The sequence below is a fragment of the Micromonospora sp. CPCC 205558 genome (assembly GCF_036902955.1).
In the GTDB taxonomy this organism is placed as follows: domain Bacteria; phylum Actinomycetota; class Actinomycetes; order Mycobacteriales; family Micromonosporaceae; genus Micromonospora.
This window is the reverse complement of sequence record NZ_JBAKHR010000001.1, coordinates 516,412-559,870: the sequence shown is the minus strand read 5'-3', so window position 1 is coordinate 559,870 and position 43,459 is coordinate 516,412. Positions and strand designations below refer to the sequence as shown.

Annotated in this window: 39 protein-coding genes (1 of these 39 cut by a window edge); 15 read left to right on the top strand and 24 right to left on the bottom strand. The window is 70.9% G+C overall.

The window, feature by feature from the left end:
* From V6U86_RS02380 to V6U86_RS02370, 3 genes are all read left to right on the top strand, one after another.
* On the top strand, positions 1-370 hold a 370-nt coding region (locus V6U86_RS02380; RefSeq protein WP_334497839.1), incomplete at its 5' end, for a C39 family peptidase.
* A gap of 744 nt (positions 371-1,114) precedes the next feature.
* Complete coding sequence (locus V6U86_RS02375) at positions 1,115-2,029, top strand: DUF1996 domain-containing protein (protein WP_334497837.1); 915 nt, start codon at positions 1,115-1,117, stop codon at positions 2,027-2,029.
* A 70-nt stretch (positions 2,030-2,099) separates the two neighbouring features.
* On the top strand, positions 2,100-2,756 hold the full coding sequence (locus V6U86_RS02370; protein ID WP_334497835.1) for a DUF305 domain-containing protein: 657 nt from the start codon (positions 2,100-2,102) through the stop codon (positions 2,754-2,756).
* Here the strand turns inward: V6U86_RS02370 and V6U86_RS02365 are convergent.
* The 12 genes from V6U86_RS02365 to V6U86_RS02310 form a co-directional block, all read right to left on the bottom strand.
* A complete protein-coding gene (locus tag V6U86_RS02365) occupies positions 2,744-3,565 on the bottom strand; it encodes an HpcH/HpaI aldolase/citrate lyase family protein (RefSeq protein WP_334497833.1) in 822 nt (273 codons plus the stop codon). The genes V6U86_RS02370 and V6U86_RS02365 overlap by 13 nt on opposite strands.
* On the bottom strand, positions 3,565-4,752 hold the full coding sequence (locus V6U86_RS02360; protein ID WP_334497831.1) for a CaiB/BaiF CoA transferase family protein: 1,188 nt from the start codon (positions 4,750-4,752) through the stop codon (positions 3,565-3,567). The genes V6U86_RS02365 and V6U86_RS02360 overlap by 1 nt, the downstream gene beginning before the upstream one ends.
* On the bottom strand, positions 4,749-6,698 hold the full coding sequence (locus V6U86_RS02355; RefSeq protein ID WP_334497829.1) for an SUMF1/EgtB/PvdO family nonheme iron enzyme: 1,950 nt from the start codon (positions 6,696-6,698) through the stop codon (positions 4,749-4,751). Before V6U86_RS02355 ends, V6U86_RS02360 begins: the two co-directional genes overlap by 4 nt.
* The gene (locus tag V6U86_RS02350) at positions 6,695-7,633 is read right to left on the bottom strand and encodes a ribokinase (RefSeq protein WP_334497827.1); all 939 of its coding nucleotides are present in this window, start codon (positions 7,631-7,633) and stop codon (positions 6,695-6,697) included. The genes V6U86_RS02355 and V6U86_RS02350 overlap by 4 nt, the downstream gene beginning before the upstream one ends.
* Positions 7,630-8,997, bottom strand: coding sequence for an ADP-ribosylglycohydrolase family protein (locus V6U86_RS02345; protein WP_334497825.1), 1,368 nt, complete (start codon positions 8,995-8,997; stop codon positions 7,630-7,632). The genes V6U86_RS02350 and V6U86_RS02345 overlap by 4 nt, the downstream gene beginning before the upstream one ends.
* Entirely contained in the window at positions 8,994-10,163 is a 1,170-nt protein-coding gene (locus V6U86_RS02340) for an ADP-ribosylglycohydrolase family protein (RefSeq protein ID WP_334497823.1), read from the bottom strand. Before V6U86_RS02340 ends, V6U86_RS02345 begins: the two co-directional genes overlap by 4 nt.
* Before the next feature lie 4 nt (positions 10,164-10,167).
* Positions 10,168-11,460, bottom strand: a complete 1,293-nt coding sequence (locus tag V6U86_RS02335) for an ABC transporter substrate-binding protein (protein WP_334497821.1) — start codon at positions 11,458-11,460, stop codon at positions 10,168-10,170.
* A gap of 39 nt (positions 11,461-11,499) precedes the next feature.
* Entirely contained in the window at positions 11,500-12,339 is an 840-nt protein-coding gene (locus V6U86_RS02330; RefSeq protein ID WP_238667634.1) for a carbohydrate ABC transporter permease, read from the bottom strand.
* 1 nt (position 12,340) lies between these two features.
* Positions 12,341-13,276: a carbohydrate ABC transporter permease gene (locus V6U86_RS02325; RefSeq protein ID WP_334497817.1), complete on the bottom strand. Its 936-nt coding sequence runs from the start codon at positions 13,274-13,276 to the stop codon at positions 12,341-12,343.
* Positions 13,273-14,376, bottom strand: a complete 1,104-nt coding sequence (locus tag V6U86_RS02320) for a LacI family DNA-binding transcriptional regulator (protein WP_334497815.1) — start codon at positions 14,374-14,376, stop codon at positions 13,273-13,275. Before V6U86_RS02320 ends, V6U86_RS02325 begins: the two co-directional genes overlap by 4 nt.
* Before the next feature lie 187 nt (positions 14,377-14,563).
* Positions 14,564-16,228 carry an ABC-F family ATP-binding cassette domain-containing protein gene (locus V6U86_RS02315; protein WP_334497813.1) on the bottom strand — a complete coding sequence of 555 codons (1,665 nt, stop codon included), beginning with the start codon at positions 16,226-16,228 and terminating at the stop codon, positions 14,564-14,566.
* Between the two features lie 262 nt (positions 16,229-16,490).
* Entirely contained in the window at positions 16,491-17,096 is a 606-nt protein-coding gene (locus V6U86_RS02310; RefSeq protein WP_334497811.1) for a TetR/AcrR family transcriptional regulator, read from the bottom strand.
* A 132-nt stretch (positions 17,097-17,228) separates the two neighbouring features.
* Between V6U86_RS02310 and V6U86_RS02305 the strand changes: the two genes are divergently transcribed.
* Positions 17,229-18,329 (top strand): aldo/keto reductase, encoded by a 1,101-nt coding sequence (locus V6U86_RS02305; protein ID WP_334497809.1) that lies wholly within the window; start codon positions 17,229-17,231, stop codon positions 18,327-18,329.
* On the opposite strand, the gene V6U86_RS02300 is transcribed toward V6U86_RS02305, so the two are convergent.
* The 4 genes from V6U86_RS02300 to V6U86_RS02285 form a co-directional block, all read right to left on the bottom strand.
* Entirely contained in the window at positions 18,287-19,255 is a 969-nt protein-coding gene (locus V6U86_RS02300) for an alpha/beta hydrolase (protein WP_334497807.1), read from the bottom strand. The two genes, V6U86_RS02305 and V6U86_RS02300, sit on opposite strands and share 43 nt — an antisense overlap.
* Before the next feature lie 75 nt (positions 19,256-19,330).
* Positions 19,331-20,227, bottom strand: a complete 897-nt coding sequence (locus V6U86_RS02295) for an acetyltransferase (RefSeq protein WP_334497805.1) — start codon at positions 20,225-20,227, stop codon at positions 19,331-19,333.
* A gap of 158 nt (positions 20,228-20,385) precedes the next feature.
* A complete protein-coding gene (locus V6U86_RS02290; RefSeq protein ID WP_334497804.1) occupies positions 20,386-21,597 on the bottom strand; it encodes a low temperature requirement protein A in 1,212 nt (403 codons plus the stop codon).
* A gap of 105 nt (positions 21,598-21,702) precedes the next feature.
* A complete protein-coding gene (locus tag V6U86_RS02285; protein ID WP_334497802.1) occupies positions 21,703-23,244 on the bottom strand; it encodes a flavin-containing monooxygenase in 1,542 nt (513 codons plus the stop codon).
* Positions 23,245-23,469: 225 nt separating this feature from the next.
* On the opposite strand from V6U86_RS02285, the gene V6U86_RS02280 reads away from it, so the two are divergent.
* From V6U86_RS02280 to V6U86_RS02265, 4 genes are all read left to right on the top strand, one after another.
* Positions 23,470-24,432 carry an AraC family transcriptional regulator gene (locus V6U86_RS02280; RefSeq protein ID WP_334497800.1) on the top strand — a complete coding sequence of 321 codons (963 nt, stop codon included), beginning with the start codon at positions 23,470-23,472 and terminating at the stop codon, positions 24,430-24,432.
* A 134-nt stretch (positions 24,433-24,566) separates the two neighbouring features.
* Positions 24,567-24,950 (top strand): MerR family transcriptional regulator, encoded by a 384-nt coding sequence (locus tag V6U86_RS02275; RefSeq protein WP_334497798.1) that lies wholly within the window; start codon positions 24,567-24,569, stop codon positions 24,948-24,950.
* Positions 24,929-25,276: a thioredoxin gene (trxA, locus tag V6U86_RS02270; protein WP_030337918.1), complete on the top strand. Its 348-nt coding sequence runs from the start codon at positions 24,929-24,931 to the stop codon at positions 25,274-25,276. Before V6U86_RS02275 ends, trxA begins: the two co-directional genes overlap by 22 nt.
* Before the next feature lie 161 nt (positions 25,277-25,437).
* The gene (locus tag V6U86_RS02265; RefSeq protein ID WP_334497793.1) at positions 25,438-26,541 is read left to right on the top strand and encodes a glycoside hydrolase family protein; all 1,104 of its coding nucleotides are present in this window, start codon (positions 25,438-25,440) and stop codon (positions 26,539-26,541) included.
* A gap of 1 nt (position 26,542) precedes the next feature.
* Here the strand turns inward: V6U86_RS02265 and V6U86_RS02260 are convergent, their stop codons facing one another.
* Positions 26,543-27,436, bottom strand: coding sequence for an NAD-dependent epimerase/dehydratase family protein (locus V6U86_RS02260; RefSeq protein WP_334497791.1), 894 nt, complete (start codon positions 27,434-27,436; stop codon positions 26,543-26,545).
* Between the two features lie 69 nt (positions 27,437-27,505).
* On the opposite strand from V6U86_RS02260, the gene V6U86_RS02255 reads away from it, so the two are divergent.
* From V6U86_RS02255 to V6U86_RS02245, 3 genes are all read left to right on the top strand, one after another.
* Positions 27,506-27,916, top strand: coding sequence for a VOC family protein (locus V6U86_RS02255; RefSeq protein WP_334497789.1), 411 nt, complete (start codon positions 27,506-27,508; stop codon positions 27,914-27,916).
* Between the two features lie 85 nt (positions 27,917-28,001).
* A complete protein-coding gene (locus V6U86_RS02250; protein WP_334497787.1) occupies positions 28,002-28,457 on the top strand; it encodes a pyridoxamine 5'-phosphate oxidase family protein in 456 nt (151 codons plus the stop codon).
* 88 nt (positions 28,458-28,545) lie between these two features.
* On the top strand, positions 28,546-28,965 hold the full coding sequence (locus tag V6U86_RS02245; RefSeq protein ID WP_334497785.1) for a PPOX class F420-dependent oxidoreductase: 420 nt from the start codon (positions 28,546-28,548) through the stop codon (positions 28,963-28,965).
* A gap of 61 nt (positions 28,966-29,026) precedes the next feature.
* Here the strand turns inward: V6U86_RS02245 and V6U86_RS02240 are convergent, their stop codons facing one another.
* Positions 29,027-29,911, bottom strand: coding sequence for a bile acid:sodium symporter family protein (locus V6U86_RS02240; protein WP_334497783.1), 885 nt, complete (start codon positions 29,909-29,911; stop codon positions 29,027-29,029).
* Positions 29,912-30,057: 146 nt separating this feature from the next.
* On the opposite strand from V6U86_RS02240, the gene V6U86_RS02235 reads away from it, so the two are divergent.
* Entirely contained in the window at positions 30,058-31,383 is a 1,326-nt protein-coding gene (locus tag V6U86_RS02235) for a glycoside hydrolase family 18 protein (RefSeq protein ID WP_334497781.1), read from the top strand.
* Between the two features lie 45 nt (positions 31,384-31,428).
* On the opposite strand, the gene V6U86_RS02230 is transcribed toward V6U86_RS02235, so the two are convergent.
* The gene (locus V6U86_RS02230; protein WP_334497863.1) at positions 31,429-31,785 is read right to left on the bottom strand and encodes an effector-associated constant component EACC1; all 357 of its coding nucleotides are present in this window, start codon (positions 31,783-31,785) and stop codon (positions 31,429-31,431) included.
* Between the two features lie 187 nt (positions 31,786-31,972).
* Here V6U86_RS02230 and V6U86_RS02225 point away from each other — a divergent pair, with 187 nt between their 5' ends.
* Positions 31,973-34,762: a M14 family zinc carboxypeptidase gene (locus tag V6U86_RS02225; RefSeq protein WP_334497779.1), complete on the top strand. Its 2,790-nt coding sequence runs from the start codon at positions 31,973-31,975 to the stop codon at positions 34,760-34,762.
* A gap of 100 nt (positions 34,763-34,862) precedes the next feature.
* Here V6U86_RS02225 and V6U86_RS02220 read toward each other — a convergent pair whose 3' ends face one another.
* Positions 34,863-36,923, bottom strand: a complete 2,061-nt coding sequence (locus V6U86_RS02220) for a cellulose binding domain-containing protein (RefSeq protein ID WP_334497777.1) — start codon at positions 36,921-36,923, stop codon at positions 34,863-34,865.
* A gap of 1,092 nt (positions 36,924-38,015) precedes the next feature.
* Between V6U86_RS02220 and V6U86_RS02215 the strand changes: the two genes are divergently transcribed.
* A complete protein-coding gene (locus tag V6U86_RS02215) occupies positions 38,016-38,723 on the top strand; it encodes a SanA/YdcF family protein (protein WP_334497776.1) in 708 nt (235 codons plus the stop codon).
* Positions 38,724-38,729: 6 nt separating this feature from the next.
* Here V6U86_RS02215 and V6U86_RS02210 read toward each other — a convergent pair whose 3' ends face one another.
* The 4 genes from V6U86_RS02210 to V6U86_RS02195 all read right to left on the bottom strand — a co-directional run bounded on the left by V6U86_RS02210 (position 38,730) and on the right by V6U86_RS02195 (position 43,002).
* Positions 38,730-39,737, bottom strand: a complete 1,008-nt coding sequence (locus V6U86_RS02210; RefSeq protein ID WP_442934865.1) for a LacI family DNA-binding transcriptional regulator — start codon at positions 39,735-39,737, stop codon at positions 38,730-38,732.
* Positions 39,738-39,825: 88 nt separating this feature from the next.
* A complete protein-coding gene (locus V6U86_RS02205; protein ID WP_334497774.1) occupies positions 39,826-40,665 on the bottom strand; it encodes a carbohydrate ABC transporter permease in 840 nt (279 codons plus the stop codon).
* A complete protein-coding gene (locus V6U86_RS02200; RefSeq protein ID WP_334497773.1) occupies positions 40,662-41,660 on the bottom strand; it encodes a carbohydrate ABC transporter permease in 999 nt (332 codons plus the stop codon). The genes V6U86_RS02205 and V6U86_RS02200 overlap by 4 nt, the downstream gene beginning before the upstream one ends.
* Positions 41,661-41,709: 49 nt before the next feature.
* A complete protein-coding gene (locus tag V6U86_RS02195) occupies positions 41,710-43,002 on the bottom strand; it encodes an extracellular solute-binding protein (RefSeq protein ID WP_334497770.1) in 1,293 nt (430 codons plus the stop codon).
* Between the two features lie 254 nt (positions 43,003-43,256).
* Here V6U86_RS02195 and V6U86_RS02190 point away from each other — a divergent pair, with 254 nt between their 5' ends.
* On the top strand, positions 43,257-43,459 hold the 5' portion of the coding sequence (locus tag V6U86_RS02190) for a glycoside hydrolase family 43 protein (protein ID WP_334497768.1). The gene runs 1,426 nt beyond the window's last position; the window shows 203 of its 1,629 coding nt (coding positions 1-203); it begins with the start codon at positions 43,257-43,259; its stop codon lies off the right edge, out of view.

The window sequence follows — 43,459 nt, the reverse complement described above, 5'->3', positions numbered from 1 at the left end:
CGGCACCAACTCCATCAACGACATCACCCCGGTGCTGAACAAGGAAACCGGCAAGGCCGACGCCTACCACTCCGTGGAGATCAGCAGCCCGGACGCTGACGCCAAGCAGACCGACCAACTGCGCGCCGACATCGTCCGCACCGTGGACGACGGCCGGGCCGTGGTCGCGAACATCGCCGGCACCAGCACCGACACCGACGGCGTCAGCCACTCCTACGAGGGCGGGCACTACATCAGCGTCGTCGGCTACCGCGACGGCGGGAACGTAGTCAAGATCGCCGACTCCGCCAACCCGAACACCGCCTCCTACGAGGTCACCGTCGAGCACCTCGCCGACTGGATCGCCACCCGCGGCTACGCCACCAGCTGACAACCAACACCCCGCACGACACGAAGGGCCGGACCCCACCACGGGGCCCGGCCCTTCGGCATGACCGGGTCACTGTCCACGCGCCCACAATCTCGAACGAAGTCGAGCTGACCAGGCCACCGGCCAGCCACCCATCACACCAAGCCGCCCCCGACAGGCCACCCCGCCGCCCCAGTCGCGGGACCGCCTCGCTGACCGAGCCACAGACCCACCCCACCGACCCAGCCACGCACCCACCTCGCCGACCGAGCCACAGACCCACCCCACCGACCCAGTCACGAGACCACCTCGCCGACCGAGCCACAGGCTCACCCCACCGACCGAGTCACAGGTCCTTTGGAGCTGATGTCGTAGACGAATCAGGCATGGCCGACGAGCCGCGGGTGATTCGTTCACGACATCAGCTCCAAAGGGGCCGAACAAGGATGCCGGGGGTCGAGCCCGCGTTCCGCGGGATGGTCCCGAGGGTGGTCGCGAGGGCGGTCGCGAGGGCGGTCGCGAGGCGTCCCGGTCGGCCAGGCAAGGGCTCAACCCACCATGGGGCCCGGCCCTTTCGTCGTCGTCATGTCCACCAATTGCGCCACGTATTGACAAGTTTCGACATCAGGGTGACGCTTGAACCTCTGAGAGCGCTCTCTCGCAATGGCCCAACCGGCCACCACCAGTCTGGCCAGGACACACTCCGCTGTCTTCGGCGGCGGCGCCGGAGTTGCCCCCTGACCCGTCCCCCCGACAGGAGTCACGATGGACAGGGCCGCACCCCTCTCCGGCATCCCCCGCCGACTGCGCCTCGCCACGGCGATCGGCGCCCTGCTGGTGCTACTCGGCACGTACCTGGTCTCCGCCACCGAGCGGGCCGACGCCGCACCCGGAGGAGCTGGCGCCGACTTCGGCGTCAACGTCATCCGGGTCGCCGAGTTCCCCGCCGACTGCACCTACAGCCACCGACTGCCGGACGACCCGATCATCTTCCCCGGGCTGCCCGGGGCCTCGCACATGCACAGCTTCTTCGGCAGCACGGTGACGAACGCCAACACCACCCTCCCCGACCTGGTCAACTCCCCCACCACCTGCAACCCCCTGGTGGACGTCTCGTCGTACTGGGTGCCGACCCTGTACCGGGACAACGTCGCGGTGGAGCCGGCGATCGCCACGTTCTACTACCTGGGCGAGGGCGTACGCGCCGACGTGGTCGCGAACACCCAGCCGTTCCCGCAGGGGCTGCGGCTCGTCGCCGGCAACGCGAAGGCCACCGGGCCGAACGACAGCATCGCCCGCTGGTCGTGCCTGCACGCCGGGCACGTGCCGCCGTCGAAGGACTTCGTCAACTGCCCGTCCGGCACCATGCTGGAGTCGTACCTGGACTTCCCGCAGTGCTGGAACGGTCGCGACCTCGACTCACCGGACCACAAGAGCCACCTGGCGTACCCGGTGAACCAGGCCTGCCCGAGCACCCACCCGGTGCACGTGCCCAAGTTGCGGCAGGTGCTGCGGTACCCGGTCACCGGTGACCCGTCGCGGTTCCGGCTCGCCTCCGGACCGGGCTACACAATGCACGGCGACTTCTTCAACGCCTGGCCGGTGGCCGAGCTGGCCCGCCGGGTCCAGGACTGCATCCGTCCCGTCATCAAGTGCGGTCACGACGGCCGACCGATCTGAGCGACAGGTTCACACCGGTGGCGGGTCCGGTCAGCCCGGGCCCGCCACCCCGGGGTGGGAAGGGAGTCGGATGCGACAGCCCACGGCGTCCACGCTGCTGATCGCCGTGCTGCTCGTCACCGGCTGCGCCGCCGGGCCACGGGACGCGGCCAGCACCAGCACACCGTCCGTGACCGCGCCACCGGCGACGACAGAGCCGGCACCCACGGGTACGGCGAAACTGTTCAACCCTACCGACACCGCCTGGCTGCAACTGGCCGTGGCGATGACCGAACGCCTGCTGCCCGTACTCGATCTGGTGCCGGCATGCACCACCGACCCGGCCTGGCGGCGCACTGCCGCCCAGCTGGCGGCCGCCCAGCGCGCTCAACTGGACGCCGCCCACCGACTACTGGTCGAGTCCGCCGCGCCAACGACTAATCCGCACGAGGGGCACGACATGCCGGGCATGGTGACCCCTGCGGAGTTGACCGCGCTGCGGTCGGCCACCGGGGTGCCGTTTCACCGTCTGCTCGTCGCGCACCTGCGGGCGCACCTGGCGCAGTCGGTCCGGGTCGCCGTCGCAGAGCAGCAGAACGGAAGCCAGCCGGCGACCGTCGCGCTGGCTGCCGCCGTGGTCCGGCGCGGCACCGCCGACCTCGCCCGGCTCGACAAGCTCGACCCGCCCGGAACGCAGCCGGCAACCGGTCACCGAGATCAGACAGCCGGCGAGACTCAGCCGGCGTAGCGGGCGGCGAGGTCGACGACGCGGCGGGCGGCGGCCACCATCGCGCGGTCGGCGAACCGGCCGTCGGGCAGCACCACGGTCCCCGAGTCGCGCTGGTGTGCGTCCGCCACGGCGGCCAGCAGCTCGGCGGCGCGGGCCACCTCCCGCTCGGTCGGTCGGAACGCCTCGACGATCACCGGAAGCTGGCGTGGGTGGATAGCCGCCCGGCCGAGGAAGCCGAGCCGTCGACCCGCCGCGCAGGAGGCGGCCAGACCGGTGAGGTCGACAACATCGGCGTACACCGACATGGCCGGCGGGGGCAGACCGGCCGCGCGGGCCGCGACCACCACCCGGCCGCGCGCCCAGAGCAGCCCGTCGTCGTCGCTCACCCCCAGATCCGAGCGGAGGTCGGCCTCACCGAGCCCGATCGAGGCCACCGCCGGGTGGGCGGCAGCGATCGGGTACGCGGCCTCCAGCCCGGCCGCCGACTCGATCAGCGGGTGCAGGGGCACGTCGACGCGCTCGGCGAGGGCCGTCAGCGCGGCGGCCGACTCGACCTTCGGCAGCCGCAGCCCGGCCAACCCGGGTCGGCCGGCAACCGCCGCCAGGTCGGCGTCGAGGTCCGGGCCGGTCAGCTCGTTGACCCGGACCTGCACGGGCACCGGGTGCGCCTCGGCGAGGAACTCGGCGACCGCGTCCCGGGCGTACGCCTTGCGGCCGGCGACCACGGCGTCCTCCAGGTCGAGGATGACCGCGTCGGCACCCGAGGCGAGCGCCTTGGCGAACCGGTCCGGGCGGTCACCGGGCACGTAGAGCCAGCTCAACAGCATCAGAGCACCCCCCGCTCGCGCAGCGCGGCCAACTCCTCGGCGCTCAGGCCGAGCGCGCCGAAGACCGAGTCGGTGTCCTGCCCGTGCCGCCGGCCGGCGTGCCGGATCTCGCCCGGCGTCTCGGCGAGCCGGAACGGCACGTTCTGCATCCGCACCTCGCCCAGTTCCTCGTCCGGCACGGTCCGGACGGTGCCCAGCGCGGCGTACTGCGGGTCGGTCAGGATGTCGCGCACGTCGTAGACGGGCGCGACAGCGGCCTGTGCCTCCTCGAACGCGGCCACCACCTCGTCGCGGTCCCGCTGCGCCACCCAGGCGCTCACCGCCGCGTCCAACTCGTCGGCGTGGGCGGCCCGGCCGCTGCCGGTGGCGAACCACGGCTCGTCGACCAGCTCACCGCGACCGACCAGCCGCAACACCCGCTCGGCGATGCTCTGCGCGCTGGTGGAGACCGCCACCCAGCGCCCGTCGGCACACCGGTAGGTGTTGCGCGGGGCGTTGTTGTTGGACCGGTTGCCCAGCCGGGGCTGGAGGTAGCCGAGCTGGTCGTACCAGGTGATCTGCGGCCCGAGCATCGCCATGATCGGCTCGATGATGGCGAGGTCGACCACCTGCCCTGTGCCGGTGACGTCGCGGGCCCGCAGGGCGAGCATCACCGCGTACGCGGCGGCGAGCGCGCTCACCGAGTCGGCCAGCCCGAACGGGGGCAGCGTCGGTGGCCCGTCGGGTTCCCCGGTAGCCGCCGCGAACCCGCTCATCGCCTCGGCGAGGGTGCCGAAGCCGGGCCGGCGGGCGTACGGGCCGACCTGCCCGAACCCGCTGATCCGGGTGATCACCAGCCGGGGGTTGACGGCGTGCAGCTCGGCCGGGCCGAGGCCCCACCGCTCCAGCGTTCCGGGGCGGAAGTTCTCCACCAGCACGTCGGTGTCGGCGAGCAGCCGGCGCAGCAACGCCGCGCCGTCCGGGTCGGACAGGTTGAGGGTGACGGTGCGCTTGTTGCGGCCGAGGACCTTCCACCAGAGCCCGACACCGTCACGGGCCGGGCCGTGCCCCCGCGACGGGTCCGGCTTGGCCGGATGCTCCACCTTGATCACGTCGGCGCCGAAGTCAGCGAGGAACGCCGCCGCGAGGGGCCCGGCGAAGAGGGTGGCCAGGTCGACGACCTTGACCCCGTCCAGTGGCGCGGTCACCGGGTCACCTCCGGCAGGTCGGCCGCGCAACGGAAGCCGACCTGTTCGGAGCGGGCCAGACCGGCGCCGGTGAGCAGCAGCTTCACCGAGACGTCCGCCGGTTGCGGGCCACCGTCGACATACCAGTCGGAGCCCTCCGCCCGGTACTGGGCGCCTCCCTTGAGGATGACGAACCGGGTACGACCGTCGGAGTGCTCGCTCTCGGTCAGGTTCCACACCAACGGTTCGCGGCGCACGAGCAGCCCCGCCTCGGCGGCGACCTGCCACTCGTCCTCGGTGGGCAGGCGCAGCCCGGCCCACGCCGCGTACGCCCGCGCGTCGGCCAGCTCGACCCCGGTCGCCGGGGCGTGGGCCGGACCGGAGCCGGCGGTGAATCGTTCCGGGCGCACCGGAACGTAGCCGGTGGCGCGCAGGAACTCGGCGTACTCGCCGTGGGTGACCTCGTGCACGGCGATGGCGAACCGGTCGAGCCGCACACTGCGCCGCAACGTCCCGGGGTGGTGCAGCCGGGGCGGCAGTGGCTTCCACTCGTCGACGTAGGGGGCCTCGCCGTACAGCCCGGTCTCCCGTACCCGGTGCCGGACGACCAGGTCGTACCGGCCGCCCTCGACGGCGACCAGGCCCGGCGGCACCTGCGGTCGGGGCGCCCACGGCGTGCGGACGCGCACCGCGGCGCGGGCCGGGAAGGACGGGTCGCCGCTCGGCGGCTCGTGCCGGTGCGCGGTGGCGACTCCACGCGTCACGGCGGCGATCGCGCCGGCCGGGAGCGGGCCGCCCACCGCCAACCGACCGTCGGCGGTCTCGGTGACGCTCAGCTCGGCACCGGTGACCAGGTCGACGAAGTGTCGGCCGGCGTTCGGGTCGGTGAGCAGCCACGGACCGTCGTGGTCCGCGCCCCGGTTCACTACCGTCCACAAGGGCTCGTCGTCGTGCGTCCAGCGGGACGCGTACACCTGGCCGTCGCCGGGATGGTCGGCCAGCGGCACCCAGTCCTCGGCGCGCAACCACGCGGCGTGGCTGGCCTGCACCCGGCGCATCGCCCGCAGCACCGCGCGGTCCCGTTCGTTCCAGCCGACCCAGACGCCGAAGACGCTCTCCCAGACCAGCACGCCGACGCCGTTGAGCCAGGCGGAGTGCAGCTCGTCGAGGTGGTCGCGGTGCCAGCGCCGGGTGTGGTGCAGCACGTGCCGTCGCTCGAACCACTTCGCCCGCAGCACGCCGGGCACCTCGGAGTCGGCGAACCACTGTGCCCAGGACATCGCGTGGTCGGCGATGCGGGCCAGCGGCACCCGGCTCTCGCCCTCCAGGACCATGCCGGGGCGCACCGCGTCCAGCGCGGCGCGCAACTCCCCGGCGCCCTCCTTGAGGGTGTCCAGGAAGACCCCGTCGACGCCGAGCTTGCCAGCCAACGTGGCGACCTCCTCGGCGTCGCTGCCCGGCTCCCGCCGCGTGCCGGTGTCCCACGGGTTGTAGTCGACGAAGACCCGCACCCCACGCCGCTGGAACGCGCGCACCACCTCGGGCAGCTCCGGCACGTCCCGGTACCAGTCGAACTGGTTGCGGTCGTCGAGGCCGATCACCGGGTAGGCGTGCCAGAGCACGACTCCGTCGAAGCCGCCGAAGTCCCGTCCGGCCGCGTCGAGGAACTCGTCGACGGTGAAGACGCCGCGCTCGTGGTCGTAGAGGGTCTCGTCCCAGAGCCAGGCCAGGCAGACGCTGAAGCAGTCACCGGCGATCTCGTCGTAGTGCTCGCCGACGTAGCCGATCCGGGCCCGGGCGTCGGCCCGCCACCGGGTGATCTGCTCCCGCCAGGCGGGCCAGTCGGCCGGGTCGGCCGGCGCGGCGAAGATCTTCGCCTCGTCCAGGGTGCTCAGGTCGGCGTGCCCGCCCAACGGCACCTCGGTTGGCCGGTCGATGGGGCGCGGGACGTACGGGTTGAAGCTCACGGTGCACCTCGGTAGGTCGCGTCGTAGAGGGCGTCGATGGCCGGCCGGTCGGGCAGGGCGGTGGACGCTCCGGGCCGCTGGGCACAGGCCGCGCCGGCGGCGCAGGCCCAGCGCAGGCTGGCCGTGACGGTGTCCTCGCTGTTGGCGCCGCCCCGCTCGGCCCAGCCCACGGCGAGCGCGCCGGTGAACGCGTCCCCGGCGGCGGTGGTGTCCACGGCGTCGATCCGCGGCGCCGGGACCGTGACCCGCAGGCCGGACCGGTCGGCGTATCCGGCGCCGCGCGCGCCGAGGGTGAGGACCACCCGGGGCACCAGCTTCAGCAGGGCGTCGAGCAGCACCGGCGGGTCGTCGGAGGCGACCTCGGCGACGACCGCGGCCTCGTGCTCGTTGACCACCAGCACGTCGACCAGGTCGAGCAGTTCGGTGGGGAGCGCGGCGGCGGGCGCGGCGTTCAGCACCACTGTGGTGCCGTCGGCCCGGGCCCAGCCCGCCGCCTGGATCACGGCGGCCAGCGGCACCTCCAGTTGCAGCAGCAGCACGTCCGCTGCCGCGATCGTCGCCCGGTCGTCCGCGTCCAGCTCGGTCAGCGTGCCGTTGGCGCCGGGCGCGACCACGATGAAGTTCTCCGCGTCCCGGTCGACGGCGATCAACGCGACGCCGGAGGGGCCGGCGACGGTCCGCAGACCCCGGACGTCCACGCCGGCGTCCACGAGGCTCGCCCGCATCCGGGTACCGAACTCGTCGTCGCCGACCGCGCCGACGAAGTCGCAGGCGGCGCCGGCCCGGGCGGCGGCGACGGCCTGGTTGGCGCCCTTGCCGCCGGGTACGGTCCGGAAGTTCTCGCCGAGCACCGTCTCACCGGGGCGGGGCAGTCGCGCCGCCGTGACCACCAGGTCCAGGTTGCTGCTGCCCACCACCGCCACCCGCGCGCTCATGCCACGCTCCCTTCCGTGTTGCTCCCCGGCCGGGCCAGGGCGAGGGTCCGCTCGGCCAGCTCGTCGAAGCCGATCCCGTCGAAGCCGGCGATGCTGCTGGCCAGCCGGTTGCGCAGCGGGGCGACCCAGCGCTCCGGCAGGCCGGACGCGCCGGTGAGCGCACCGGTCACCGCGCCGACCGTCGCGCCGGTCGAGTCGGTGTCCCAGCCGCCGCTGACCACCGCCGTGATCGACCGTTCCAGGTCCCCCCGCCCGTACGCGAGGGCCGCGGCGACCAGCGCCGCGTTGTTGCGGACGTGCACCCAGTGCAGGTGGCCGTGTCGGGCGTACAGCTCGTCGACCACCTGCTCCCAGTCGTCGGTCCCCGCGCCGAGGGCGCGTGCCTCCCGGACCGTGGCGGCGAACCGGCTGCCCGGCGGCAGCACCGCCTCGGCCGCGTCCAGCACCTCGTCGACGGTGTCGGCCACCGGCGCGGCGGCGGCGAGCGCCGCCGCCCAGAGCGCACCGTGCACCCCACCCCGGACGTGGCTAACCGTCGCGTCCCGCACCGCCAGCTCGGCGGCGCGGTCCGGCCGGCCGGGGTTGACCCAGCCGTACACGTCGGTGCGGATCTGCGCGCCGATCCACTCCCGGAACGGGTTGTGCCGGCGGGCGCTCTGCGGCGGCGGGTACCCGAGCAGCAGGTTGCGGTAGGCCACCCGCTCGGCGGTGAAGACCCGCCCGCCGGGCAGCCAGTCCAACCACGCCTGCGCCACGTCGGCGCTGGTGAAGCCCCGACCGTGCGTCTCCAGCACGCGCAGGGCCAGCAACGCGTAGTTCAGGTCGTCGTCCTCGGGCATCCCGTCGATGTTCTCGGCGAGGCTGGTCGGCGCGCTGCGCCGGTTCCACGGCCAGCGGGCGGCGACGTCGGCCGGGAGTCCCTTCGCGGTGAACCAGTCGCGCAGTGGCCACCGGTCGGTAGCGGTGAGGATCTGCCGGATGCCCTCGCGGGGAATCTTCTCCACCGGCTTGCCGAGCAGGCAGCCGACCGCCCGGCCGAGCCAACCGCCGTGCAGCCGGTCGTACGCCGCCTCGGTCGGCAGCGACCAGGTGGCCGGCCAGCCGGCGCGCAGCGTCGCCAGGTCGTCGGCCTCGTCGGCGGTGTCGACGGCGGGCAACGCGTCGGCGACGTCCAGCAGCTGCGTCGCGAGGGCCCGCAGCTGCGGCGACGCCGGGGTGGCCGACGCCCCGCTGACCGGCGGGGTCAGATCCCCGCCGGCCGCCGTCCACTGCTCGGCGAGGGCGGCGACGTCGCGCCCCTCGTCCCGGCTGGCCGCCAGCTCGTGCGGCAGGAGGTCCTCCGGTTGAACCCAGGTGATCCTCACCGGGTCTCGCCCCCAGCCCCCCGGGTGGCACCGGTGGCCAACCCGGCGAAACGCTCCGCGCGTCGGGCGAACCGGGCCTGGTCGCGCTCGAAGACCTCGCCGGCCACCGCCGCGAGGACCCGGGCCGGCTCCACCAGGTCGGTCTTCGAGGCGGTGGCGACCACCTCGGACCACTCCGCCGGCACCGCGTCGGCGCCACCGAGCGCCCCGGCGATGGCGGCGGCCATGGTGGCTGTGGAGTCGGCGTCCCGGCCGTAGTTGACCGAGCCGAGCACCGCGGCCCGGAAGTCGCCGCCGGCCACCACGAGCATGCCGAGAGCCACCGGCAGTTCCTCGATGGCGTGCAGACGACTGGGCCGCCGCGCGCCGAGGCCAGGGCTGCGGTACTCCTCCCCCACCGTGTCATACGGGGCGACCGCCGCACGCAGCGCCGGGATCGCCTGCTTCCAGTCGTGGTGCCCGCGGGCCTCCTTGACCACCGCGTCGATGGCCGCGCGGGTGCCGTCGCGGGCCAGGTCCAGCGCCGCCGCGACGACGTCCTCGACGCCCGCGCCGGGAGTCGCGGCCGCCGCGACCGAGGCCGCGAAGACCGCGGCGGCCTCCCGCCCGTAGCTGTGCTGGTGCGCGCCGGCGATCTCCACCGCCTCGGCGTACGCCCCGGCCGGATCGCCCGCGTTGACGATGCCGACCGGGGCCATGTACATGGCCGCGCCACAGTTGACGATGTTGCCGACGCCGGCCTCGCGGGGGTCCGCGTGGGCGTGGTGCAGTCGGGTGACCAGCCACCGTTCGGCGGCGGCGAGCCGGTGGAAGGTCACCCCGTCGCGCTCCAGGTCGGGGATGTACACCACCCGCTCGATCAGGTCGGGAACCAGCAGCTCCACCACGTCGTACGCGTCGAGGTGGTCCCGTTTGGCCGCGTACGCGCGAACCAGGGCGTGGGTCATCAACGTGTCGTCGGTGATGTGCCCGTCGCCCTTGTGGTAAGGCGCGAGCGGTCGCGCGGTGGCCCAGTCGGCGTGGTACGGGGGCACGATGCCCTCGACCCAGCCGCCGAAGCGGGCCCGGATCTGCTCGGGCAGCGCCGTCTCGGTGGCGCCACCCAGGGCGTCTCCGACCGCGGCGCCGACCAGGCAACCGACCGATGTGTCGAGCAAGAGTGACATGTCGTTACCTCAGAACCTGCTTGCCACCGTCGACCAGCTGCGTGGCGAGCTGATCGAGGGTGATCTTGTTGGCGAAGTACTGCTGGAGGGCCGGGGTGGCGTACTTGGTCTTCCACTCCGGATAGCCGTCGGCCTGCTGGAACGGGGCGACGGTCAGGTCCGTTGCGCTGTCCGCGGCGACGTCCCAGCCCTGCTTTCCGGCGGTGAGCTTGACCAGTTCCTCGTTGGCCTGCTTGCCGGTCGGCACCAACCAGTCGCCCTTGGCCAGGGCTGCCATGTTGGTCGGGTTCAGGAAGTACTCCAGGAACTGCGCGGCCTGCTTCCTGTGCTTGCTGTCCTCGGAGATCGACAGCGTCTGCGGGTTGGCGGCCTGCTTGCTGGAGAGTCCCTTGATCGGGGGCAGGGTGACCCACTCGAAGCCGGCCGGTGCCTGCTCGACCATCTGCTGGCGCAGCGACACCGAGCCGGGCAGCATCGCGTACTTGCCGCCGAAGAAGCCGGGCAGGGTGTCCGCGCCGCTCATGCCGAGCGCCTCCGGGGAGGCGGACTTGGCGGTGTAGATCATGTCGTGGATCCGCTTCGGGATCTCCTTCTCCGCGTCACCGACCTTGACCTCGGTGCGCCCACCGTCTTCGTAGAAGAACTTGCCGTCGTAGTTGAGCGCCAGGTTCAGCACCCGGTTGGTCGGCGACTTCAGGGCCCAGGCCGCGCCGTACTGGCCGGGCTTGGTGAGCTTCTGCGCGTTGGCCTGGAACTCGTCCCAGGTCCAGCCCCCGTCGACCGGGGGCACCGCGACACCGGCGTCGTCGAGCAGCTTCTTGTTGGCGATGACGACCTGCGACTCCAGCAGGAACGGCACACCGGTGACCTTGCCGTCGACGGTGGCGGTGTCCCAGATGCTCTTGTCGATCTGGCCCTTGAGGTCTGCGGAGACCAGGTCGGAGAGGTCGGCCAGGTAGCCCTGCTTGCTGAACTCGCCGATCGAGGACGCCTCGTAGTGCACGATGTCCGGTGCGTCGCCGCCCTCGAACGAGGTGAGCAGCTGGTCGTGCACCGAGTTCCAGTCACCCTGGACGTACTCGACCTGGATGTCCGGGTGCTCGGCGTTCCACTTGGCGACCAGGTCCTTGTTGACCTGCAACGACTCCTTCTGCCAGGCGAGGCTGAGGAAGCGCAGCTTGACCGGGCCGGAGGTGGCCTCGTCGTCGCCGCCGGCACCGCACGCGGTGAGCGCGCCGAGGCCGATGACCGTGACCGCGGCGGCCGCCGCGAGTCGACGGAATCGGGTAGGGAGCATGGGGGGTTACCTCCTTGGTGATGGTGGTTGGGGGGACGGTTAGCCCTTGACCGCGCCCGCGAGCGACCCGGACGAGAGCCGGCGCTGCATGAACGCGAAGAAGATCAGGCTGGGCAGCGTGGCCAGCAGTGAGCCGGCGGCCAGTGGCCCCAGCCGGGCGGTGCCCTCGATGCCGACGAAGCGGGCCAACGCCACCGGCAGGGTGGCCAGCTCCGGGGTCTTGATCAGCACCAGTGCGAAGAAGAACTCGTTCCAGGCCGAGATGAAGGAGAACAGCGCGGTCGCGACCAGACCCGGGGCGAGCAGCGGGAAGACCACCCGCCGCAGGACCTGCACCCTTGTCGCGCCGTCGACCGAGGCGGCCTCCTCCAGTTCCCTCGGAATGTTGCGGACGAAGCCCTGCAGCATCCACAGCGCGAACGGCAGCGCCCAGACCACGTAGATCAGCACCAGCCCGGCGTGCGTGTTGGCCAGGCCGACCTGCCGCAGCACCAGGAAGATCGGGATGATCAGCAGCACGAACGGGAAGAGCTGGGACAGCAGCACCCAGCCCAGCGCGGCGGTGCCGAGCTTGGAGCGGAACCGGGCCAACGCGTACGACGCCGGCATGGCGACCAGCACGGTCAGCACCGCCGAGGCGAGGGAGACCTGGAGGCTGTTGAGCGCCGCCCGGCCCAGCTCCTGCTCGGTGAAGGCCTGCACGAAGTTCTGCAGGGTCGGGTTGTCCGGGATCAACGTCGGGTGCAGGCGTACCAGTTCGCGCGGCGGTTTGAACGCCGTGGAAAGCAGCCAGACCAGCGGGAACCCGAGGAAGATCAGGTAGCCGGCGAGCGCCAGGTACTGAAGCGTCCGGCTCGTGCGGCTCGGTTTTCCGAACATGTCAGTTCGCCTCCCTGAGCCGGCGACGGAGATAGACAGCGAGCAGCGCGACGATGATCACGACCATGACGTTGCCGAGCGCCGCCGCGTAGCCGTAGTTGCCGTAGCGGAACGCCTCCTCGTACGCGAAGAGCATCGGCAGCATCGTCTTGCCGCCCGGTCCACCCGCGGTCAGCACGTAGACCAGGCCGAACGAGTTGAAGTTCCAGATGAAGTCCAGCGAGGTGATCGCCACGATCACCGGCGCCAGCGCGGGCAACGTGACGTGCCGGAACCGGTGCCAGGTGCTCGCCCCGTCCACCGCCGCCGCCTCGTGCAGCTCGCGACCCACACCCTGCAGACCGGCGAGCAGGACGACGGTGGTCTGCGGCATACCCGCCCAGACCCCGACGATGATCACCGCGGGCAGGGCGGTGCTGAAGTCGCCCAGCCAGTTCGTCCGCAGCCCGTCGGCGCCGACGCGGTGGAAGAACTCGTTGATCAGGCCGGCGTCGGGGTGGTAGACGAGCTTCCACAGGATGCCGACCACGACCGGGGGCATCGCCCACGGCACGACGGCCAGCACCCGGGCCACACCTCGGAACCGCAGTTGCTGGTTGAGCAGCAGCGCCAGCCCGAGGGCGAGCAGGAACTGCAACACCGTCACCCCGACCGCCCAGAGCAGGCCGATCTTGAACGAGTTCCAGAACAGCTCGTCGCCGAGGAGTTCCCGGTAGTTGGCCAGGCCGGTGAAGCTGACCTCGACGTTGCGTCCGGCGCGGGCGTCGGTGAAGCCGAGGTAGATGCCCCGCAGCAGCGGGAACACCGACAGCAGCAGGATCGGCAGCAGCGACGGCAGCAACAAAAGGTAGATGGTGGTGCGGTCGGAGCGGAACCGGTTCGGCCGACGGGCCGACCCGGCCCGTTCGACGTCCGGCCGCTCGGTCAGGGTGGTCATGCGGTCACCCCTTCGCTGGACGGGTGGGTGGTCGGTGGGCCGGGCGGCCCGGTGGCGGGTCGGGGGGCCGGCAGTGTCGCGGCGCTGGACGCGCGGACGACGAGGTTTGGGGGCACCTGCTCGCGCCGCGGCGGCAGGGCGGCGTCGGCAATGCGTTGCAGGAGCAGTTCGGCGGCCCGGCGGCCACGCTCAGCCGAGCCGAGCGAGACGCTGGAGAGCTGGGGAAACATCATTCGGGCCAGTTCGGTGTCGTCCATGCCGACCAGGGCGACGTCCTGCGGCACCCGGCGACCGGCGACCAGCAGGGCGTGCAGCGCGCCGACCGCGATGAGGTCGTTGGCGCAGACCAGGGCGTCCGGGTCGGCGCGGGCGAGGAGTCGCTCGGTGGCGGCACGTCCGGCCGCGTACTGGAAGTCGCCGACCTCGATCAGCTGGTCGTCGAGCGGGATGCCGTGTCGGGCCAGGGCGGCCCGGAATCCGGCGTCGCGGGCAGCGCCCGGGACGGTGTCGAGCGGGCCGTTGACGAACCCGATCCGCCGGCGGCCGGTGGCGACGAGATGGTCCACGGCCAGCGCCACACCGTGCCGTGAGTCGGTACGCACGTTGTCGATCGGAGCGTCCGCGGCGAGTTGGCCGACGACCACCACCGGCACCGGACTGTCGGTCAGCGCGGTGAGGTGCTCGTCGGTGACCCGGATCGGCGAGACGATCATCCCGTCCACGTAGCGGTTGGCCAGCCGCCGCAGCAGGGCGGTCTCGTTGTCGATCCGCCCGCCGGTGGCGTGCACCAGCAGTTGCCGCCCGGAGGACGCGACCACGGCCTCGATGGCGCGCATCATCTCCACGTAGACCGGGTTGCCGATGTCCTCCACCGCCAGCGCGACGAGACCGGTGCGTTGGGACTGCAACGACCGGGCGATCGCGTTGGGCACGTAGCCCACCTCGGCCGCCGCCTCGCGGACCTTGCGGATCGTCTCGGGGCTGCCGCCGACGCCGTTGAGCACCCGCGAGGCGGACGCGATGGAGACGCCGGCGCGGGCGGCGACGGTGTGCACCGTGGGCCGGCCGTCCGCCGGTTCCTGTAAACGTTTACGACCCACGTCCGGCACCTCCACCCGATAGCTGTAAACGTTTCCGGGGAGTCTGCTCCGCAAGCGCAGGAGAGGTCAACCCCCCGTTACGAAAACGTTTCCAACCCCCACCCCCCTGCCCCCCACCCCACCCCCACCGCGTTGATCATGAAGTTATTGCCACGACACGCCGCGGCGGAGGGCAACAACTTCATGATCAACGGTTCAGGTGAGGGTGGGGTGGGGTGGGGTGGGGTGGGGTGGGGGGCAGCCGTAGGGGGAACTTTCTGTTTGGCCAGCGGGAGCGGAGTCTGCGGTCGTGGCTGGCCACGACGATGGCACCCGGGCCGGCACCCAGGGCGTCCTCCAGCTCGTCGCAGAGCGTCGGCGAGAGGTGGTTGGTGGGCTCGTCGAGCAGGAGCAGCTCCGGCGGATCGGCGACGAGCACCGCCAGGGCGAGTCGACGGCGCTGTCCCACCGACAGGTCGGCCACCGGGCGGTCGAGGTCCGCCGGGGCGAGCAGCCCGAGGGATGACAGCGGTACGACCTCGGCCCGCTCCACGCCGACGGCCGCGTCGAAGACCTGCCGGGCCGTCCGTCGCGCATCCGCGAAGACGGTGTCCTGGGCGAGCAGGCCGACCCGCAGATCCGGTCGTCGCCAGAGCGCTCCGGCACCGACCAGGTGGCCGGCGAGCACGGCGAGCAGAGTCGACTTGCCCGTGCCGTTGGGGCCGGTCACCAACAACCGGTCGCGAGACCTGATCTCCAGGTGCGCCACCCGCAGTCGGCCGGGAACCTCCAGCCGCTCCGCCGTGACGATGACTCCGTCGCTGTCGCCGACGGCGAGCGCCGGCGCGTGGAAGCGCAACGGCTCCGGCGGAACCGGAACGGGGTCGCGCTCGATCGTCTCCAATCGACGGACAACGTCGCGGACGCGACGGGAAATCTGGTTCTGGACACGGCCCGCGGTGTGCCCGTACCCCATTTTCTCGCTGTCGCGCGGGCCCCGGCCGTGGGCGACCTGGTGCCCGGTCACGGCGGCGGCCTCGCGCAGTTCGGCGAGGAGCGACTGCTCGTCGTCGTAGCGCCGGCGCCACCGTTGCGCCTCGGCCCGCTTCGCCGTCAGGTACGCGGTGTAGCCGCCACCGAAGCGGACCGGCCCGCCGACCGCCGGGTCCAGGTCGATGAGATCGGTGCAGACCGCGTCCAGGAAGGCCCGGTCGTGACTGACCACCAGGACCACCCCCGGCACGGCACGAAGCTGGTCCTCGCAGAACGCCGCCGCCGCGTCGTCGAGATGGTTGGTGGGCTCGTCGAGCAGCAGCGCGCTCGGCCGGCGGATCAGCATCGCCGCGAGGGCGAGCCGGCCACGTTGCCCGCCGGAGAGCGCGCCCACCATGCGGTCATGGGACAGCCCGCCGAGACCGAGGCCGTCGAGGACCGTGCGGGCACGCCGGTCGGCGTCCCAGGCGTCGCGGTCCTGCGCCCGTTCCAGCACCTCGCCGTACGCGGCCAGCAGCCAGTCGTGCTGCTCGGTGCCCTCCACCGAGTCGGCGAGCGCGACGCCGATCCGGTCCAGCTCGGCGAGGTCGGCGCGAGCCTCGCGCAGCGCGTCGTCGAGGACGGCGGCGATGGTGGTGGATGCTCGCAGCGGCATTTCCTGGTGCAGGAAGCCGACGTCCGGTGGGCGCGTGACGGTGCCGGAGTCGGGTACGTCGACGCCGGCGAGGACCCGCAGCAGTGTCGTCTTGCCGGTGCCGTTCTCACCGATCAGGCCGATCCGGTGGCCGGGCGCGGCGGTCAGGGAGACGCCGTCGAGCACCCGGCGGTCGCCGCGGACCCGCACGAGGTCATGGGCGATGAGAGCAGGTCGAACAGACATGGGGAACCTCGGAGAACGACGATCCGGGGCGCACACCGGCACCCCGGCGGAAGCAGGACATGACGACGGAGGCCGCAGCGACAAAGGCGCGATCACGCGCCCGTCGGCGGCCGGTCCGGGTGCTCACCCGGAGATGTCGTCGTCACCTGCCACGCCTGCTCCGATCTCCCAAAACTCCGGCGCAACAATAACCGTGCTGGCGTCGGCTCAGCTTCCGCCCATGCTCGACGAGCTGTTGTCGGACGGGCAGATCCTGGCACGATCAGGCCGTCCGGGCACCTGCCCGCAGGGAGTCGATGGTGAGGTCGAGGGCCGCTTCCAGGTGGTCGGTCTTTCCGGTGGCGAGCAGCAGGAGTACGCCGCCCTGGATGCCGGCGAGCAGCGCCGCGGCGGCGCGGTCGGCGTCCACGTCTGCGGAGATGTCCCCGGTCGACTGCATGTGCCGGACGCCGTCGGCGATCGCGTTCTGCCAGCGCCACATGAGCCCGGTCACGATCGCCTGTGCGCCGGGCGCCCGCCGCCCGGTCTGGCCGAGCAGACCGTTGAGCGGGCATTTCACCCCCTGCGCCCGGTAGCGCTCGATCAGTCGGTCGCGCCAGGCGAGCCAGGCCGGCCAGGACGTCAGGTTGCTGAGCATCGGCTCCTGGTCGAGCAGGACCTGGTCGGCCTCGTGCTGGGCCACCGCGAGCAGCAGTTCGTCCTTTCCGTCCGGAAAGTAGTGGAAGAGCTGCCCCTTGCTGGTGCCGGTGTGCGCCATCACGTCCTCAAGGCGTACCTCGTCGACGCCGCGCTCGCGGATCTCGGCCGCCGCGCCGGCGACGATCCGCGCTCGCGTCGCCTCGCCCTTGCGGGTCAACGCCCGTGTCATGGGACCTCCTGCTCTGGGCCTGCGGGTCCGACCCTATCTCGGTTTTTGGACTTGCAGGTCCATTTTTGCCGAGCAATGGTCTGGAGCACGCGGTCCGCATCGGGCCGACACCAGGATCGGGAGGGCACCACGATGAACCACTACTACCTGCTCGGGCGGTCCGGTCTGCGGGTGAGCCGGCTGGCGCTGGGCACCATGAACTTCGGCGTCGACGGGTTCCACGCCGCGTACGGCAAGACCGAGGAGGAGGCCGAGCCGATCTTCCGCCGGTATCTGGAATCAGGCGGGAACTTCATCGACACGGCGGACTTCTACACCGCGGGCGAGAGCGAAAAGATCCTCGGCCGGCTGATCGAGCGGGCCGGCGTGCGCGAACGGCTCGTGCTCACCAGCAAGTTCACCAACACCGTCGACCCGAGCGACCCGAACGCGAGCGGCAACGGCCGTAAACACATCATGCGGGCCGTGGAGGCGTCGCTGAGCCGACTCGGCACCGACTACATCGACCTCTACCTGCTGCACACCTGGGACCGGATCACCCCGGTCGAGGAGGTCGTGCACACTCTCGACGACCTGGTGCGCTCCGGCAAGATCCGGTACGCCGGCCTCTCCGACGTACCGGCCTGGTACGCCACCCGTGCGCAGAGCTACGCCGAGGCGCACGGGCTGGCCCCGATGATCAACCTGCAACTGCCGTACTCTCTGGTCAGCCGCGGCATCGAGGCGGAGTACGTGGCGATGGCCCAGACCATGGGCATGGGGCTCACCGCGTGGAGCCCGATCGCCAGCGGCCTGCTCAGCGGCAAGTACCGGCGCAGCGGCGACGGCCTGAGCGGAACCGGCCGGTTGACCAACCCCGATGCCGGCGGCCGGGAGGTCAGCGCCAGCGAGTGGCAGGTCATCGACGCCCTGGAGAGCGTCGCCACCGAGCTGGGCCGCAGCATGGCCCAGGTCGCGATCAACTGGGTCGCCACCCAACCCGCCGTGGCCTCGGTGATCATCGGCGCGAGCAGCGCCGAGCAGATCGGCAGCAACTTCGAGGCGCTCGACTTCGAGATCCCGGCCGATGCCCGTCGCCGTCTCGACGAGGCCAGCGCTCCGCAACTCGGGGTGCCGTACGTGATGTTCACCCCGCAGTACCAGTCCTGGGTGGTGAGCCCCGGCCTCGGCATCGGCGACAAGCCCGCCGGCTACGCCCCTGCGGTGTTCAACGGCACCGCCTCACCCTCGTAGAGCGCGACGTACCGCCGGCGCCACTCGTCGCCGTCGGTGCCGAGGGCGGCGAGGTTGAGGGTGTTGTGTTCGACGCCCAACGCCGCCGGCAGGGTGCACACCCGCAGCGGGATCGCGTTGGCGTCGGCGATCCGGCGTGGCACGTCGACCGCTGCCCGGAGGTCAACCACGCCGTCGAGCGGGCTGATCGCGACCGCGGCGGTCCGCAGACCCGTCCGTCGGGGCGGATTCGGCAGGGTACGGGCGATCCTCAGGTACTGGGTGACGGCGGCGAGGGAATATCCGCGCGACGTGACGCGGTCGCGCAGGAGGCGGCGCCCGTACAGCACGATGAGCGGTGTGACCGCGTAGGCCGGCGCCTGTCGCGGGTTCGGGCCGAAGAACGGCGACAGCAACAGCAGGTGCCGTACGACGTTGCCGGGCACCTGCGCCAGCCAGGTGGCCAGTACGGCACCGCCGGAGATCCCCACGACGCCGACCTCGTCTCCCAGGGCAGCCGCGACGGCCCACCCCTGCGCGGCGTACGTCGTCAGCTCACCGGCCTCGACCCGGTGGTGGGCCGTCCGGTCGACGGTGCCGTGCTGGGGGGCCCGGGGAATCCAGACGTTGTACCCACTGTCGAAGAACTCCTCGGCCAGCCCCGCGTACTGCTCGGGCGCGAGGGTGTATCCGTGCAGCAGCAGCACGGCCCGGCCGGTGCGGGAGCCGTGGCTCAGCAGGCGACTGCGCGACTCCGGCCGGATCTGCGGGTCGGCCGCCTCGGCGGCGATGACGGCCTCGGCGGCACGGATGGCCGTGTCGAAGTCGAGCGGTCGGGCCGGCGTGACAGGTAGTCCACGGCCACCGACCGGCCAGAGATAGAGCCCGGCGACCGCCGCCACGACCAGCGAAAACCCGCCGACGAGAAGCGCGATGATCTCGGGCATGGTCAGATGGTGACAGCGACCGGGGTCGGCGCTGGCGCAGGGGGTGCGCCCGGGTGACCGGGCGCACCCGGTCACCTATTCCTGAGTGTTCGGTGGCGCGAAGGCGACTCTGGAGCGCAACTGCCGAAAACCGGTCCGCTCCAACTCCGCCAGCACCGCCACCCGGTGGGATTCCACATCGGCGATGACCTCGCGGGCACCGCCGGCGGCCAGCACCCGGACCGCCTCAGCCAGCATCTCGGGCCGGGCCGCCTCGTCGAGGAGGCCGAGGTAGGCGAGCAGCGGGTAGCAGGCGTCGCCGGCCGTGCCGACCAGCCCGACCGGGTCGCCGTCCGTCAGGGCAATGCGCCACTCCTCGGTGGCGTCGCCCAACCAGGCCAACGGGTCGGTGGCGAGGTCGACACCGCCGACCACCCGCGCGATCTCGACGCCGGTCAGCACGTCCGGCTCGGCGACCCTGGCGACCAGTGCGTTGATCTCCGCCACGTCGACGGGCGGCCGGAAGTCGTACCGCCCGGAGGACGCCGGCAGTGGGGTGCCCGCCCAGGAGCACCGGATCCGCTCCCCCCGCTCGACCAGCCCGGCGAGCCGGGCGGCCGCCATCGGCGCCCGCACCACGGCCAGCACCTCGGGCCGACGCCGCCAGTGCGCCGGCAGCGCGGCGTAGTACAGACCGGGACCGCCCAGCGCCTCGTGGGCGGCGCGCAGCAGCTCGGCGCCCACCTCCGGCTCGGCGTCCAGGTCGAACCGGTCCAGCCAGGGGGCACCGACGGCACCCGGTGGAAGGAGCCAGGCGGCGCGGCCCACCAGCCGGCCGGCGCGCAGCGCGACCCAGGTGTTCTCGGGACGGTAGCCGCCTCCGGCGACCCCGTCGGCGTACGCGACCTGGCGTAGCTGGGGCAGCGGATCGGGCATGGAGTCGAACAGGTTTTCCTCGCCCGCGACGAGCGGACGAATGACCAGGTCAGTCATGGGTTGGTCCTCCGGGAAGTGCGCGCCCCGGGTCAGATCCGCGCGGACGCCGGAGCGCGGAGGGGGCGCAGAACATCGGACATTGTTCTGACCTCCTTCCAGCTCGACGGCGTGCCCGACGACCATACGCGCGGTGGTCGTCGGCTGGCAATGATCGGTCACAGCGTCGGGTTGGCTTCCGACCCACGCTGGTGGGTTCGCTGGTGGGCCCGTTGGTCGAAGGCGGTGATGCCGGCCAGGATCACCGCCATGGCGGCCGCCACGGCGACCGGCGGGAGCAGCACCATCACCGGGGCCGCCACGACCAACGCCAGCGCGCCGAGGTACAGCATCCGGCAGCGCGGCGCGGCCCGACTCGCCACCTCCAGGGAGCTGCGCCCGATGAGGAACAGCACCGGGCCGCCGAAGAGGATGGCCACCAGAGCCCAGTCGATCGGCGGGTGCGGATCTTCGATGACCTGCCCGAAGCCGACGGCGGTGCAGATGATGCCACCGACGATCAGCAGCAGGCTGTAGCTCGCCCACCGCGACAGCACGATCCCCTCCCCACTCGGGGACGAGGCGTGGCCGGTTCTGACGTGGTAGAAGTAGATCCGCCAGAACGAGACGACCGCCACGAACGAGGCGACGAGGGTGATGGTTCCCGCGGTCGAGAAACCCGGGAAGCTGACCGCCGCGCCGGCTTCGAGCACCACCTCGGCGAGAGCGATCATGAAGAACTGGTTGTACCGCTCGGCGAGGTGCTCCTGTGAGACGGTGACCCCGAGGCTGTTGAGCGGTGTGGCGCCCATTCGCGGAAGAGGGTAGTTGGCGGCGGCGCCGATCATCTCGATGGCGAGCGCCATCGTCCAGAAGATGCCTCGACCGAGTCCACCGCTGATGCCGCCACTGATCCAGAGCACGCCGGACGCCAGGTGCCAGGCCAGCACCCGGAGCGCGAACACGCGCGCCGCGTGCCCCCGCAGGGCGAACACCAGGAGGAGCGGTCGGCCGACCTGGATGATCACGTAGGTGCAGGCGAAGATCACACCACGTTGACCGAATGCCTGCGGCAGGGTGACAGCCAGCACCAGCGTGCCGAACATCGTCGCCAGCAGGATGGCCTGCAGATCGGGGCGTCGAGGGTCGTAGGTGCTGGCCAACTGGGCGTTGAGCGACCAGATCATCCACATCGCCGTGAAGAACAGGACGGTCTGGCCCGCCTCGGAGAGCAGCGTCTGCCGGACGATGGTCAGGTCGTCCGCGACCCGCCCGGCGAGGCGGGCGAGCGCGAAGACGTAGACGATGTCGAACAGCAGTTCCAGGACGGTCGCCGAGCGCGGGCTCCTGCTGTCGCCGAGCCCACGGAAGAACTCGGTGCGCGTCAGCACGGACGGCGAGACCGCTCAGCCGGCCAGGGCCGCCGGCACGGGCACTGCGACGTGGTCACGCTGTTCCGCTGCCATCGTCCCCGCGCCCCCTCACCGAGCTGTCCCCTATCTGCGCACCTTATCCATTTTCATCGGATCGTCGTCGCTGATGGCAGATACCGGGTCGGCGGTACGCCTGATCATCTGTGCCGTCACCCTGCGGTACGAGCCCGGGCCGACCGGGAGCAGCCACTGCCGGGCCCGGGTCAGCGGGCCGACGTTGAGCCCCAACTCGTCGAGCACCTCGTCGATGTTGTGCATCGAGAACGGGATGACGTTCGTGCCGCGCGCGTGCCGTCCGTTGGTGCGCGTCGTCATCCAGAACAGCCGGGCGCGCACCTCGTCGCGCATCCGGACCTCGGTCGGCAGGGTGATCCCACCCCGCAGGTGTGCGGCCGTCCAGACCGCTGCCATCTCCGCGCTGAGCGGGCTGAAGAACGACGAGTTGTAGCCGGCGAACGTCAGCCGCGGTACGCCGATCGGCAGGATCTGCCGGTAGAGCATGAAGTTGCCGGCCTCGTCCTGGAGCCGGGCGTGCAGCGCGTCGTCGAAGAACGGCACGTGCTGGCGGAAGCCGGTGCCACAGATCACCAGGTCGGCGGCGAGCACCGTGCCGTCGGCCAGGCGAGCGGCGGGCCGACCACCGTCGACCAGCAGCTCGGTGATCACCTGGTCCCGGTGCACGGTGATGCGGCCGTCCGCGGCCCGCTCGAAGAAGCCCTCGGTGGCGAGGCTGACCGTGCTGCGGGCGATGTCCTCGAAGCTGCCGGTGGGCACGAGACCCAGCTCGCGCAGCTTGAACTGGCGGGTCGCGACCGAGCCGACGCTGTCGACCATGCGTTGGCGCAGACCGTTCCCCGGGCCGTGCAGGAACCGCTCGAAGCCCTTCAGGTGCAGGTAGCGGAAGAGCGCCTCACCCATCCGGGTGAGCAGCAGGTACTTGTAGTTGAGCGCACCGCCGAGCTTGCGGGGCATCTTCCAGAGCAGTTCGCGAGCCACCACGTGGGTCTGGGCGGCGACCTCGCTCACCGGGACCGCCACGTCGCAGGACGACTTGCCGTACCCGATCACGAGGACGTTCTTTCCTCGGGCGGCCTCGATGTCGTGGAACTCCCCCGTCGCCAGCACGCGCCCGCCGGCGGCGGCGAAGTTCGCGTGCCCGTCGAAGGACGGGACGAGTGGGTCGGAGAAGATGCCGTTGGCGACGATCAGGTGGTCGTACCGCTCCACAGTCAGCGGGTCCTGGGCGCCCGCCGGCCGCGACGCGACCAGCCACCCGGTCTCGTCGTTGACGAGCTCGGCGGAGGCGACCTCCGTGGACAGGCGCAGCGAGCTGGCCAGCCCGAACTTCTCCACATAGCTCTCCAGGTACTGCTGGACCTGCTCGCCGGACGGCCACTGCGGGTAGTGGGCGGGCATCGGCAGGTCGGAGAGGTGGTAGGTGCCTTTGTCGTTCTGGGTGTGCAGGCCGGGGTAACGACGGGTACGACTCCACACCCCACCGACGTCGGGCGCGCGCTCGAACACGGTGACGTCGAATCCGCTCTGCCGCAGCACCTTCGCTGCGCTCACACCGGCGAATCCGGCACCGACGACAGCAATCCTCATGGTCTCCTCCAAACGACGTGCACCCTGCCGCAAGCGCGCCGACACTGACCGCCCCGCGGTGCCCGCACGCTAGCGAGCAGGCCGGGACTGTCGCTATCCGTGCGACGCGGGCGTTGTCCGCGGTACGCGGCCGGAGCCTTTTCCTGTCGGGTCGACGGCTTTCGGGACCGGTTCGGCCCACTCACGCCTTACGGTCAGCGCGACAGGGCGCCCGGGAGGTGTCGGATGGATGCGGTCACGGTCCGGACGGACGACGTCGACCAGGCCCGTGCCGAGGTGGGCCGTGTCTTCTGTCCGCACCGACTCACCCCGCAGGCGGGTGTGCGCAGCGTGCGACTGCGGATGGCGGCCCGCCGGGCGGGTGGGGTGGGGGTCGTCGACCTCGACTACGGGCAGGCCGTCCGCATTCAACCGCCCGCGCTGGAGACCTTCTACCTCGTCCAGATCCCCAGCGCCGGCAGCACGCTGGTCCGGCACGCCGGCCAGAGCGTGACCTCGACCCCCGACGTCGCCTCGGTCCTGTCCCCGTACGACAGCTCGGACATGCGGTGGTCCGAGGGGTCGCCGCACCGGATCTTCTACGCCGACCGACGCGCCGTCGACCGGGAACTCGCCCGCCTGCTGGGCCGCCCGGTCGACGAACCGGTCCGCTTGGACGTCGGCATGCTCATGACCACGCCGACCGCGCAGGCGTGGGCGCGCGGGGTGGCGTTTCTCGCCGACGAGCTGTCGCAACCGGCGGACGCGTCCCTGTTCGACCACCCGCAGGTCGCGGCCCGTTTCGAACAGGCGCTCATCGGCAAGCTGTTGCTGGCCCACCGGCACAGCCACTCCCACCTGCTGGCCGAACCGGACCAGCACGCCCACCCCGGTCGTCTCGTCCGTCGGGCCTGCACCCTGATCTCCGAGCACCACGGCGAGGCGCTGACCGTCGGTGACGTCGCCGAGGCGCTGCGGGTGAGCGTACGGACGCTGCAGGACTGTTTCCGCCGTGAGTTGCAGACCACCCCGACCGCGTACCTGCGGTCCTGCCGGCTCGACGCGGCGCACCGTACGCTCCGCTCGGCCGCGCCGGGGGCCTCCGTGACGACGGTCGCCCTGCAGCACGGCTTCGTGCACCTCGGTCGGTTCGCGGCCGACTACCGGAGCCGGTTCGGCGAGTCGCCGTCGATGACCCTGCGTCGGTGACGAGCCTCGCGTCGTCCCGCCGGCGTGCCCTCAAAACGGGCATCTCTGACTGCTGACCGCGCCTCGCCCGGTGCTTGCCTTGACGCCGACGACAAGGTTTAGCGTGGTCGCGACGGGCCGATGGAGGAGGTCAGATGCTCATTGGCGAGTTGGCTGAGCGGGCCGGCACGAGCCCTCGCACGCTGCGCTACTACGAGGCGCACGGGTTGGTACGGGCGCAGCGCTCCCCCAACGGCTACCGCATCTACGACGAGGCGGAACTGCGCGTCGTACGGGAGATCCGGGCATTGCTCGACGTCGGCTTCGGCCTCGACGATGTCCGTCCGTTCGTCGCCTGCCTGCGGGCCGGCAACAGCTCCGGCGACGTCTGCCCGGACTCGGTGGTGGTGCTGCGGCGCAAGATCGCCGAAGTCGACGCCGTCATCGACCGGCTCGGCGCGGTGCGCCACCAACTGCACGGTCAACTCACCCACGCGATCGCCCATCGGGAGAAGACATGTCTCAGAAGTCGGAAGTAGGTTCGCTGGTCACCGTGACCGACGACACGTTCGCGGAGCTGGTGCTGGCCAGCGACCGGCCCGTGGTCGTCGACTTCTGGGCGGACTGGTGCCCGCCCTGCAAGGCCATCGAGAAGAGCCTCGTCGAACTTGCCCAGGAGTTCGGCGACCGGATGGTCGTGGCGAAGCTCAACTCCGACGAGAACCCGGTAGCGACCCGTAGCTACCAGGTGATGTCCCTGCCCACGCTGCTGGTGTTCCGTCAGGGCGAGGTGGTCGGCTCGACAGTGGGGTCCCGGCCGAAGACGTACCTGCGACAGACCCTGACCGCACAGGCCGGGTGGTAACGGCCAGCAGTGCGCCCGGGGACAGCGCTCCCGGCCACCATCAGTCGCGGAAATCGTTATCCCGGTCCGGCCGGCCAGTCTCCTGAGGGGAGGCAGGTGGCGGAGTGTCCGTCATCGCCCCCCGTCAGGTAGCGGTACGACCAGGTGAGGGAGTCGAGACGATGCGCGCAACCGGCCCGGGTGAAGCGGACGCCGCGAGGGGAAACCGGGGCGTCCACGCGGAACCCCGACGCGGGTTACTCGGCCGTCTCCCGCTCGGCGCGCGGCGGCTGCTGTGGCCGCTCCTGGTGGCCGCCGTGGTCGCCGTACTGGTGCCGGGTGTGATCGTCGTGGTGCAGCCGACCGGGCCGACGCCGGCTCCGGCGGCGACGCAGGCGCTCGACGCGCCCACGCCCACGAGCCCGCAGCCCGGCGCACCCAGCGCGACCACGCCCACAGCCACGGCGAGCCCGGCGGGGGCGACCCCGACGCCGACGCCGACGGCGAAGCCGACAACCGGGCGTCCGGTCGCCCCGGTCGCCCCGGCGGTGACCTCGAAGCGCAAGGGCGTCGGGGTGTGGACCTTCGACGGCGTCAGCCAGGCGCTGGCCAACTCCGGGGCGAGTTGGTACTACACCTGGGACGTGAAGCACCAGGGCGTCACCAGCCCGCAGGGCACCGAGTTCGTCCCGATGATCTGGGGGGCGAAGAGCGTGACCGCGAGCAACCTGCAACAGGCCAAGCAGAACGGCCGTTACCTGCTCGGCTTCAACGAGCCGGACCTGAAGGGGCAGGCGGAGATGACCGTCGAGCAGGCGTTGGAGTTGTGGCCGCAGTTGCAGGCCACCGGCCTTCCGCTGGGCAGCCCGGCGGTGGCCTGGGGCGGCGACCGGCCCGGCGAATGGCTCGACCGGTTCATGGCCGGGGCGAAGCAGCGCGGCTACCGCGTCGACTTCATCGCCCTGCACTGGTACGGCGGCGATTTCACCACCGCCAACGCGGTCAACCAGCTCAGGTCGTACCTGCAGGCCGTGCACGACCGCTACCGGCTGCCGATCTGGCTCACCGAGTTCGCCCTGATCGACTTCTCCAACGGCGTCCGCTTCCCCACCCAGGCGCAGCAGGCAGCGTTCCTCACCGCGGCCACCCGGATGTTGGGCGGCCTGTCCTGGCTACAGCGGTACGCGTGGTTCGGCCTGCCCGCCACGGACAAGGACCAGACCGGGTTGTTCCGCACCGGCAGCACGGCCACCGCCGTGGGCCGCGCCTACCAGGCGGCGCGCTGACCTACAGCACGTCGACGTGGTCCCGCCAGGAGTGCCGCGGCTCGTACCCGAGCACCCGGCGGGCCTTGTCGATGCTGAGCAGGGTCTCGTGCTCGCCCAGCTCCTTGCGGATCTCGACGCCCGGGTAGACCTCGGCCATCAGGCTGGCGCTGGAGCGGGTCATGACGGTGTCGGCGTTGGCGATGATGAAGACGTCGGCGCCCGGCTGGTCGTGCGCGAGCGCGCGCTCGACCGCCTGGGCACCGTCGCGGGCGTCGATGTAGCCCCACAGGTTCCACCGGCGCAGCCGCGGGTCGACGTCGAAGGAGGGGAACGGCGCGTAGTCCTCGACGTCCATCACGTTGGAGAAGCGCAGGCCCACCATGACCAGCTCCGGGTCCCAGCGGCAGAAGTGCCGGGCCATCTCCTCCTCCAGGGCCTTGTTCAGCGAGTACGTCGACTCGGGCCGGGGCGCGTACTCCTCGTCGACCGGCGCGTACGGCGGCGGGGTGTCGAACGGCAACCCGAGCACCGTCTCGCTCGACGCCCAGACGACCCGTTTGATGCCGGCGGCCCGGGCGGCGGCGAACACGTTGTACGTCGCGGCGGAGTTGTTCGCGAAGGTCGTCGCGTTCGACATCAGTCCGGGGGCCGGGACCGCCGCGAGATGCACGACCGCATCGATGCCGCCGGCGTGCTCGTCAGCGCCGCCGGTGAACGCCTCCACCACCTGCCCGTAGTCGGTGAGGTCGACCAGGAGGAACTCGCCGCCCACATCCCGAGGGTCGCGGCCGCCAACGCGGTCCACCGCCAACACGTCGACGCCCACGGCGCGCAGATGGGCGACGACGGACCGGCCGAGCTTGCCGGTCGCACCGGTGACGACGACACGCCTGGGCAGTGCGGAGTTGGTCATGACCACATCTTCGCCGGGGGCAAACGTGGACCCACACGCGGGTACGGCGTTACCCCTAACATGATCGACATGGACATCACCATCCACACGTGCTCGTTGCCGCACATCGACCCGGACGCCTCGCTGGCCTTCTACCGCGACGCCCTCGGCTTCGAGGTCCGTAGCGACGTCGGTCAGGGCACGATGCGTTGGATCACGGTCGGCCCCGCCGACCAGCCCGGCACGTCCATCCTCCTGGCACCGCCGGCTGCGGACCCCGGGGCCACCGAGGACGAGCGCCGCGCCATCACCGAGATGATGGCCAAGGGCACCTACGGCTGGATCCTGCTGGCCACGCGCGACCTCGACACCACCTTCGAGAAGGTGCAGGCCGGCGACGCCGAGGTCGTGCAGGAGCCGACCGAGCAGCCGTACGGCATCCGCGACTGCGCCTTCCGCGATCCCGCCGGCAACCTGGTCCGCATCCAAGAGGTTCGCTGAGCCGTCCGGTCCTCGATGTGCGCCCCGACGAGACCGGTCAGGAATCAAGAAGCACCGGTCGCCCGGCCGCGAATAGCGTGGAAGCATGACGGACGTTTCGCCGCGTGGGCTTGAGCAGAGACTTCGGGACACTCGCGCCAGACTGGAGGACGACGTCGACCTCTGGGTCGCGACGGCGGGCTCACCGGGGGGCGTACACCTCATCCCACTCTCGTTCCTCTGGGACGGAGCCGCCTTCCTCGTCTCGACGCCGCGCGCCTCGGTCACCGGCCGCAACCTGGTGGCGGATGGCCGGGTACGACTCAGCCTCGGGTCGACGCGCGACGTCGTCATCGTCGAGGGCACCGCTGAGCCGGTGGATATCGCCGACCTCGGCCCGGAAGCGGGTGACGCGTTCACGACCAAGACGGGCTTCGACCCGCGCGCTCTCGACGAGCCCTACCAGTACTTCCTGATCCGACCGCAGCGCATCCAGGCCTGGCGGGAGGCGAACGAGCTGAAGGGACGCGTCCTCATGCGTGGCGGCCGCTGGCTCGGCTGACGCGCGATGTACCCGCGCGTACCACCGTGATCGGGGCCTACGGGTGCGTAACGTGCAGGGGTAAACGTTGTCGCGACGAGGAGACCTCATGTCCAAGCCACCGCTTCCCGAGGCCGCGGTCGCCATGCTCCAGAAGCCGAACCCCGCCGTCATGACCACCCTTCGCAACGGTGGCCAGCCGGTGTCCGCCGCCACCTGGTACCTGTGGGAGGACGGTCGCATCCTGGTGAACATGGACGAGAGCCGCCGCCGGCTGGACCACGTCCGCAATGACCCCCGGGTGTCCCTGACCGTGCTCGACGAGGCCGGCTGGTATACCCATGTCAGCATCATCGGGCACGTCGTCGAGTTGCGCGCCGACGAGGGCCTCGCGGACATCGACCGGTTGTCGAAGCACTACACGGGCAACGCGTACCCACGTCGGGAACGTGCCCGGGTCAGTGCCCTGATCGAGATCGATCGCTGGCACGGCTGGGGCGAACAGAAGGACAACAGCCAGGTCGGCTGACATCGGCCACCCGCCCTGTCGCCGCTGACCGCAGCCGTCAGCGGCGACAGGGCACTGCCGGTCATTGGGTCAGCGTCGCGGCGGATCGGGCGCCGACCCGGGTCACCAGGTAGCCGAAGGCCGCCGCGGTGAAGAACATGACGATGCCGTAGACGGCGCCCGGGATCGCCATCTGGGTGCTGTTGAGCAGCGCCGGGCTGAGCGCGATCGTGATGGCCAGGGTGCTGTTGTGGATGCCGATCTCGAACCCGGCGGCCGTCGCGGCGCTCCGGTCGACACCAGCGAGCCGCGGCACCCCGTACCCGATGGCGAGACTCAGCAGGTTGAAGGCGAGCACGGCCAGGCCGACCGAGACGAAGTAGTCGGCGATGTTGTCCCGCTCGCCGAGCACCGCTCCGGCGATCACCGCGACGAGCACCACGACGGAGAGGATCCGGACCGGACGGTTCAGCCGCTCGGCCACGTGCGGCATCCGCGCCCGGATCAGCATGCCGATCGCGACCGGGACGAGCACGATGGCGAAGACCTGGAGCACCTTGTCGAACTGCAGGCCGATGCTCCTGCCGTCGGGCAGGAAGTACGCCGCCGACAGGTTGACCAGGATCGGCAGGGTGAACACGGCGAGCACCGAGTTGATGGCGGTCAGGGTGATGTTCAGGGCGACGTGCCCGCCGAACAGGTGGCTGTAGAGGTTGGCCGTGGTGCCGCCCGGCGATGCGGCCAGCAGCATCATGCCGACGGCCAGCTCGGGTGCGAGGTCGAACGCGAGGACGAGGCAGAAGCAGAGCGCCGGTAGCACCAGCACCTGGCACACCAGGGCGATGACGGCGGCTCGTGGATGCTGGGCCACCCGGCGGAAGTCCGCCATGGTCAGTCCGAGGCCCAGACCGAGCATGATGATGCCGAGGGCGACGGGTAGTCCGATCAGAGTCACGGCGGAGTTCATGGCACAACATCGTTACCACCCGGTAACGCCGTCACAATCCCCCATGCGGCTGGACGGCTCTTGACCCCGGACGGTGATCGGCTTAACTTCATCAATCAGATAACTCTCTTTACTAATTCTGTCTGATGTCTCGTGGGAGTGTGCCGATGCGACCATTCCGCCACCGCCGTCTCACCGCCGTCGTCACCCTGGCGACCCTGCTGCTCACCGCCGCCCCACCGACCGCCGCGAACGCGGGTGCCAAACCGGACCGCACCGGCTACCACCGGGTCGGCTACTTCACCCAGTGGGGCATCTACGGCCGGGCCTTCCCGGTCAAGAAACTCGAAACCTCAGGCGCGGCGAGCCGCCTCACCCACCTCAACTACGCCTTCGGCAACGTCAGCGAGGACGGCCGGTGCTACGTGGACGGCGGGCCGGGTGAGGGCGACGCCTGGGCCGACTACCAGCGGCCCGTCCCCGCCGAGGAGAGCGTCGACGGTGTCGCGGACGCCCCGGGCCAGGCGCTCAACGGCAACTTCAACCAACTCGCCAAGCTCAAGGCCATGCACCCCAAACTGGAGGTGCTCATCTCGCTGGGCGGCTGGAGCTGGTCGACGTACTTCTCGAACGCGGCCCGCACCGACGCCTCCCGCAAGGCGTTCGTCGCGTCCTGCATCGACCTCTACCTCAAGGGCAATCTCCCGGGCAGCGCCCCGGGCGCCGCAGCCGGTGTCTTCGACGGCATCGACCTCGACTGGGAGTGGCCCAACTCAGACGGTGAGCCCGGCAACGTCATCCGCCCGGAGGACCGGGAGAACTTCACCAAACTGCTCGCCGAGTTCCGCCGGCAGCTCGACGCGTACGGGCGCACGACCCGCGCGCACCACCCGCTGACCGCGTTCCTGCCGGCCAGCCCGGCCACCATGGACGCCGGCTACGAGGGCCGCAAGATCTTCAAGTACCTGGACTTCGCCACCGTGCAGGGGTACGACTTCCACGGCGGCTGGGACGCGCGGGCCAACCAGCAGTCCGCGCTTCGCGTCCCGGCAGGCGCCCCGGACAACCCGGACTTCTCCGTCGAGGTGGCCATCGACGGGTGGATCGCCCGTGGCGCTCCACGGGACAAGCTCGTGCTCGGCATCCCCTACTACGGTCGCGGCTGGACCGGCATCACCGGCGGCGGCAACGGCCTGTTCCAGCCGGCCACCGGGCCCGCGCCGGCCACCTTCGAGGCCGGGTACGAGGACTACAAGTTGCTCAAGACCCTGGCCGGTAACGGCTACACCGTGCACCGCGACCTGCGCGCCGGGCACGCCTGGCTGTTCGACGGCACGACGCTCTGGACGTACGACGATCCGGCGGTCGTGTTGCAGAAAACGCTCTACATCCGCCGGGCCGGTCTGGCCGGCGCGATGATCTGGTCGCTCGACGGCGACGACGACAACGCCACGCTGACCAAGACGATCGGCCTCGGCCTGACGACCTGGTAGCCGCACGGCCCGTCGCCGGCCGACCCCTCGGCCGGCGGCGGGCCGTCACCCCCGCGCGGATGTCACCGCACGCACCGCCGCGTCGATGAGAGCGGTCACCTCGGCCATGTCCCGAGCACGATGGACGTCCATCTCGGCGGACCACCCGTCGGGCCGGGTGAGCGTCACCGTCACATCGTCGCGGCGGTGGGTCAGCCACCCGGCGACCGCCTGGACCAACACCATGGCGGTGCCCGCATCGCTGGCTGCCACCCGCAGTACGTCCGTACGATCCGCCGACACAGCGTCAGGCGACGTCGTGGTCACCCCCTCCCGCAGCCGCTCCTCAGCGCGCAGCCAGGACGCCAGAGAACGCCGAGCATCGGCGGACGGAAGATCCGGATGGACCGAGATGGTGATCATCTCCGGCACGTCTCCTCCTCCCAGACGACGACAAACCCGCGTCACCATCCTGCCAGTCAGCGTCCGGACCGGCACGCCACGTAGTCAGCAAAATCGATCAATCCTTGACCGTCGTTTCCACGGTTCATAGGCTCCGGCCACTGCGAGCTTGTGCCCGAGAAGGGAAACACGACTCATGGCCCCATCGATGCGTCCGTTCCGGACGGTCCCCGCCAGGCGCCTGGCGGGTGCCGCCACGATCGCGCTCCTCCTCGGCACGGTTCCCCTGCTCAGCGGCACACCGGCCGCGAGCGCCGCCCCGCCCGCCCGGTGCAGCGACGACCCGACCGCGCGGTTGGGCAGCGTGCCCACACCGGAGAACGTGCTCGGCTTCCCGCTCGGCGCGGGCCAGGAACGGGTCGTCACCAACGACGAGGTCCGTGCCTATCTCGGGGCCGTCGATCGCGCCTCCAACCGGGTCGTCACGGGCGTGATGACCACCAGTGTGCTCGGCCAGCCGTTGCCGTACGCGGTGGTGTCCAACGAACGCCACGTGCGACCCGCCGCGCTCCGCGAGATCGCCGACGACGTCCGGGACCTGCGCGACCCCCGCCGAACCAGCGCGCGAACGGCCGCCCGGACGGCGAAGGACAGCCCGGCCATCGTCTGGGTCACCGCGAACGTGCACGGCGGCGAGAAGAGCGGCGCGGACGCGGCGCTCAAGACGCTGTACGAGTTGGCGGCGGGCCTGTCCTGCGCGGTCGCCCAACGAAACGACAACCTGGTCACCATCATCGTGCCCACCCAGAACCCGGACGGCCGCGACGCGACCCGCCGGCAGAACGAGTTCGGCTTCGACCTGAACCGGGACTGGTTCGCCCGCACCCAGCAGGAGACCGACGGCAAACTCGAACTGCTGCGCCGTTACCCGCCGCAGGTCTTCATCGACGCCCACGAGATGGGTGGCCGGCAGTACTTCTTCCCGCCCAACGCCGACCCGATCCACCACGAGATCGCCGGTGAGGCGGTGGACTGGATCAACCGGATCGGCGAGGCCAACAAGGCCGGCTTCGGCTTCAACGGCGCGTGCGACGAGACCGTCACCACCGAGTGCTACTTCAACTACGACACGTACGACATGTTCTTCATGGGTTACGGCGACACGGTGCCGACGACCGGCTTCGGCGCGGCCGGCATGACGTACGAGAAGGGCAGCGCGTCGACCGTTGGCGACCGGGTCCAGCAGCAGTTCCACACCCAGTGGTCGACGCTCGGCTGGGCCGCCGCGAACAAGCGCGAGGTGTTGGACGGCTACTTCGACATCTGGACCGACGCGCTCGCCCAGGGCAGGGCGGGCACGCTGGAGCCGAACGAGGTGGTGCAGCCCACCAACGAGGTCCAGTTCCCGGTGCCGGACCTCAGCATCCGCTCGTACTTCCTGCTGCCCGACCGGCAGCTCGCCGACGTCCGCCAACTCGTCGAGCGGCTGCGCCGCATGGACGTCGAGGTGTACGAGGTGCAGAAGGCGACCCGGGTGCCCACCGCGCGGGTCTTCGGCGGGCGCAGCGCCACCAACGTGACGGTGCCCAAGGGCGCGTACTGGATCCCGATGGACCAACCGCAGAAGCACTGGATCCAGGCCATCATGGGCGAGGACCCGTACGTGCCGTTCCCGTACTTCTACGACGTGTCGTCCTGGAGCAACCCCCTGCTGATGGGCGTCAACACCATCTACACGCCAGACGCCGTCCGGCCGAGGGCCGAACTGGTCCGCAAGGTCTCCGGCGGTCGCGTCGGCGCGGCGCGGCCCTGGGGGTCGTACACCTACCCGCTCGACTCGGCAGCCGCCGCGGAGCTCACCTTCACCCTGCTCGGCCGCGGCGTCCCCCTGGTCCGCGACCTGGCGACCGGCGGGGTCGCCATCCCGGCAGCCAAGGTGAGCCGGACCGTGGACGGGCTGGCCGCATCCCTCGGGGTCGCCCTCACCCCGGGCGGTCAGCCCGCCGGCACCCGCCTCGACCTGCCCGACGTGGGCCTGTTCCAGGGCACCGGCATCTCCACCACCTCCGGCTCGCACGGCGAGGCCCGCTACGTGCTCGGCAAGCGGTGGGGGCTCGACCTCACACCGGTCACCACGGCCGACATCAACGACAACACCGAGGCGTTCACCGGGCGCACCGTGCTGCTGGTGCCGGACGGCAGCAGCGCCACCGGCGGCCTGACCGCAGCCGGGCAGGCCAATCTGCGCGACTGGATCGGCCAGGGCCACACCTACCTCGGGCTGCGCAACGAGGGCACCCGGGTGGCCCGCGCCGCCGGGCTCACCTCGACCACGGAGAAGACCAAGCCGGCGGACTACCTGGTGATCGGCTCGCACCTGCGGGTGAACGTCGACCACAACAGCCCGGTGGCGCTGGGTCGCCCGGCAGAGGACTTCGAGTTCAACAACAGCGACCCGATCCTCACCCCGAGCACCACCGGGACGAACGTGCTCAGCTACCCGACCGGTGACACGTTCTGGGCCAACGGTTACACAGTCGGGGCGGACACCCTGAAGGGCACGGCGGCCGTCGTCGACGAGCCGACCGGCGCCGGTCGGGCGGTGCTGTTCGCGTTCAATCCGCTCTTCCGCGCGTACAACGAAAGTGGTCTGCACCTGGTCGCCAACGCGCTGCTCTACCCGCCGGGCGCACCGGACGCCCGACGCGCGCCGGGCGCCGACGCGGCTCGCGCCAGTGCCGCCGCCGCGCCGGTGACGGCGGACCTGGGCGGCGGTTGGCGGCCGATCACCATCCAGGTGGCGGCCAGCGACCTGAACCGCACCCGGGCGATCGTCGAACGCTTCACGTCCGCCGCCCAGACGTCCGTGAAGGGCGGCTCGGCGTACGTCGTGATCCCCAACCCGCAGGGCCTCCAGGCGGACGAGCACCCGTTCGCGCGCGACCTGGTACGCGCACTGCGGGACGCGCGAGTGCCGCTGCGCTCGGTGGTCGCCTGACCGACCCCTGCACGGCGAAGCGCCGACGCGCGTGGCGCAGCACATCCCGACGCGGGTGATGCCTGTGAGTCATCAGGATGACTCACAGGCATCAGCTCGGTCAGCCGGTCGCGCAGACGGTGCCATTGAGGGTGAACGCGGTGGGCAGGACGTTCGGACCGCTGTACGCGCCGACGAAACCAGCACTCACACTGGCACCCACGGCGATCTGCCGGTTGTCGTCGGTCGGGGTGACCCGTACGGCGGTGCCGATCTGCTCCCAGGTGGCGCTCCAGCCGCTGCTCACCTGCTGCCAGCCGGTGGGCCAGGTCCAGGTGAGCGTCCAGCCGCTGATCGGCTTCGTCCCGTTGTTGGTGATGTCGACGCCACCGATGTAGCCGTTGCCCCAGTCGTTGCTGGTGGTGAAGCGGACGGTGCACGTACTGGCGGCGGGGCTGCCGGTGGCGAAGGTGAGTGGCGGTGAAGCCCAGGAGACCCGTCCGGCGGTGTCGCGGGCCAGCACGTTGACTGTGTACCGGCTGCCCGGCACGAGGTTGCGGACCGTGAACGAGGTGGTCGCCGTCTCGCCGAGCTGCTCGCTGACCGCGCCGTGCTGCCGGTGCACCTCGTACTTGGCGATCGGGCTGCCGCCCGGGGTGGCCGCGGGCCAGGTGATCGTCGCGGCACGGTCGGTGACGCCGCTCGCGGTCGGCTGGCCCGGCGCCGTCGGCCGTCCGGCGGCCGCGTTGGCCGGGCGCAGCACCAGCGTGGTCAACGAGTACGCCGGCAGCGTCCGGCTGGTCGCGGAGCCGGACTGGCTGGTGGCGATGCCGGTGGCGCCGTTGGTGAGGGTGGAGACCGTCGGCGCGGCGGTCGACGGGGTGAACCCGGTGTAGTCGATGGTGACCGGGTGGGCGTTGTCCGGGTCCTTGTTCACCAACAGCACGGCGAGGTCACCGTTGCCCCGGCGGACGGCGTGGGCGGTGACCAGCGGCTCGTCGGTGCCGGCGCGGACGAACTGGTCGCCGGCCTTCGCGAAGAGCTTCATCATGCTCAGCCCGTGGTACGGCGCGAACGGTGTGTTCAGCGGCGGTTGGCAGACCGAGCCGTCCTCGGTGCAGGCGCCGCTGGAGAGCATCCCGAAGTCGCCGTAGTCGGTCTGGCCGGCCACCTGCGTCACGGTGCCCATGCCGTTGTGCACGTTCCACCACTGTGCGGTGAAGACGCCGTTCTCCAGTAGTGCGCTGTAGACGTCGGCCAGGAAGAGCGCCGCCGGTTGGGTGTTCCGGCCGGCGTCGACGTTCAGCTCGGTGAAACTGATGCCGATGCGGTCGGCGTTCGCGCCTGCGTACCGGGCGAGTTGCTGCCGCAGCAGGTACGTGGCGTCGGGGAGGTGGTTGACGCGGGCCAGCGACTCGGCGGCGGTGCCGCCCGGGTACCAGTGCACGTCCACAAAGTCGATCTTCGGGCCGGCGATGGAGAGCACTGTCTGGTTCCACGGGCCCGGGTCGCTGCCGGCGGTGATCCCGTCCGGCCAGTTACCCGGCATGGTCAGCACCGCCCCGACCTTGATGCTCGGGTCGACGGCCTTCATCGCGTCGGCGTACTCGACGACCAGTCTCGCGTACTGCGTCGCGCTCTTGTCCGGGTGGTCGTCCGCCTCCCACGCGGACCCGTAGTGGCCGTTGCCGTAGTTCTCGTTGCCGATGGTCCAGTAGCGGGCGTCGTAGCCCTTGGTCACGTTGGCGTACCGCACCCAGTCGGCGGCCTCGGCGGGGGTACCGGTGCCGTAGTTCGCGATGATCATCGGTTGCGCGCCGGCGCGCCGGACCGCCGCCATGAAGGTGTCGAAGTCGGTGCCCGGCGCGACGTAACCGCCGGGCGCGGTGTGGTCCTTCCAGTGGTAGATGTCGGCGTACGAGCCGCCGGGGTAGCGCATCATCTGCACCCCGGCATCGCGGAGCAGGTCCGACGTCTCGGCGGTGCCGAGGTTCGAGTCCCAGATGGCGTGGTTGACGCCGAGCGCGGTGTCCGGCACGGTCGCCAGGCCGGCGCGGGTGTTGACGGTCACGGTGACCGGGTCGGCTGCCGCGCTGGCGGTCGGTGGGTTGACGCCGGCGAGAGCGCTCGCGGCGAGCAGCAGGCCCGCCAGGAGTACCGCGCGGGTCTTCGGTGTACGCATGGGCGGGGTTCCTTCGCGCAGGGGAGCCGCCCGGCTGGTCCGGACGCGCTCTCTTTGGTCCGTCGCTGGTGTCACCGTCCCCGGAGATCACACCTGGATCCCCGCTGCCCAGTGGACGGAGGTCAGCCCCGCGCGCGGCTGCTCATCGACGTACCACAATGGCACACTGTCGGCCCGCTTGCCGGAAATCCCTGATTCGTTTGCGACATCAGCTCCAAAGCGTCGCTACCCAGGATGTCGCCCTCCGGATAGCGGACGTATATGCCCAGGTCGAGGTGCGCAGCGCAGCACATCCCGACGCCTGTGGCGATCCGGGCTGCCGCCGGGTCCCCGACTCGACAAGAGGAACCGCCGATGAGATCAAGGATCGCACTGCTGGCCGCGACGCTCACCCAGGGCTCAGCACCCTCGCCGACCGCTACGGCTCCATCGTGATCTACCCGTCGGTGACCCGGAGCAGCAAGTGCTGGGACGTCTCGTCGGCGCAGGCCCTGCGGCGTGACGGCGGCAGCAACCAGCAGTGGAACCTCAACACCGACGGCACGGTCACCGGCGTGCAGTCCGGCCTGTGCCTCACGCCCAACGCCGGACGCGAACCTGACACGGTGACCGGCCGGGCCCGGGTGGCGTCCCGCTGCTCGGGCCCGGACTCCGAGCAGCGGGACGCGACCCGGCGGCCAGGGCTGGCACCGACGGTCGGCATCAGGGCGGCCCAGGTGTGGGCCGCTGCTCAGCGGTGTGCGCTGGGCAGTCGGGCGGACCGGTTGTCGTCGTACGACTGTCCCGGCTGCCGCGATGCCCTGGAATCCCGGTGGCCGTTCATGCCTCGGCCGCGTGGCGCGCGGGTCGCCCGGTGGTGGTCTCGGGCCGTCTCGCGCCGGCCACGTGCCACCCGCCCCACGCCACGATCGTCGTTAGTCACACCCAGGGCCAATGGCGACAGCTCCGTCACAGCGACCCGAGGTCGTTCGAGTATCGACGACTGTCCGTCACGTTAGCGCTAACAGCGAGCGATTGTCCATAGACAATGTTCTCTGTCAGCTGCTGCGGGGGCTGGTTCGCCGGTGAGCGCGGGCGGAATAGCCTTACGGCATGCGGGGACGATTCGGGGCGGCCAGGCGCTGGTACGGAGAGCATCGGCGGTTGGCCCGCCGTGCGATCCTCGCGCTCGTGGTGGGGGCGGTGGCGCTGACCGGAGGCACGGTGGCCAGCGTGACGTGGATCCGCGACACCGCGGAAGGCCACCTCTACGGCGAGGCCGAGGTGCCGGACGCGCCGGTCGCGCTGGTCCTGGGCACCAAGGTGGACGCGGACGGCACGCCCTCCCCCGTGCTCGCGGCCCGGTTGGAGATCGCGCGGCGGCTGTTCGACGCCGGCAAGGTTCGGGCGATCCTGGTGTCGGGCGACAACATGAACGCCGATTACAACGAGCCCGCCGCGATGCGGACCTGGCTGGTGGAGCGGGGTGTACCAGCACACAAGGTGGTGCCGGACTACGCCGGCTTCGACACCTACGACTCGTGTGCGCGGGCCGAGCGGATCTTCGGGGTGCGGCGAGCCACTGTGGTGACCCAGTCCTTCCACCTTCCGCGCGCCGTGGCGCTGTGCCGGCGTCTCGGTATCGACGCCAACGGCGTGGGCGACGACAGCGCGAAGCGGTACGCCCAGACGTGGTGGTTCAGTTCGTCCCGGGAGAACGGCGCCTGTGTGAAGGCCGCGCTGGACCTGCTCTCCGGCCGCGATCCGGCGCACCTCGGCCGCCGGGAGACGGGCGTCGACGACGCGTTACGGGTGAGCTGAGCAGGGTCACGACCGTGGTGGTGCGGCGCTGTCGCGGACGGGTGGTGCGGCGCTGTCGCGGACGATGAGCTCGGTGGCGAGCTCCACCCGAGGGCTCTCGGTCCGCTCGCCGCTCGCAAGGCGCAGCACGGTACGCGCGGCCAGCATGCCCATCTCGGCCAGGGGCTGACGGACGGTGGTCAGCGGTGGGGAGCACCACCGCACCTCCGGCAGGTCGTCGAAGCCGACCACGCTGACGTCGTTTGGCACCCGTAGGCCCCGTTTGCGGACCGCCTCGTAGACGCCGAGGGCCATCTGGTCACTGGAGGCGAAGATGGCGGTGGGCGGGTCGGGCAGGGCCAGCAACTGGGTTCCCGCGGTGAAGCCGGACTCGTGGTAGAAGTTGCCCGGACGGATCAGAGCGTCGTCGATGGGGATGCCCGCGGCGCCGAGGGCGGCCCGGTAGCCGTCCATCCGGGCCCGGCTGCACATCAGGTGCGACGGTCCGGCGATGAAGCCGATGCGACGGTGGCCGAGGTTGATCAGGTACTGGTTGGCACTGAGGCTGCCCGCCCAGTTGGTGGCGCCGATGGTGGGTGACTCCTGCGGGTCGACCCCGGCCGGGTCGATGATGACGACCGGCAGGTGGAGGCGGCGCAGCTCGGCCTGCAACGGTGGGTTCACCATCGAGGTCACGAAGATGATTCCCTCGGTGGAGCGCGTACGCATGTTGTCGAGCCACTGTTTGGCCGAGGAGATGCGCCAGTGGATGGCCGACACGACGGTGCCGACGCCGTTGGCCTGGCCGACGTCCTCCACCCCCCGGATGATCTCCACGGCCCACGGGCTGTCCAGGTCGTTGAAGACCAGGTCGATGAGGGCGGCGTCGGTACGCCGGGTCGGTGACCGGCGGCGGTAGCCGTGCCGGTTGAGGAGCGCCTCGACGCGTTCCCGGGTGTCGGGGGCGACGTCGGAGCGGCCGTTGATGACCCGGGAGACGGTGGGCACGGAGACTCCGGCCAACCGCGCGATCATGGCGATGGTGACGTTTCGGCCGTTCGCTGTGCCCACGGTCCCCCCTGGTCCGCTGGAAAACTTCAGGTCTGCTCGCGGCGGTGCGATGTCATCCCTTGACGCTGCCGGTGAGGCCGCCGATGAGTTGACGTTCGGCCACGGCGTAGAAGCCCAGGGCCGGCACCATCGACAGCACCACGTAGGCGAGCACCCGTGCGGTTTCGGCGGTGTACTGGCCCTGGAATGCCTGCACCCCGACGGGCAGGGTCCACCAACTCTGGTCGGTGAAGACGACCAGCGGGAGCATGAAGTTGTTCCAACTGGTCACCACGGCCAGCACTGAGACGGTGGCCAGGGCGGGGCGGGCCATCGGCAGCAGGACCCGCCAGAAGAACCCGAAGGAGCCGCAGCCGTCGAGGACGGCGGCCTCCTCGATCTCGGCCGGGATGGTACGGAAGAACTGGCGCAGGATGATGATGGTGATCGGCAGCCCGAAGGCGGCCTGGGGCAGGATGACCCCGAGCGGGTTGTCCAGCAGGCCCAAGCCACGCAGCAGGACGAACAGCGGCAGGATGGCCACCGCAAACGGGAACATCAGGCCGATCGCGAACAGGGTCACCAGGAACTCGCGGCCCCGGAAGGCGTACCGCGCGAAGACGAACGCGGCCATCGCCGCCGCGGCGACGACGAGGAATGTGCTGCTCACCGCGATGAGAAGGCTGTTACCGAGCTGCCGCCAGAACACTCCGGAGGCCAGGATGTCGGTGTAGTTCGACGGCATCCAGGGGTCGGGCCACCCCAGCGGATTGGTGGAGAGCTGACCGTTGTCCTTGAACCCGCCGAGCACGCCGAACCAGACCGGCACGACGATGAGCGCTCCGACGAGGACGCAGACGAGGTGCAGCACGAGGCGGCGGGTCCGCAGGGCGCGGTTCACCGTGCCGGTCATCGCTGGCCTCCCTGGTTGGTGATCGCGCCCGCGGTGTCACGACGCAGGACGACGCGCTGGTAGAAGAGAGCGAAGACGAGGCTCAGCAGGAACATGACGATGCTGATCGCGCTGGCGTAGCCGACCTCGAAACGGCGGAAGCCGTACTCGTACATCGTCACGGCCATGGTCTCCGACGAGTGGATCGGGCCGCCCCGGGTGAGCACCCAGACCATGTCGAACAGTTGGATGGTGCCGATGACCGACAGGAAGACGCTGATCCGGATCGTTGGCCCGAGCAGGGGCAGGGTGACGTGCCGGAACGCCTGCCAGGCGGTGGCGCCGTCGGTGACCGCGGCCTCGGACAACTCCTTGGGAATGCCCTGACGGGCGGCCAGGAAGAGCATCATGTACAGGCCGAAGTACTTCCAGGACACCACGAGGAAAACGGCGTACAGCACGGTGTCCGGGTCGGCGAAGACCGTGCCGGCGTCGGCGCTCAACCACGTCGCGATCGCGTCGCCCAGGCCCCGGTTGGGGGAGAACACCAGGTCGAACAGGACGGCCGTGGTGACCTCGGAGAGCACGTACGGCGCGAAGAAGATCAGCCGGTACGCGGCGCGGCCCCGCAGTGGCTGATTGAGCAGCATGGCCAGGGCCAACGCCGCGGGCAGCTGGACGACCAGTGACAGCAGCACCAGCACGAAGCCGCGCCACAGGTCACCACGGAAGGTCGGGTCCTGGAACGCGCGGGTGTAGTTGTCCAGCCCGATGAAGTTCTCCGGCAGCCCGAAGCCGTTCCACTTGTAGAGGCTGGCGTAGCTGGCCACCAGGATGGGGGCGACGACCAGCAGCAGGAACAGCACCAGGGCTGGGGTGAGGAAGATGGCGAGGACGCCGCCGCGGCCCGGCCGAGGCTGGCGGCCGCGCTGTCGCACGGTGCCCGGCCCCGACGCCAGCGGGTCCGTCGCCGGGTCGCCGTGCCTGGTGTCCGACACGGTCGATGGCCTGGTCATGCCTACTCCACAGGGGGTCTGCCGGCTACGGATGGGTGGGTGGTCACGGTCAGACGGTCTTCGCCACCTGCGTGATGTCCTTGACGATCTGCGCGGGCGACTTGTTGCCGGCGACCAGCTCCGCGACACTGTCGTTGATCTGCGAACCGAGCGCCGGGGCGTACGCCTGGTCGAGGTAGAGCTGGAAGCCGGTGTAGCTGGCCAGGGTCTCCGCGAGGAGCTTGCCGTTGGCGTCGGGGATGGCCGTCGCGGCCTCCCGCACTGTCGGTAGCACCGCGCCGGTCTGCGCCGACTTACGCTGGTTGTCCGCGCTGAGCAGGAACTTCAGGAAGTCGGCGGTGGCCGCGGGGGCGTCCTTGCCGATGGCGAAGCCGTTGCCGCCGCCGAAGACCTCAGTCATGGCGCCCTTGCCGCCGTCGACAGTGGGAAACGGGAAGAAGCCGAGCTTGTCGCCGAGGCCCTTCTTGCTGGTGGAGCTGGAGGCCTGCACCGCCGGCGCCCACTGCCCCATCAGCTCCATGGCCGCACCGCCGTTGCCCATGGCGGCGGCCTGCCCGTCGGGCGTGCCGTACCCCGCGCCGAGGAACCCCTTCTGGAACGGCTGCAGGTCGACGAGTTCCTTGAGCCGATCGCCGGCGGCGACGAGGTCGGGGGTGTCGAAGTTCTTGTCGTCGACGGCTTTCTGCAGCGCGCCCACCCCACCGATGCGCATGGCGAGGTAGGACCAGTAGTAGTGGGCCGGCCACTTGTCCTTGCCGGCCAGGGCGATCGGGGTGATGCCGGCGGCCTTGAGCTGACGGACCGCGTCGAGCACGCCCGCCCAGGTGGTGGGCGCGGCGGTGATGCCGGCGCGCGCGAAGAGGTCCTTGTTGTACCAGAAACCGACCATGCCGATGTCGAACGGAACGCCGTAGATCTTGTCGTCGATCGTGTACGGCTCCAGGGCAGCGGGCAGCAGGCCGCCGATCCACGGCTTCACGTCGTCGGTGATGTCCTTGACCAGGCCCGCGTCCACCTGCTGCTTGAGCACGCCACCGCCCCAGGACTGGAAGAGGTCGGGCGGGTCACCAGCCTGGGTGGCGGTGGTGAGCTTGGCCTTGAACGCCTCGTTCTCGAGGGGCTGGATGTCGAGTGTGACGTTCGAGTGTGCGGCCTTGTACTCGGTGGCCAGCGCCGCCCAGACCGGAAGCATCGGCTCGGTGTTCTGGATGTGCCACCAGTTGATGGTCTGTGGGGCGTTCGGGTCGCTGGACTCGTCGTCGCCGCAGGCGCTCAGCAGACAGGCGCCGGCACCGGCACCGGCGAGACCGAGCAGCGTTCGGCGGGAGAGGTGCGTAGTCATGATCCATCCTTTCGGGGACTCACGGGAGTGCTCGAACGCCGGACGAGCCGGCGGGTGGGGATCTATGGATCTCCGAAACTTTCAATGCTTCGCCGGTAATACCGATCGATGGCCGGCACGCTACGAGCTGTCGCCTCACCGGTCAATACCTCTGTCCTAATACGAAAAGACCGGCTAGCGTAGGGACGGCCGTCAATGGCCAGGGATCGCGAGTTTCCGGAAGTTCCAAACAGCCCGTCGAGAGGGGAGCCCTCATGTCGACCGACATGGCCAACGTGGCGACCGCTACCCGGTCGATCCGCAATCCCGTCCTCGCCGGGTTCCACCCGGACCCGTCGATTCTGCGCGTCGGCGACGACTACTACCTGGCCACCTCGACCTTCGAGTGGTACCCGGGCGTGCTCGTGCACCACTCGCGTGATCTCGTGAACTGGCGCAGCCTGGGTGGGATCATCAC

Excerpts from the sequence above, each read along its gene's own strand:
- V6U86_RS02375 (WP_334497837.1), top strand. The coding sequence starts at position 1,115 with ATGGACAGGGCCGCACCCCTCTCCGGCATCCCCCGCCGACTGCGCCTC.
- V6U86_RS02370 (WP_334497835.1), top strand. The coding sequence starts at position 2,100 with ATGCGACAGCCCACGGCGTCCACGCTGCTGATCGCCGTGCTGCTCGTC.
- V6U86_RS02365 (WP_334497833.1), bottom strand. The coding sequence starts at position 3,565 with ATGCTGTTGAGCTGGCTCTACGTGCCCGGTGACCGCCCGGACCGGTTC.
- V6U86_RS02350 (WP_334497827.1), bottom strand. The coding sequence starts at position 7,633 with ATGAGCGCGCGGGTGGCGGTGGTGGGCAGCAGCAACCTGGACCTGGTG.
- V6U86_RS02340 (WP_334497823.1), bottom strand. The coding sequence starts at position 10,163 with ATGTCACTCTTGCTCGACACATCGGTCGGTTGCCTGGTCGGCGCCGCG.
- V6U86_RS02335 (WP_334497821.1), bottom strand. The coding sequence starts at position 11,460 with ATGCTCCCTACCCGATTCCGTCGACTCGCGGCGGCCGCCGCGGTCACG.
- V6U86_RS02330 (WP_238667634.1), bottom strand. The coding sequence starts at position 12,339 with ATGTTCGGAAAACCGAGCCGCACGAGCCGGACGCTTCAGTACCTGGCG.
- V6U86_RS02325 (WP_334497817.1), bottom strand. The coding sequence starts at position 13,276 with ATGACCACCCTGACCGAGCGGCCGGACGTCGAACGGGCCGGGTCGGCC.
- V6U86_RS02315 (WP_334497813.1), bottom strand. The coding sequence starts at position 16,228 with ATGTCTGTTCGACCTGCTCTCATCGCCCATGACCTCGTGCGGGTCCGC.
- V6U86_RS02310 (WP_334497811.1), bottom strand. The coding sequence starts at position 17,096 with ATGACACGGGCGTTGACCCGCAAGGGCGAGGCGACGCGAGCGCGGATC.
- V6U86_RS02305 (WP_334497809.1), top strand. The coding sequence starts at position 17,229 with ATGAACCACTACTACCTGCTCGGGCGGTCCGGTCTGCGGGTGAGCCGG.
- V6U86_RS02300 (WP_334497807.1), bottom strand. The coding sequence starts at position 19,255 with ATGCCCGAGATCATCGCGCTTCTCGTCGGCGGGTTTTCGCTGGTCGTG.
- V6U86_RS02295 (WP_334497805.1), bottom strand. The coding sequence starts at position 20,227 with ATGACTGACCTGGTCATTCGTCCGCTCGTCGCGGGCGAGGAAAACCTG.
- V6U86_RS02285 (WP_334497802.1), bottom strand. The coding sequence starts at position 23,244 with ATGAGGATTGCTGTCGTCGGTGCCGGATTCGCCGGTGTGAGCGCAGCG.
- V6U86_RS02280 (WP_334497800.1), top strand. The coding sequence starts at position 23,470 with ATGGATGCGGTCACGGTCCGGACGGACGACGTCGACCAGGCCCGTGCC.
- V6U86_RS02275 (WP_334497798.1), top strand. The coding sequence starts at position 24,567 with ATGCTCATTGGCGAGTTGGCTGAGCGGGCCGGCACGAGCCCTCGCACG.
- trxA (WP_030337918.1), top strand. The coding sequence starts at position 24,929 with ATGTCTCAGAAGTCGGAAGTAGGTTCGCTGGTCACCGTGACCGACGAC.
- V6U86_RS02265 (WP_334497793.1), top strand. The coding sequence starts at position 25,438 with ATGCGCGCAACCGGCCCGGGTGAAGCGGACGCCGCGAGGGGAAACCGG.
- V6U86_RS02260 (WP_334497791.1), bottom strand. The coding sequence starts at position 27,436 with ATGACCAACTCCGCACTGCCCAGGCGTGTCGTCGTCACCGGTGCGACC.
- V6U86_RS02255 (WP_334497789.1), top strand. The coding sequence starts at position 27,506 with ATGGACATCACCATCCACACGTGCTCGTTGCCGCACATCGACCCGGAC.
- V6U86_RS02250 (WP_334497787.1), top strand. The coding sequence starts at position 28,002 with ATGACGGACGTTTCGCCGCGTGGGCTTGAGCAGAGACTTCGGGACACT.
- V6U86_RS02245 (WP_334497785.1), top strand. The coding sequence starts at position 28,546 with ATGTCCAAGCCACCGCTTCCCGAGGCCGCGGTCGCCATGCTCCAGAAG.
- V6U86_RS02240 (WP_334497783.1), bottom strand. The coding sequence starts at position 29,911 with ATGAACTCCGCCGTGACTCTGATCGGACTACCCGTCGCCCTCGGCATC.
- V6U86_RS02235 (WP_334497781.1), top strand. The coding sequence starts at position 30,058 with ATGCGACCATTCCGCCACCGCCGTCTCACCGCCGTCGTCACCCTGGCG.
- V6U86_RS02230 (WP_334497863.1), bottom strand. The coding sequence starts at position 31,785 with ATGATCACCATCTCGGTCCATCCGGATCTTCCGTCCGCCGATGCTCGG.
- V6U86_RS02225 (WP_334497779.1), top strand. The coding sequence starts at position 31,973 with ATGCGTCCGTTCCGGACGGTCCCCGCCAGGCGCCTGGCGGGTGCCGCC.
- V6U86_RS02220 (WP_334497777.1), bottom strand. The coding sequence starts at position 36,923 with ATGCGTACACCGAAGACCCGCGCGGTACTCCTGGCGGGCCTGCTGCTC.
- V6U86_RS02215 (WP_334497776.1), top strand. The coding sequence starts at position 38,016 with ATGCGGGGACGATTCGGGGCGGCCAGGCGCTGGTACGGAGAGCATCGG.
- V6U86_RS02210 (WP_442934865.1), bottom strand. The coding sequence starts at position 39,737 with ATGATCGCGCGGTTGGCCGGAGTCTCCGTGCCCACCGTCTCCCGGGTC.
- V6U86_RS02205 (WP_334497774.1), bottom strand. The coding sequence starts at position 40,665 with ATGACCGGCACGGTGAACCGCGCCCTGCGGACCCGCCGCCTCGTGCTG.
- V6U86_RS02200 (WP_334497773.1), bottom strand. The coding sequence starts at position 41,660 with ATGACCAGGCCATCGACCGTGTCGGACACCAGGCACGGCGACCCGGCG.
- V6U86_RS02195 (WP_334497770.1), bottom strand. The coding sequence starts at position 43,002 with ATGACTACGCACCTCTCCCGCCGAACGCTGCTCGGTCTCGCCGGTGCC.